Raw genomic sequence first — 56965 nt, forward strand, 5'->3', positions numbered from 1 at the left:
AGATGTGTATAAGAGACAGACCTTCAGCACCGCCGCCTCATCCACGTCCGGCACCACTTCGGCGCGGCCCATACCGCGCCACAGCACCAGGCGTAGGCGGCCGGCCACGTTCTTCTTGTCCAGCCGCATGCGGCCGAGCAGGGCCTGCGGGTCCAGTCCTGCGGGGATCGCCACCGGCAGGCCGAGGCGTTCCAGCAATGCCTGCAGGCGCGCACGATCGGCGTCGTCTGCCAGCCCCAGGTCGGTGGACAGCTTCGCCGCCAGCACCATGCCCACCGCCACCGCCTCGCCATGGTTCAGCGCATCGCGGCCGGGGGCGGAGTAGCCCTGTTCGGTCTCGATGGCATGGCCGAAGGTATGGCCGAGGTTGAGCAGGGCACGCTCGCCCTTCTCGAACGGATCACGCTCGACGATGGCGGCCTTGTGCCGGCAGCTGCGCGCGATGGCTTCGGACAGTACCGCATCCTCGCCGGCCAGCAGCGCATCGGCATGCTGCTGCAGCCATTCGAAGAACACCGCGTCGCCCAGCGCGCCGTACTTCACCACTTCGGCCAGGCCGGCGCGCAGCTCGCGCGGTGGCAGGGTGGCCAGCACGCGGGTATCGGCAATGACCGCGCGCGGCGGATGGAATGCGCCGACCAGGTTCTTGCCGGCCGGAATGTCGACCGCGGTCTTGCCGCCCACCGACGAATCGACCATCGCCAACAGGGTGGTCGGAAGCTGCACGCAGTCCACGCCGCGCATCCAGCAGGCCGCGGCAAAACCGGCGAGATCACCGACCACGCCGCCACCGAGGGCGAACACGCAGGCATCCCGGGTGGCGCCGAGCGCGGCCAGCGCTTCGATCGTGCGGCCGAATTCGGCCAGGGTCTTGGAGGCTTCGCCGGCGGCCAGCACGTGCTCGCCGACGATCAGGTCGGGGCGTGCGGCCAGCAGCGTCTGCTTCACCGCGGCCAGGTAGCGTGGAGCCACTTCGCTATCGCTGAGCAGCAGCACGTGGCGGCCGCGCACATGCGAGGCCAGCGCGGTGCCGTCGGCCTGGGCACCAGCGCCGATGGTGATGGAGTAGGGGCGGTCGCCGCCAACGGCGACCTGCAGCAGGGCGGGGGAAGTCATGCGGTCAGGTCCTGGCGCTGCCATTGCGTGGCCAGCTTGACCACCAGGTGGGCGGTCGCGTCGGCAGCGGTATACGGGTCGGTATCAAGGGTGAGGTCGGCCAGTTCGCGGTACAGCGGGTCGCGGTGAGCAGCCAGATCGTGCAGCACCTGCTCGCGGTCCGGGCGCTGCAGCAGTGGCCTGCCTTTGTCGCGGGCCAGGCGTTCCAGCTGCGCGGCCACGCTGACCCGCAGGTAGACCACGAAGCCGCGCTGGGCGATCAGCGTACGGTTGTCCGGATCCAGTACAGCGCCGCCACCGGTGGAGACCAGCTGGCCGCGGCCTTCCAGCACACGGGCCAAGGCTTCGCGCTCATGGCTGCGGAAGCCGGTTTCACCCGAGTGCTCGAAGATGGTCGGGATGCTGGCGCCGGCGGCATCGACGATGGCCTGGTCGACATCGACGAAGTCCAGCGTGAAGCGCTCGGCCAGGCGGCGGCCGATGCAGGTTTTGCCGGCGCCCATCGGGCCGATCAGGATCAGGTTCGGAGCAGGATTCATGCCCTCTGATGCTAACACCTCCGTGCCCTTGCCTTTACGTCCTTCACGTCAGGGTAGGCGTTCCTGCGGGGTGTCCCGCGCCAACCGGAGTACAGGCCATGACGGTCGCCAAGGTCATCGAAATCACCACCTCCTCGCCCAAAAGCGTGGAAGACGCCGTGCGCAGCGGGCTGAAGAAGGTTTCCGAGACGGTCAAGGGCATCCAGGGCGCCTGGGTGAACGAGACCAAGGTGGTCACCAATGGCAGCGGCGAAATCACCGAATGGCGGGTCAACCTGCGTGTAACCTTCCTGGTGGAATAGGCGCGCTCAGCGTACGTCCTGCACCTGGCGCTGGCCGTCCAGCACCACCACGTGGTCGGCCAGGGCGGGCAGGGCGCGCAGTGCCTGCCGGCTGACCCGCTCGTAGTACTGCACGAAGCGTTCCAGCTGTGGCCGGCTCATGCCGTGTCGGCCCGGCTGCGCGGCCTGCAGGTTCTGCTCCTGCTGCCAGCGCCAGCGTGGTACCACCGAGAAATCCGGCGGCTGCAGGAACCACAGGCGGTCGCAGCGCTGCCACAACGCCGGGTAGTCGCGGGCCAGCGCCTGGTTGCACCAGCGGCGCCAACGGCCATCGGCGTCGGCCTCGCGCTCCAGTGCGTTCAGCGGGCTGTCCAGTGCGTTGTCATCCTGCGCCGGTGTGCCGAGGAACCAGCCTTCGAACACCAGCAGGTCCAATGGCTGCTGCAGCTGCGGCCACTGAGCCTCGGGCAGGCGTTCATCGGCCAGCTTGTCGAAGCGCGGCATCGCGAAGGGCTGGCGTGTGGCCACGGCGTCCAGCACGGCATGGGCCAGCGGCAGGTCGTGGGTGCCGGGCGGGCCGCGGGTGATCAGCAGCGGATGCACCTGGCGGGCCAGTCGCTGGCGCTGCGCACGGGTGAGGTAGACGTCATCGATCGACAGCGTGGCCGCGTTCAGGCCGCGTGCCTGGGCGCGCGCCACCACCTGCGCGGCCAGCGTCGATTTGCCGCTCCCCTGCAGGCCGCTGATCGCCAATACTGGAACCGCTGCACCGCTGCCCAGCGCATCATCCAGCGCCTGTTCGGCCAATGTTTCGGGGAATCCTTTCACCTGGGGCATATACGCAGCAGCGGCCATGCAGCCACAATAGCCCAATCCGTGTGAGAAGAACGCAATCATGAGCGACCTGTACGCCGAAGCCCTGTCCACGTTTGCCGGCCTGTTCGACGAGGCCAAGCAGAGCCGCGAGGTCGAGCCGAATGCGATGACCGTGGCCACCGCCGATACGCAGGGCCGTCCCTCGGCGCGTACCGTGCTGCTGAAGGCCTTCGACGAGCGTGGCTTCGTCTTCTATACCCACCTGGACAGCCACAAGGGCCAGGAACTGCAGGCCAATCCGCAGGCCGCGCTGTTGTTCCTGTGGCGCAGCCTGCGCGAGGCGGGTATCCAGGTGCGCATCGAAGGCCGTGTCGAGCAGGTCGCCGATGCTGAAGCCGATGCCTATTTCGCCAGCCGCCCGCGCATGAGCCAGATCGGCGCCTGGGCCTCGCAGCAGTCGAAGACGCTGGCGACGCGCGAGGAATTCGACGCGCGCGTGGCCGAGATCGAAGCCCGCTTCGAAGGCAAGGACGTGCCGCGCCCGGACGGCTGGAGCGGCCTGCGCGTGGTGCCCGACCGCATCGAGTTCTGGTACGGCGCGCAGTTCCGCCTGCACGAACGCTGGTGCTATGAAGCCGGTGCCGAAGGGCGCTGGAGCAAGCGCCTGCTGTACCCGTAAGGCAACCTGATGCAACGCCTGCCGCTGTACCGTGTGGTGGTGTTCGTGCCGTCGGCAGCACTGGATGCAGTGAAGCAGGGCATCCTCGCGGTGGACGCGCTGGCGGCCGGCGACTACGAGCACGGTATGTGGTGGTCGGCGCCGGGGTTCGAACAGTTCCGTCCGCGCGTGGGTGCGTCGCCCGTGCAGGGGGAGGCGGGTCGCACCGAGGTGGTCGACAGCGTGCGTCTGGAATTCTGCCTGCCTCGGAATCCGCAGCGGCTGCAGCGCATCTTCGAACAGGGCATCGTGCCGCATCACCCGTGGCAGGTGCCGGTGGTGCAGGTGGAGGAAATCGAGCTGCTGCTGGCCGACAGGCGGTCGTTGTAGAGTCGAGCCATGCTCGACTGCGGGTGCTCTGGCGCGCAAGGCAGTCGAGCATGGCTTGGCTCTATAAGAGCAGGTTGTCGCGAACGGACTGGTCAGCTTCATCTGCGAGCAGGCCAGCAACCGGCACACTCCGACGAATGCCCTCGATTTCCGGAGTCGCCATGCCCTCCTGGCGTTGCCTGTTTGCCGTGCCATCACCGCGTCGTGGCGTGGAGGCTTACCTGCTGCTGCTTGCCCGCATCGTCGCCGGTGTGATGTTCTGCGTGTCCGGCTGGAACAAGGTGTTCACCGACGCGGGACGCGAGCGCATGGTGCATACGCTGGTCGATGCGGGTATCCCGTTCCCGGTGTTCAGTGCGCCGGTGCTTGGGGCGATTGAATGGATTGCGGGTGGCCTACTGGTGCTCGGCCTGCTCAGTCGCCCTTCGGCATTGCTGCTGGCGGGCATCTGCGCGGTGGCGGCATTGACGGATGGCATCGCACGCATTCCAGCAGGATTGAGCGTGCCGGATTGGTTGAGCTGGTTCTTCTACCTGAGCGAAGTGCCGCTGGGGGTGTTGCTGCTTTGGATTGCGGCGGTGGGGAGTGGACGGTTCGCCATCGAGGCGCGCTGGGTACGGTGAGTGCTCCTCGTCCGCGCGCAGCCGGAGTGCGCCTGTAGCATTTGGTGTGTTCCGGTAGATCCACGCCATGCGTGGATGAGATGCTTGACGGAAGAGCGGTGCGAACCAAGGTTCGCACCCACCAGGCAACGAGTGGTTACAACCCCTCCGCGCGCAGCCAGCGCCATAGCGTGGTGCGTGACACGCCCAGCGCCTGCGCCATCCCCTCGCGATCATTGCGATGTTCCTGCAACAGCGCTTCCAGCTGCGCACGCGGCGGGCGCTTGCCGTTGCTTTCCACCGGCAAGGCTGCAACGCCCTCGTTCACCAGTTCGGGCGCCAGCTGCAGCAGTCGCGCCGCATCGATCAGCCCTTCGCCCGGCTGCCAGTGGATGCGCAGACGATCAATCAGATTGCGCAGTTCGCGCACGTTGCCGGGCCACTCCGCGGCGGTCAGTACCGCCAGTGCATGCTCATCCAGTGGCGCATCGATGCCGCGCAGCTGGCGAAAGAAGTGCTGTGCCAGCAAGGGGATATCCGCGCACCGCGCACGCAGCGAGGGCAGGGCGATACGCAACGCGGCCAGGCGGTAGTACAGGTCGCGGCGGAAGCTGCCGGCTGCCGCGCGCTGTTCCAGCGACTGCAGGGTGGCGGCCACCACGCGCAGGTCCACCGGGGTCGGTTCGGTGGCGCCGACACGCAGTACCTCGCGTTCTTCCAGCACCCGCAGCAGGCGGGTCTGCAGCGGTAGCGGCAATTCGCCGATTTCGTCCAGGAACAGGGTGCCACCGTCTGCGGCCTCGATCAGGCCGACACGGCCGCCACGGCGTGCGCCGGTGAATGCCCCATCGCTGTAGCCGAACAGCTCCGCTTCCAGCAGCGATTCGCTGATCGCGCCGCAGTTCAACGCGACGAAGCGGCCTCGACGGCCGCTGGCCGCGTGCAGCTGGCGCGCAACCAGTTCCTTGCCGGTGCCGGTTTCGCCGGTGACCAGCACGGTGCTGTCATGCGGGGCATACAGCGCGATCTGTGCGCGCACCTGCGCCATCGCATCGCTGTCGCCGAGCAGTTCATGCGCATCGGCACGCGCTGTCGGGCGCCGGCGCGGGGCAGGGCGGTTGCTGCCGGAACGTGCCAGGGTCTGGGTCAGTTCCAGTGCATGTTCGAACGCCTGCCGCACCGAGTCGGCCGAATACAGCAGCACCCCGGGCAGGCCGGCCTGCTCGGCATGGTCGATGGCCATGCCGGTGCCGACGATCACTTCGATGCCGTTGGCGCGCAGATCGGCGATGCAGTCGCGCGCATCCTCGCGGGTTACGAAGCGGCGATGCTCGATATCCAGGCCGAAGCTCTGCTGGAAGTTGCTGAACACCGGTACGTCGCTGGCGTGGGTGACCAGGCCGATGCGGCTGGCGATGCGTCGCGCGCGCGCCAGTGCTTCCATCAGATCGAAGCCGTTGGCCTGGATCGGCACCAGCGGCAGCTCCAGCCGGCCGCGCAGCCAGGCGGCGTTGGAGCCACCCGCGATCACCACATCGCAGTGCTCGCGACGCAGGCGCTGGCCGATCACATCCACCGCTTCCTCGAAGCCGAGGTTGATCTGTTCGATGCGCGCGCGGCGGTCGAACTCGGGAATGACGTCGCCGAGCAGGCCGGTCAGCCGCGAGACGCTGACCGTCCAGATCACCGGTCGGCCGGGGTCGGCATCGGCATGGCGCAGGGGCGAGCGGGGCAGGTACATGGCGGCGGGTTCAGACGGAATGTTTCATGATACATCTGTTTCAATGTTTCATCTGTTTCGCGGCTGCGTGTCGGTCATCCCCGTGAAATCAATCGCTTGCAGCTTGGCATGGTGCTTGCGCCTACCCATCCGTTCTTCAATCTGGATTGCCGCATGACTGCTTCCGCCCCTTTCTCTGCCGGTGCCCGCTTCCGTGAGGCGCTGGCTGCCGAATCCCCGCTGCAGGTGATCGGCGCGATCAACGCCAACCACGCCCTGCTGGCCAAGCGCGCCGGCTTCCGTGCCATCTACCTGTCCGGCGGCGGTGTTGCCGCAGGCTCGCTGGGCCTACCGGACCTGGGTATCAATACCCTGGAAGACGTGCTGGTGGACGTGCGCCGCATCACCGATGTCTGCGATCTGCCGCTGATGGTCGACATCGACACCGGCTTTGGCCCGAGCGCGTTCAACATCGCGCGCACCGTGAAGTCGCTGATCAAGGCCGGCGCGGCCGCCTGCCACATCGAGGACCAGGTCGGCGCCAAGCGCTGCGGTCACCGCCCGGGCAAGGAGATCGTCTCGCAGGGTGAAATGGTCGACCGCGTGAAGGCGGCCGCCGATGCCAAGACCGATCCGGACTTCTTCCTGATCGCGCGCACCGACGCCATCCAGGTGGACGGCGTGGACAAGGCCATCGAGCGCGCCATCGCCTGCGTTGAGGCCGGTGCCGATGGCATCTTTGCCGAGGCTGCCTACGACCTGGATACCTACCGCCGCTTCGTCGACGCGGTGAAGGTGCCGGTGCTGGCCAACATCACCGAATTCGGTGCCACCCCGCTGTTCAGCCGCGATGAACTGGCCTCGGCCGGCGTCGCCATCCAGCTGTTCCCGCTGTCGGCGTTCCGCGCCGCCAACAAGGCTGCCGAGAACGTCTACCAGGCGGTGCGCCGCGATGGCCACCAGCGCAATGTGGTGGAGACCATGCAGACCCGCGAAGAACTCTACGACCGCATCGGCTACCACGCCTTCGAGCAGCAGCTCGATGCACTGTTCGCCGCCAAGAAATAAGCAGTACCCTGCACCATCAAGTTTTCGGAGGGAAACATGAACGATACGACCGCAACCCCGACCTTCAAGCCGAAGAAGTCCGTCGCCCTGTCCGGCACCGCCGCCGGCAACACCGCGCTGTGCAGCGTGGGCCGTAGTGGCAACGATCTGCACTACCGTGGCTACGACATCCTGGACCTGGCCAACACCAGCGAGTTCGAGGAAATCGCCTACCTGCTGGTGCACGGCAAGCTGCCGACCCGCGCCGAGCTGGTTTCGTACAAGGCCAAACTGAAGTCGCTGCGCGGCATTCCGGCAGCAGTGAAGGCGGCGCTGGAAGAACTGCCGCCGTCGGCACACCCGATGGACGTGATGCGCACCGGCGTGTCCGTGCTCGGCTGCGTGGCGCCGGAGAAGGACGATCACAACCATCCGGGCGCGCGTGACATCGCCGACAAGCTGATGGCCTGCCTCGGTTCGATGCTGCTGTACTGGTACCACTGGAGCCACAACGGCCGCGCCATCGACGTGGAAACCGACGACGACTCGATCGGTGGCCACTTCCTGCACCTGCTGCACGGCGAGAAGCCGCAGGAATCGTGGGTGAAGGCGATGCACACCTCGCTGATCCTGTACGCGGAACACGAATTCAATGCCTCCACCTTCGCCTGCCGCGTCATCGCCGGCACCGGCAGCGACATGTACAGCGCGATCTGCGGTGGCATCGGTGCGCTGCGCGGTCCCAAGCATGGCGGTGCCAATGAAGTGGCCTTCGAGGTGCAGAAGCGCTACGACAATCCCGACGAGGCCGAGGAAGACATCAAGGCCCGCGTGGAGCGCAAGGAAGTGGTGATTGGTTTCGGCCACCCGGTCTACACCGTGTCCGATCCGCGCAACAAGGTGATCAAGGACGTGGCCCGCGAGCTGTCCGAAGAGCAGTCCAGCCTGAAGATGTACGACATTGCCGAGCGCCTGGAAACGGTCATGTGGGACATCAAGAAGATGTTCCCGAACCTGGACTGGTTCAGCGCCGTCAGCTACCACATGATGGGCGTGCCGACCGCGATGTTCACCCCGCTGTTCGTGATCGCCCGCACTGCCGGCTGGAGCGCGCACATCGTCGAGCAGCGTATCGACGGCAAGATCATCCGCCCGAGCGCCAACTACATCGGTCCGGAAGACCGCGACTTCGTCGCCATCGACAAGCGCGTCTGATCCACCTGCTGTACCCATCCGGCCGGCCCCGTGCCGGCCGGATGCTTTCGCCGCCGCACCGCCGGCACCCGGCCCGCCTCAAGCACTCCGCCAGCCCATGAATACCGATTACCGCAAGAACCTCCCCGGCAGCACGCTGGACTATTTCGACGCGCGCGCCGCTGTCGATGCGATCCAGCCTGGCGCCTATGCCACCCTGCCGTACACCTCGCGCGTGCTGGCCGAGAACCTGGTGCGTCGCTGCGATCCGGCCACGCTCAGCGATTCGCTGAAGCAGCTGATCGAGCGCCGCCGCGACCTCGACTTCCCGTGGTTCCCGGCGCGCGTGGTCTGCCACGACATCCTCGGCCAGACCGCACTGGTCGACCTGGCTGGCCTGCGTGATGCGATCGCCGACAAGGGCGGTGACCCGGCCAAGGTCAATCCGGTGGTGCCGGTGCAGCTGATCGTCGATCACTCGCTGGCGGTGGAGTGCGGTGGTTTCGATCCGCAGGCGTTCGAGAAGAACCGCGCCATCGAAGATCGCCGCAACGAAGACCGTTTCCACTTCATCGATTGGACCAAGCTGGCGTTCGAGAACGTGGACGTGATTCCGCCGGGCAACGGCATCATGCACCAGATCAACCTGGAGAAGATGTCGCCGGTGGTCTACGTGCAGGACGGCGTGGCCTTCCCGGATACCTGCGTGGGTACCGACAGCCATACCCCGCACGTGGATGCACTGGGCGTGATCGCGATTGGTGTTGGCGGCCTGGAAGCCGAGAACGTGATGCTGGGCCGCGCCTCGTGGATGCGTCTGCCGGACATCATCGGTGTCGAGCTGACCGGCAGGCCGCAGCCGGGCATCACCGCCACCGACGTGGTGCTGGCGCTGACCGAGTTCCTGCGCAAGGAGCGCGTGGTCGGTGCGTATCTTGAATTCTTCGGCGAGGGTGCTGCGGCACTGACCATCGGTGACCGCGCCACCATTTCGAACATGTGCCCGGAGTACGGCGCGACCGCCGCGATGTTCTACATCGACGGGCAGACCATCGATTACCTGCGCCTGACCGGCCGCGAGGAATCGCAGGTGGCTCTGGTGGAGAACTACGCCCGTACCACCGGCCTCTGGGCCGATGACCTGGCCACCGCACAATACGAGCGTGTGCTGCGCTTCGACCTGTCCAGCGTGGTGCGCAACATGGCCGGCCCGTCCAACCCGCACAAGCGCGTGGCGACCGCCGAGCTGGCCGAGCGCGGCATCGCCGACGAAGCCAAGCTGGAAGCGGGCAAGGCCGAGCAGGCGCAGGGGCTGATGCCCGACGGCGCGGTGATCATCGCCGCCATCACCAGCTGCACCAATACGTCCAATCCGCGCAACGTGATCGCCGCCGCACTGCTGGCGCGCAAGGCCAACGAGCGTGGCCTGCTGCGCAAGCCGTGGGTGAAGTCGTCGCTGGCGCCGGGTTCGAAGGCGGTGCAGCTGTACCTGGAAGAGGCCGGCCTGCTGCCGGACCTGGAAAAGCTCGGCTTCGGCATCGTCGCCTTCGCCTGCACCACCTGCAACGGCATGAGTGGCGCGCTGGACCCGAAGATCCAGCAGGAAATCATCGATCGCGACCTGTATTCCACCGCCGTGTTGTCGGGCAACCGCAACTTCGATGGCCGCATCCACCCGTATGCGAAGCAGGCCTTCCTGGCTTCGCCGCCGCTGGTGATCGCCTATGCCATCGCCGGCACCGTGCGCTTCGATATCGAGAAGGACGTGCTGGGCGTGGACACCGACGGCAACGAGGTGCGCCTGAAGGACATCTGGCCGAGCGACGCCGAGATCGACGCGGTGGTGAAGGCCTCGGTGAAGCCGGAGCAGTTCCGCCGCGTCTACAACCCGATGTTCAACGTGCGCGTGGAGCACGGTGCGGCGGTCAGCCCGCTGTACGACTGGCGCCCGCAGAGCACCTACATCCGCCGTCCGCCGTACTGGGAGGGCGCACTGGCCGGTGAGCGCACGCTGTCTGGCATGCGCGCGCTGGCGGTGCTGCCGGACAACATCACCACCGACCACCTGTCGCCGTCCAACGCGATCCTGGCGTCCAGTGCCGCCGGTGAGTACCTGGCGAAGATGGGCCTGCCGGAAGAGGACTTCAATTCCTACGCCACCCACCGCGGTGACCACCTGACCGCGCAGCGCGCCACCTTCGCCAACCCGAAGCTGTTCAACGAGATGGTGCGCAACGACGACGGCAGCGTGAAGCAGGGTTCGCTGGCGCGCGTGGAGCCGGAAGGCAAGGTCATGCGCATGTGGGAAGCGATCGAAACCTACATGGACCGCAAGCAGCCGCTGATCATCATCGCCGGTGCCGACTACGGCCAGGGCAGCTCGCGTGACTGGGCCGCCAAGGGCGTGCGCCTGGCCGGCGTGGAGGCGATCACGGCCGAAGGCTTCGAACGGATTCACCGTACCAACCTGATCGGCATGGGCGTGCTGCCGCTGGAGTTCAAGCCGGGCACCACCCGCCTGACCCTGGGCATCGACGGCACCGAGACCTTCGACGTGATCGGCGAGCGCACCCCGCGCGCCGAGCTGACCCTGGTCATCCACCGCCGCGACGGCCAGGACGTGCTCGTGCCGGTCACCTGCCGCCTGGACAGCGACGAGGAAGTGGCGATCTACGAGGCCGGCGGCGTGCTGCAGCGCTTCGCCCAGGACTTCCTGGAAGGCGCCAAGGTGGCGTGATGCCGGACTGAATGCCTGCCCCCGGAGGCCGGGGGCGGGCTTGTCCGACACCAGGGCAGGGCGCACACTGACTTGGCAAAAACTGCCAAAGGAGAGTTTCATGGCCACCATGAACATTTCGCTGACCGATCCGCTCAAGCAGTTCGTGGACGAGGAAGTGCGCGAAGGCGGCTACTCCAGTACGTCGGATTATGTGCGTGACCTGATCCGCCAGCGTCAGCGCAGCAAGGCTGAAGAGCTGCTCAAGCAGTTGATTGCCGAGGGGCTGGCTTCTGGGCCTGCCGTTCCGGTGACTGCGGCCACATTCGAGCGGATGCGTCGCGAACTGACCGAAAGGATGGAGCGTGAAGGCGATTGAATGGAGGCCCCGGGCCGGGACAGACGCAGCCGACGCCGCGCTGTGGTACGCACGACAGGGAGGGCTGGCACTGGGTCAGCGCTTTCTCGCCGAGCTGGAGGCCACGCTTCAACGTATTGCGATGTTCCCTGCGTCAGGTTCCGTCCGCCATGCCGACCTCGCCGCACAGTTGCCGGCACTCTTGCGCTTCATGCAGGTTCCGGGCTTTGAACGCTATCTCGTCTACTACCTCGATCTGCCGGACCGCGTGGACGTCATGCGGGTGTGGTGCGTTGATCGTGGCCTTGACGCACTGATGCAAGACATTTCCTGAAATCCAAACGCTTGGATCCGACGATGAATTTTCTTCCGCAACTCCGAATTCCCGCCACCTACATGCGCGGCGGCACCAGCAAGGGCGTGTTCTTCCGCCTGCAGGACCTGCCCGAGGCCGCGCAGGTGCCGGGCGCCGCGCGTGACGCGCTGCTGATGCGCGTGATCGGTTCGCCCGATCCGTATGGCAAGCAGACCGACGGCATGGGGGGCGCCACCTCCAGCACCAGCAAGTGCGTGATCATCTCCACTGCCTCGGTGCCTGACCACGACGTGGACTACCTGTACGGCCAGGTGTCGATCGACACCGCCTTCGTCGATTGGAGCGGCAACTGCGGCAATCTCAGCACTGCGGTGGGTCCGTTCGCCATCGCCAATGGCCTGATCGATCCTGCCCGCGTGCCGCGCGATGGCCTGTGCACCGTGCGCATCTGGCAGGCCAACATCGGCAAGACCATCATTGCCCATGTGCCGATGCGCGATGGCGAAGTTCAGGAAATCGGCGATTTCGAGCTGGACGGCGTGACCTTCCCGGCCGCCGAGATCCAGCTTGAATTCATTGATCCGTCCGACGACGGCGATGCGGGTGCGATGTTCCCGACTGGCAATCTGGTGGACACCCTGGAAGTGCCCGGCGTGGGCAGCTTCGAGGTGACCATGATCACCGCTGGCATCCCGACGATCTTCCTCAACGCTGCCGATCTGGGCTACACCGGCACCGAGCTGCAGCCGGCGATCAATGAGGACAAGGCCGCACTGCAGAAGTTCGAGACCATCCGCGCGCATGGCGCGCTGCGCATGGGTCTGATCAAGAACCTGGAAGATGCGGCAACCCGCCAGCACACGCCGAAGGTCGCCTTCGTGGCGCCGGCGCAGGACTATGTGTCATCCAGCGGCAAGGCCATTCTGGCCTCGGCCATCGACCTGCATGCGCGCGCACTGTCGATGGGCAAGCTGCACCACGCGATGATGGGCACCGCCGCCGTGGCGATCGGCACTGCAGCAGCGATCCCGGGCACCCTGGTCAATCGGGCGGCCGGTGGTGGCGAACGCGAGGCAGTGACCTTCGGTCATCCTTCCGGCACGCTGCGCGTGGGCGCGCAGGCTGGTTTCGTTGACGGCCAGTGGACAGTGACCAAGGCCATCATGAGCCGCAGCGCCCGCGTGCTGATGGAAGGCAAGGTGCGGGTGCCGGCCGAGTAACCCGCAGGTCGGCGCTGGCATCACACGCTTCGGTAGATGCCAGCCTTGGTTGGCATGGCATTGGCGCCGCCCGGGCAATGTCCAGCGCCAACCAAGGTTGGCGACTACCGGGATGCGCGGCCTGACCTGCTTTTCTGAAGAGGAGATCGACGATGTCCGACAACCCCACCCCATCCAACGAGCGTGCAGCGTGGGATGCGCTGCTGGTGGACATCGTCGATTACGTGCGCGACGCCCGTATCGACTCACCGCTGGCGTTCCAGACCGCGCACCACTGCCTGCTTGATACGCTGGGCTGCGGGCTGGAAGCGCTGTCCTTCCCGGCCTGCAGCAAGCTGCTCGGTCCCGTGGTGCCGGGCATCAGCGTGGTCAACGGCGCGCGCGTGCCGGGCACGCACTACGTGCTGGACCCGGTGCAGGCGGCGTTCAACCTCGGCGCGATGGTGCGCTGGCTGGATTTCAACGACACCTGGCTCGCCGCCGAATGGGGCCATCCGTCGGACAACCTGGGCGGCATCCTTGCCGTCTGCGATTGGCTGGGTCGCAACGCGCAGGCCCTGCGCCGCCCGCCGCCGACCGTGCAGGACGTGCTGCTGGCGATGATCAAGGCGCACGAGATCCAGGGTGTACTGGCCCTGCAGAATTCCTTCAATCGGGTCGGGCTGGACCATGTGGTGCTGGTCAAGGTCGCCACCACCGCTGTGGTGGCGCAGCTGCTCGGGCTGGATCGCGAACGCATGCTCAATGCAGTGTCGCTGGCCTGGGTCGATGGCCAGGCGCTGCGGACCTACCGGCACGCGCCCAACACCGGTTCGCGCAAGAGCTGGGCCGCCGGCGATGCCACCAGCCGTGGCGTACGCCTGGCGCTGATCGCGGCAACGGGTGAAATGGGCTATCCGAGCGTGCTCAGTGCACCGACCTGGGGCTTCGAGGCTGTGTCCATGCATGGCCAGGCACTGACGCTGGAGCGACCGCTGGGCAGCTATGTGATGGAGAACGTGCTGTTCAAGATCAGCTACCCGGCCGAGTTCCACGGCCAGACCGCAGTGGAGGCAGCGATCACGCTGCACCAGCAATTGCGCGTGGCCGGGCGGCGCGTCGAGGACATCGAACACATCGCGATCCGGACCCAGGACGCCTGCATCCGCATCATCGACAAGCAGGGGCCGCTGCACAACCCGGCCGATCGCGACCACTGCGTGCAGTACATGGTCGCCATCGCGTTGCTGCATGGGCGGCTGGTGGCAGAGGACTACGAGGACGATGTGGCGGCGGATCCGCGCATCGATGCGCTGCGCGCGAAGATGACCTGCCATGAAGACCCGCAGCTCAGCGCCGATTACCTGGACCCGGACAAGCGCAGCATCGCCAACGGCCTGAGCGTGCGCTTCACCGATGGCACCGAGCTGCCGGAGGTGCTGGTGGAGTACCCGCTCGGCCATGCCCGCCGTCGCGAGGAAGGCATTCCGCTGCTGATGGACAAGTTCCGCCGGCACCTGGCCCACCGCTTCCCGACCAGCCAGCAGCAGCGCATCCTGGCCGCATCGCTGGACCCGGTGGCCCTAGCGGCAATGCCGGTGACCGACTACGTGGACCTGTACCTGCCGGTGTAGCAACGCTTTGGTGGATCTGACACCACGCCTGCTTGCCGGGCACGTGGCTCGGCTTGCTTTGGTAGGTGCCAACCTTGGTTGGCATGGCCGACGCCCACCAAGGTTGGCGACTACCGGTTCCGCCGGCCAGCGGCCGGCACTACCCGCCCGGGCAATTGCCGAATTCGCGTCAACACCTTGACGCGGCCTGCCTATAATGGCCGCCTCGATCAAGGAGTGACGACATGAGCGGTCCGGCACGGCGGAAGCGGTGGGGATGGGCGGCGGCGGTACTGGCAGGAGGCCTGTTGCTGGGCCTGGCCGGTTGCCGCAACGACAGCGGGCAGCTGCCCAAGGCCAGCGGTGAAGCCATCACCACCCAGGCCGAGCAGGTGAAGGAGTTCACCCTGCTGCGTGCCTACCCGGACCAGAAGAATGACGGCCTGTCGCTGGCGCTGGAGTTCTCGCGCCCGCTGGTCGGCACCCAGGATTTCGACAAGCTGGTGCGCTTCGAAGAGAAGGTCGGCACCGACGACAGCAGCTGGACGCTGTCCGATGACGGCCTGACCCTGCGCTATCCGTTCGTGGAGGCCGGCAAGGAATTCAGCCTGGTGGTCTCGCCCGACCTGCTGGCCGCCGATGGCAGCCGGCTGGGCATGGAACTGAAGCAGAAGGTGTTCAGCGGCGAGCTGAAGCCGGTGGTCGGCTTCGCCTCGCAGGGCAGCGTGCTGCCGGCCAAGGACAGCCGTGGCCTGCCGGTGGTCTCGGTGAACGTGCCCGAGGTTGACGTCGAATTCCTGCGCGTGCGCGAGAAGGACCTGCCGACCTTCTTCAGCCAGTACCAGCGCGGCGGCCGCCGTGGCAGCTGGGAGCTGAGCAGCGACTACGAACGCAGCCCGATCAACAAACTGGCCGAGCCGGTCTACGTCAACCGCTTCATCCTCGGCGGCAAGAAGAACGAGCGGGTGCTGACCTACCTGCCGACCCAGGACATCAAGGAACTGCAGGAGCCGGGCCTGTACTTTGCCCTGCTCAAGCGCACCGGTGACTACGAAGGCGAGTTCGATACCGCGTTCTTCTCGGTCAGCGACATCGGCCTGCATACCCGTGCCTACAAGGACAAGCTGTTCGTGCACACCGCCGGCCTCAAGGACGGCGCGCCGCTGAAGGGCATCGACCTGCGCGTGCTCGACGCCAAGGGCGAGGTGGTACTGAAGGGCAGCACCGACGGCAACGGCAATGCGCTGCTGAACTACACGCTGGATGCCACCCACGTGCTGGTCGCCAGCACGGGCAAGGACACCAGCTTCCTGCCGTTCAACCAGCCGGCGCTGGACCTGAGCGAATTCGCCGTGGCCGGCCGTGACAATGCCTGGTTCGACGTCTATGCCTGGTCCGGGCGCGACCTGTATCGCCCGGGCGAAACCGTGCGCCTGTCCGCCCTGCTGCGCGACAACGATGGCAAGCCGGTCAAGGCTCAGCCGGTGTTCCTGCGCCTGAAGCAGCCCGACGGCAAGACCTTCCGCGAGACCCGCCTGCAGCCGGGCGAGCAGGGCTACATCAATTTCGAGCAGGTGATCCCCGCCGAGGCGCCGACCGGGCGCTGGCAGGTCGAGTTCCGCACCGACCCGGCGAGCAAGGAAGCGATCCAGGGCATGACCCTGCGTATCGAGGAGTTCCTGCCCGAGCGCATGAAGCTGGACCTGGACAGCGCACAGAAGACGCTGAAGCCGGGTGAGGACCTGCGCCTGCAGGCCAATGGCGCCTACCTGTACGGGGCGCCGGCCGACGGCAACCGTTTCACCGCGCGCATGGCGGTGGCCGCCGAGCAGCAGCCGGTCGAGGGCCTGCCGGGCTACTTCTTCGGTGACCCGACCCTGCAGTTGCCGCGCGAAGCCAAGGACGTGATCGATACCACGCTGCCGGGCAACGGCCAGCTGCGTGAGGATGTGGCGTTGCCGGAAGAGGCGGCCAAGGCCAAGGCACCGATCGCCGTGGTGCTGTCCGGCAGCCTGTATGAAACCGGTGGCCGTACCGTCACCCGTACCCTGAAGCGGGTGATGTGGCCGGCCAACGCGCTGGTTGGCGTGCGCCCGCTGTTCAACCCCGAGGATGGTGCTGATTCCAACGGCAATGCGCGCTTCGAGCTGATGCGCGTGGATGCAGCGGGTGCATCGCAGCCGGCCAAGGGCCTGAAGATCACCCTGGTGCGCGAGCTGCGCGACTACCACTGGACCTTCAACGACAACCGCTGGGACTACGATTTCACCCGCCGTTTCGAGAACAAGGAAACCCGCACCGTCGATGCCGGCAGCAGCGCGGTCGCCTTCGATTTCCCGGTGGAGTGGGGCGAATACCGGGTGGACGTGTTCGATCCGTCCACCGGCCTGACCAGCCGCTACCCGTTCCGTGCCGGCTGGAGTTGGGGCGACGACAACCGCGGTTTGGACGCGCGCCCGGACAAGGTCAAGCTGGGCCTGGACAAGACCGGCTACAAGGCCGGTGACACCCTGGAAGTGACGGTGACCCCGCCGCATGCCGGCAAGGGCATCCTGATGGTCGAGACCGACCGCATGCTGTACGTGCAGGACATCGACGCCAAGCCGGGGTCGACCTTCAAGATTCCAGTCACCGCCGACTGGGAGCGCCACGACGTCTACATCACCGCGCTGGTGTTCCGTGGCGGCAGTGCGCCGAGCAAGATCACCCCAGCCCGTGCCGTGGGCGTGGTGCACGTGCCGATGGACCGCAAGGGCCGCACCGTGGCGGTCGGCCTGGTGGCGCCCAAGCAGATGCGCCCGGAACAGGACCTGCCGGTGACGGTCAGTGCACCGCAGCTGGCCGGCAAGATGGCGCACGTGACCGTCTCGGCGGTGGACGTGGGCATCCTCAACATCACCCGCTTCCCGGTGCCCGATGCCGGTGCGCACTTCTTCGCCCAGCGTCGCCTCGGCATTGATGCCTATGACATCTACAGCCGGGTGATCGAGAGCTTTGACGGCGGTGCCGGCAAGCTGAAGTTCGGTGGCGACATGGCGCTGCAGGCATTGCCGCAGGCCAAGCGCCCGACCGCGCGCGTGCAGACCGTGGACCTGTTCTCCGGCCCGGTGCAGCTCGATGCCAAGGGCATCGCCCGCATCCGCCTGAAGGTGCCGGACTTCAACGGTACCCTGCGGGTGTCGGCGCTGGTCTACAGCGATGACCAGTACGGCAAGCGCGACGTGGAAACCGTGGTGCGCGCGCCGATCCTGGCCGAAGCCAGCATGCCGCGCGTGCTGGCCCCGGGCGACCGCAGCACGGTGACCCTGGACGTGCAGAACTTCACCGGCAAGCCGGGCCAGTTCAACGTGAAGGTGGACACCGATGGCCCGTTGAACCTGGGCGAGGGCAGCCGCAGCGTGCAGTTGAATGCCGATGCCAAGACAACGCTGAGTTTCCCGCTGTCCGCGCGTGAGGGCCACAGCGTGGCCAAGGTGCGCGTACGTGTGGACGGCAACGGCTTCAAGGCCGACCGCCGCTACGAGCTGCCGGTGCGTGCGGCGTGGCCGCAGGTGCTGCGTTCGCAGGTACGTACGCTTGATCCGCTGGCGGCGGTCAGCCTCGACAACAGCCTGACCGATGGCCTGATGTCCGAGTCGGTGAATGCCCGCCTGCTGGTCAGCCCGCTGCCGCCGATTCCGTTCGCCAGTGCACTGCAGGGCGCGCTGAACTACCCGTATGGCTGTGCCGAGCAGACCACCAGCAAGGGCTACGCTGCGTTGATCCTGGACCAGGCGACGTCGTCGATGCTCGGTGCCGACGGGCTGGATGCCAAGACCCGTCGCGAGCGCATGGAAGGTGCGTTTGGCCGCCTGGCGTCGATGCAGGTGGCCAATGGCAACTTCTCGATGTGGGGTGACGACGGCTACGTGAACCCGTGGCTGACCCCGTACATCACCGAGTTCCTGCTCGACGCGAAGGACGCCGGTTTCGCGGTGCCCGACAACGTGCTGCAGAAGGCGCTCAACCGTCTCAGCGAGGATCTGCTGTCCGGTGGCAATCAGTTCTACGGCCAGGACGACCGCGAGAAGCTGAAGTTCGCCAACCAGGCGTATTCGGGCTACGTGCTGGCCAGGGTCAACCGTGCGCCGCTGGGTACCCTGCGCACGCTGTACGACAACGAGCGCAGCAAGGCGGTCGGCGGCCTGTCGCTGGTCCATCTGGGCGTGGCGCTGTCGCTGCAGGGCGATGCCAAGCGTGGCCAGGCGGCATTGGCCGCGGCCTTCGCCAAGTCCAGCAGCGAACGTCCGTCGTACTTCGGCGACTACGGCAGCGCCATCCGTGATGACGCGCTGATGATCGCGCTGACCCACGAAAACAAGCTGGCCAAGCCGGCCTGGGATGCGCGTGCGGTGGATCTGGGCCGTGGCCTGGATGCGCGCCGCAATGCCGGCTGGATGTGGCTGAGCACGCAGGAACAGGTGGCCATCGCCCGCCTTGGCAAGGCACTGGCCGCCAATCAGAAGGCGCTGGTGGCCGGTGAGCTGGTGATCGGTGGCAACACCGAAGCCATCGGCGAGCGCAAGCTGTTCGGCCGCAATTTCAGCGCCAGCGAGCTGGCCAGCGGCGTGCGCTTCACTCCGCAGGGGCAGCCGCCGATGTTCGCCAGCATCGACGTTGCCGGTATCCCGCGCAGTGCGCCGGCACCGGACAACAGCGTGCTGGGCATTGAGCGCAGCTACTTCGGCACCGATGGCAAGCCGTGGTCGCCGCGTCCGCTGAAGGAAGGCGAAGCGCTGATCGTGCGCGTCACCGTCACCGCCGACACCACGATGCCCGATGCACTGCTGACCGACCTGCTGCCGGCCGGCCTGGAGATCGAGAACTTCAACCTGGGCGATGCCAAGCAGTGGGCCGACGTAGTGGTTGATGGCATCACCATCAGCGACCGCGGCGAAGCTGCCGACACCAAGCACGAAGAGTTCCGCGACGACCGCTATGTGGCCGCGCTGAAGCTCTCGCGTGGCAGCAAGGCCAACGTGTTCTATCTGGTGCGTGCGGTGACCCCGGGTACCTACTCGGTGCCGCCGCCGCTGGTGGAAGACATGTACCGGCCGCAGCTGCGTGGCGTCGGCCGCAGCAACCCGACCACGATCACGGTGGTACAGCCGTGACCGCGCGGACGGGCCGCGACGGCGCGGCCCGTCCCGCTGGCAAGCTCCAATCCGGCACGCTGCAATGAGAAACACGACGACGACCCGGCTGGCGGCCCTGCACCGCCGGTTGCGGCCGCTGTGGCCGTGGCTGCGCTGGGGTACGGCGGCCCTGCTGGCACTGCTGCTGGTGCTGGATTTCGCCTTCCCGCCACCGCTGCCGAAGCAACGCGATACCAGCACCTTGGTGGTCGCCGCCGATGGCACGCCGTTGCGTGCGTTCGCCGATGCCGAGGGCGTGTGGCGCTATCCGGCATCGATCGACAGCGTCTCGCCGCTGTACCTGCAGGCGCTGCTGACCTACGAAGACCGCTGGTTCTGGCGCCATCCGGGTATCAACCCGCTGGCCATCCTGCGTGCCAGCGGCCAGCTGCTGCGCGGTGGTCGCATCGTTTCCGGCGGCTCGACCCTGACCATGCAGGTCGCGCGCATCCTCGACCCGCATACGCGCACGCCCTGGGGAAAGCTCAAGCAGATGCTGCGCGCGGTGCAGCTGGAAGTTCACCTGAGCAAGCGGCAGATCCTGGCCCTGTATCTGGAGCGTGCGCCCTACGGTGGCACCATCGAGGGCGTGGAAGCGGCCAGCTGGGCCTATCTGGGCAAGCCGGCGGCGCAGCTGTCACATGCCGAGGCCGCGTTGCTGGCGGTACTGCCACAGGCACCAAGCCGGCTGCGCCCGGACCGCCACCCGGAAGCCGCGCAGAAGGCGCGGGACAAGGTGCTGTCACGCATGGCCGAACTGGGCGCGTGGACGCCGGAGGAAGTGCAGGATGCGCGCATCGAGAACGTGGTGGCGCGCTCGCTGCGGCCTCCGCTGCACGCCGCACTGCTGGCGCAGCGCCTGCACTCGGCGCATCCGGGCCAGGCGCGTATCCAGAGCAGCATCGACATCGGCCTGCAGCGCACGCTGGAAGAACGCGTGGCCAGCTATTTCTCGACGCTGCCCGAGCGCACCTCGGCCGCCTTGCTGGTGGTCGACAACCAGACTCTGCAGGCGCGTGCCTACGTCGGTACGTTGTCCTTTGGTGACCGCCAGCGGCTCGGCCACGTCGACATGGTGCAGGCCTGGCGGTCGCCGGGCTCCACGCTCAAGCCGTTCCTGTATGCGATGGCGCTGGACGATGGCCTGATCCATTCGGAAAGCCTGCTGGTTGATGCGCCACAGAGTTTCGGCAGCTACCGGCCCGGCAATTTCGACATGGCCTTCAATGGGCCGATCGGCGCGTCCAGCGCATTGCGCCTGTCGCTCAACGTGCCCTCGGTGGACCTGCTGCAGCGGGTCGGGGCTGCGCGCTTTGCTGCGCGGCTTTCACACTCCGGCATCCAGCTGCGCTTCCCGCCGGGCAGCACGCCCAACCTGTCTTTGATTCTGGGCGGCACCGGTGCGCGGCTGGAAGATCTGGTCGGCGCGTTCGCGGCGCTCAACCGCAACGGCATTGCTGGACGTGTGCGCTACACCGATGACGAACCGATGATCGAGCGGCGCCTGGCCTCGCCGGGCGCAAGCTGGATCGTGCGCGAAATGCTGGAATCGAACCCGCGCCCAGGCTACAGCGCTGGCACCTTCGATGTTGGCGGTCGCCCGCGCGTAGCCTGGAAGACCGGTACCAGCTATGGCTATCGCGATGCGTGGGCGATTGGCAGCACGCGTCACTACACCGTGGGTGTGTGGGTGGGCCGACCGGACGGCACGCCGTTGCCCGGCCAGTACGGTGCGGTCACTGCACTGCCGCTGATGTTCGAGGTGGTCGACAGCCTGCCGCGCCAGCGCGGCGATTCAGCGGCGGCACCGATGCCGTCCAGCGTCAGTAAGGAAGACATCTGCTGGCCAACCGGCGAACGCGCCGAAGGCCTGCCGACGGCACTGTGCCAGCGGCGGATGTCGGCCTATCTGCTGGACGGCGCGGCACCACCGACCTTCCCCGAGCGCGAGGCGCGGCGCTGGCAACCGGGCCGGCAGCGTTACCTGGCTGATGCGCGGACCGGACTGCGTGTATCGGCCGATTGCCGTAATCCACATGAGGAAGTAGCGCGCGAGATCGCGCGCTGGCCGGCGTTGTTGTCACCGTGGCTGCCCAAGGCCACACGCGCTGCCTCGCAGTTGCCGGCGCTGTCGCCGGATTGCCGCGACGACGGGCGTGAGGCCAGCGTGGCCCTGCACATCGATGGCCTCAATGATGGCGCTGCACTGGCGCGTGCACCCAATGCCGAACATGGCGTGCGCCTGCAGCTGCGCGCGCTGGGCAGCGAGCAGGCGGTGGACTGGCTGCTGGATGGACGCTGGATCGCACAGACCCACGGCGCGCAGTTGATGCAGCGCGAGTTCGCCGATCCGGGTGCACACACTTTGACCGCGCTGGCGGCCGATGGCGCGTGGACGCAGGTAAGGTTCAACGTCCTGCGGTAGGTGCTGGGAATGGCCCGGCGACCCGACGGATCCATGCTCTGGTAGGTGCCAACCTTGGTTGGCACGCGATAAATGCGCCCACCAAGGTGGGCATCTACCAAGGCGTATGCGGGGCCGCTATTCCCCGATCCACCCATCCAGCAGGTCGGCGAACTCGTCGGCGTGCTCCTCTTCCTGCGCCAGTATCTCTTCAAGGATGCGCTTGGTGGTGGTATCGCGGTCGCCGATGAAGTTGATCATCTCGCGGTAGCTGTCGATGGCGATGCGTTCGGCCACCAGGTTCTCGCGCACCATGTCGCGCAGGTCGCTGCCTTCCTTGTACTCGGCATGCGAGCGCGCGGTCAGCGTGTCGGGGTTGAAGTCCGGCTCGCCGCCGAGCTGGACGATGCGCTCGGCCAGCTTGCCGGCGTGCGCCTGTTCCTGCTGTGCATGTTCGAGGAATTCGGCTTTCACCGCGTCGGCCAGCATGCCCTTGGCCATGAAGTAGTGCCGGTAGTAGCGCAGCACGCACACGTACTCGGTGGCCAACGCATCGTTGAGCAGCTTGATCACGACCTTTCGGTCGGCGCTGTAGCTGTCGGTGATCGCACCGTCTTCGATATTGCGACGGGCGCGTTCGCGCAGGGTCTTGCGGTCACTGATGCCGGGCAGCTTTGCGGCAGGCTTTGCGGCTTTGGCTGGCTTGGTGGACATGGCTGGCCGTTTCCTCTTGGGGTGGAAGATCAGGTTGGCAGGTGCTCCAGCACGTATTCGGCCGAAGACACTTCGAACTGGCCGGGCTGCTCGATCCAGGCCGCACGCACCACGCCATCCACCACGTACAGGGCGAAACGGCGTGAGCGGATGCCCATGCCCGAGGCGCTGGCGTCGAGCTCGAGGCCGAGCGCCCGGGTCAGTTCGGCATTGCCGTCGGACAGCATCAGCAGGCCGTCGGGCACGCTCTGGTCGGCGGCCCAGGCCTTCATCACGAATGGGTCGTTGACGGCCATGCAGTAGACATCAATGCCGCGCTGGCGGAAGGCCTGGAATTTCTCGACGTAGCCGGGCAGGTGGCGCGCCGAGCAGGTCGGGGTGAACGCGCCGGGCACGGCGAACAGCACCACCTTGCGTGCGTCGAACAGCGAATGCGTATCGAGCGTTTCGATGCCCTCGCGGATGCGCTTGAGGGTCACTTCCGGAATGCGGTCGCCGACATGGATGGTCATGGGGAACTCCTTGCTGGGGCAGGCTAGTGGGCCGGATGGGACAGGGGCGTCAAGACATTGGAAAACCCGTGTGCAGGCCCCATCTTCAGGCTTTGCGGCGGGGGCTTCCAGCCACAGCGTGGCGCATGGGGATGGCAGCCGCATTGCGCAGGATCAGTCGGCCTCACCGTGGCCGCACGAGGGGCGGCGTAGCATGCCGGCGCGTAGAATGAACCCGGGGCGGCGCCACCGGCGCGGCCGAAGCAGATCGAGGTAGCTGGATGGAATTCAAGGATTACTACGCCACCCTGGGGGTGGAACCGAGCGCGGGCGAGGCGGAGATCAAGACCGCCTACCGCCGGCTGGCACGCAAGTACCACCCGGACGTCAGCAAGGAGGCCGGGGCCGAAGACAAGTTCAAGGCGGTCAACGAGGCCTACGAGGCGCTGCGCGATCCGGAAAAGCGCGCGGCCTACGACCAGCTGCGCGCGCAGGGCTATCGCCCGGGCGAGGAGTTCAACGTGCCGCCGAACTATGGTGGTGCTGGCGGTTTCAATTTCGAGGAAGTATTCGGCGGTGGCGGCCCCAATGGCGGCTTCAGCGACTTCTTCGAGAGCCTGTTCGCGCGCCAGCGTGGCGGTGGTGGCGCTGGTCCGGGGCCGGGCTTCAGCAGCCAGGGCCACGCGCCCAACCGCGACACCCGCGCCAAGCTGTCGGTTCCGCTGGAAGCGGCCTACAGCGGCGACAGCCTGCGCATCACCGTCAACGGCAAGCAGCTGGACGTGCGCGTGCCCAAGGGCATCCGCCCAGGCCAAGTGATCCGGCTGGCCGGGCAGGGCAACCATGGCGGCAACCTGCTGCTGGAAGTGGAATATGCCGCCCACCCGCAGTTCGAGGTCGATGGCCGCAACATCCTCTATACGCTGCCGGTCACGCCGTGGCAGGCCGCGCTGGGTACGAGCATCAGCGTGCCGACCCTGGGTGGAGCGGTGGAATTGAAGATTCCGGCCGATTCCGATGCCGGTCGCAAGCTGCGCCTGCGTGGCCGTGGGCTGCCAGGCAATCCGGAGGGCGACCAGATCGTCGAGATCGAGATCCTGGCCCCGGCCGCGACTGACGAGGCGCAGAAGAAGGCCTACCGGAACCTGGCCAAGGCCTTCGGCGAGACCATTTGAAGGTAGTGCCGGCCGCTGGCCGGCAACTTCATTGCCCGGGACGGTGATGCGTGGTTGCCGGCCAGCGGCCGGCACTACCGCGCGTGTCTCAGCCCTGCCCGGCGAACACCCGTTCCAGCACCTCGGACAGTTCGTCTTCCGAGAACGGCTTGGTGATGTAGGCCTTGGCGCCCTGGCGCATGCCCCACATGCGGTCGGTGTCCTGGTCCTTGGTGGTCACCAGGATCACCGGGATATGCCGGGTCGCCTCGTCGCGGGCGAGGGTGCGGGTGGCCTGGAAGCCATTGAGGTTGGGCATCACCACGTCCATCAGGACCAGGTCGGGCAGCTCGGCCTTGGCGGTTTCGACCCCGGCGGCGCCATCGGTGGCGGTCAGGATCTGGTGCCCGAGCTTCTCGACGATGCGCTGTATCCCCAACAGCTGCGACGGTGAGTCGTCGACGATCAGAATGCGTGCCATGTTGTTCCCCATGTAATGCCCGCAGTGTAGTGCGGGCCCATTACCGGCGGGAGGGGCGCGTCTGCCGTCCGTCGCCTGCCTGCGACGTTCAGTCGATCCGCACCACGGTGCGGCCCAGCGAACCGCCGGCCAGCATCCGCTCGAACACCGCCGGCAGGCCGTCCAGGCCGACTTCGGCGGTACAGATGCGGTCCAGGTGTTGCGGCTTCCACTCATTGCCCAGCCGCGCCCACACTGCTTCGCGCAGCCCGCGCGGTGCATTGGCCGAGGACACGCCCAGCAGTGACACGCCGCGCAGGATGAACGGCATCACCGTCATGTCCAGTTTCGGGCTGGCCGCGAGGCCGGCACTGACCACGCTGCCATAGGGCACGGTCTGCGCCAGCAGGCTGGCCAGCATGTCGCCTCCGGCATTGTCGAGGCCCCCGCCGAAGCGGGCCGATTGCAGTGGGCCGGTGTCGGACAGTGCCTCGCGCGGCAGTACTTCGCTGGCGCCGATGTCGTGCAGGAAACCGGTCTGTTCGGGTTTGCCGCTGACCGCGTGCACCGTGTAGCCGGCGCGGCTGAAGATCGACAGCGCCAGCGCGCCCACACCACCGCTGGCGCCGGTGACCGCCAGTGGGCCGAGCTCCGGTGTCTGCCGGTTGTCCTGCAGGCGCAGCAGCGCCAGCGCTGCCGTGAAGCCGGCGGTGCCCAGCACCATCGCCTCACGGGGGGTCAGTCCGGCCGGCTGTGCGATCACCGCGCTCGATTCCAGCCGCACGTACTGGCTGTAGCCCCCATCGCGGGTTTCGCTGAGGCCGCAGCCGGTGGCCAGTACCGCATCGCCTTCACGCCAGGCCGGGTCGGTGGATGCCACCACGGTGCCGGCCACATCGATCCCGCCGACCAGCGGGAAGCGGCGCAGGATCCTGCCCTTGCCGGTGCCCGCCAGCGCATCCTTGTAGTTGACCGAAGACCACTGGGCGCGGATCAGTACCTGGCCGGGGTTGAGGTCGTCGACAGTGAGCTGGGCCAGGCCGCTGCGGTAGCCGGCGGCGTCGTTTTCGATGCGGAAGGCGGTGAACGGGGTGGTGGGGGCCATCGGCGTTGCCTGACTTCGAGGAAAACGTCACCTTACCCCGTTGCCCCCCTTTCGATCCTGCCGATCCGCCCCATCTTGTATGATCGGTGATGGTTTCACGGCTGGTGGTGCGGGAAGGGCCCGCGCCGCAGCCCAAATCTTGATGGAGCGTGCATGGCCTGGAATACACCCGGCGGCAACAAGGGCGGACAAGGCCCCGAGGACAATCGACGCGGGCCCTTCGGGTCGCGCGGCGGTGGCAATGGTGGTGGCTGGGGCGGACTGCCCGGGCCGCTGAAGGACCTGTTCGACGGTGGCATCATGCGTTGGGTGGTGGCAGCCGTGGTGTTGCTGGTGCTGTTCTCCAGCTTCCAGCTGATCGGCGAACAGCAGCGTGGCGTGGTGCTGCGCTTCGGCCAGTTCTCGCGCATCCTGCAGCCCGGCCCGAACTTCAAGCTGCCGTGGCCGATCGAATCGGTCACCAAGGTCAACGCCACCGAGATCAAGACCTTCTCGATCCAGGTGCCGGTGCTGACCCGCGACGAGAACATCGTCAACGTCTCGCTGAACGTCCAGTACCGCATCGACGACCCGCAGCAGTACCTGTTCGGCACGGTTGATGCCAACCAGGTGCTGGAGCAGTCGGCGCAGAGTGCGGTGCGCGAGGAAGTCGGCCGTGCCGACCTCAACGCCGTGCTGAACAACCGTGGCCCGCTGGCCGTGGCTGCTGAAGAGCGCCTGCAGGCGCTGCTGAAGGCGTTCAAGACCGGCCTGACCGTGACCGGCCTGACCCTGCAGGACGCCCGTCCGCCGGAAGAAGTGAAGCCGGCCTTCGACGAGGTCAACGGTGCCCAGCAGGTCAAGGAACGCCTGATCAACGAAGCCCAGGCCTACGCCGCCAAGGTCGTGCCGGAAGCCCGAGGCCAGGCCTCGCGCGCCCGTACCACCGCCGAAGGCTACAAGCAGGCCGTGGTCTCCAAGGCCGAGGGTGACGCGCAGCGCTTCAGCCTGTTGCAGGCCCAGTACAAGGACGCCCCCGAAGTGACCCGCAAGCGCCTGTGGCTGGAGACCGTGCAGCAGGTGCTGAGCGAGAACCGCAAGGTGATCGGTGGCGATGGCCGCCAGCTGATCTACGTGCCGATGACCGGCGATACCCGTCCCACCACCTCGGCGCCGCCGGGAGTGACCAATCCGGAGGTGGTGATGCCGTCGCTGCCGGGTGCAGCGGCGGAAGCTTCCCGTGATCCGGGCCGGCCGGTGGGCCGCCCGACCGGGCGACCGAGCGGCCGTGAGGAGGGCAGCCGATGAAGAGTCCTATCTGGATCGCCGTGATCGTGGCGGTGGTGCTGGGCCTGCTTGGCTCGGTGTACGTGGTCCGTGAGGACCAGACCGCCATGGTGCTGAACCTGGGCAAGGTGGTGCGTTCGGACATCAAGCCGGGCCTGCACTTCAAGGTGCCGGTGGTGGAAACGGTGAAGGTCTTCGACCGCCGCTTCCAGGTGCTCGACACCGCCCCGGCGCGTTACTTCACCGCCGAGCAGAAGGACGTCAGCGTCGACTTCTTCGCCATCGGCTACATCTCCAACGTGGGTGACTACTTCCGTGCCACCGGTGGCGATCCGCGCATCGCCAATGCCCGCCTGGCACCGATCATCACCGACTCGCTGCGCAACCAGATCAACTCGCGCACCCTGCAGCAGCTGGTCTCCGGCGACCGCAGCGAGCTGATCGCCGAGCAGCTGAAGGGGATCAACGAAGCGGTGGCCGGCCTCGGCATGCAGATGATCGACCTGCGCATCAAGCAGGTGGACCTGCCCACCGACAGCCAGGTGATCAATGACGTGTACGAGCGCATGCGCGCCCAGCGCAAGCAGGAAGCGGCCAAGCTGCGTGCGGAGGGCGAGGAGCAGTCGCTGACCATCCGCGCCCAGGCCGACCGTGACAGCACCGTGCTGATCGCTGAGGCCGAGCGTGATGCACAGCGCCTGCGCGGTGAAGGCGACGCCGATGCGGCGCGTATCTACGGCAAGGCCGGCTCGGCCGACCCGTCGTTCTATGCGTTCTACCGCAGCCTGGAGGCCTACCGTGGCTCCATGACCGACGGCAACGGCGTGATCGTGCTCGACAAGAACGACCCGTTCCTGCAGTACCTGAAGAACGACCGCTGAGGTCGCAGGGCAGTACCCCACGGGGCCCGGCCAGATGCCGGGCCCCGTGCTTTTTCCGGAGTCCCCCATGAAAGATCTGTTCGCCGCCGTCTGCCTGGTGGCGGTGCTGGAAGGCCTGTTCCTGTTCGTCGCCCCGTTCGCCTGGAAGCGCATGGCCGAGCGCCTGCTGGACCTGCCCAGCCCAGCCCTGCGCAGCTTCGGCGGGCTGGTGCTGCTGGCCGGCCTGAGCCTGCTGTGGTGGGCGCGGCATTGAAAGGGTAGTGCCAGCCGCTGGCCGGCAACCTGGGATTGCCGGCCAGCGGCCGCCTGCGTTCACATGCGTGGCCCGGCTCTGGTAGATGCCAACCTTGGTTGGCATTGCCGGCCAGCGGCCGGCACGACCGGGCGAGGCGGCTGACCGGCCGGTGAAGCCGTCCGTCGGAAAGGTGGCACCCGACCCCGGAAACCCGGATAATGCACAAAAGCCGGACGGGCCTCCCCGTTCGGCTTTTTCCGTGTCTGGGCCTTCCATCGTCGGCTGCTCCCCGTTTGGAGCCGCCCTCAAGGTGCTGGCCAGCCCCGCCACGGTTCAACCGTCCGCGGCCCCGATGGCCGCAACATATGAGGAGCCCGTCATGGGTCAGTCTGTCGTAGTGTTGGGTGCCCAGTGGGGCGATGAAGGCAAGGGCAAGATCGTCGATCTGCTCACTGAGGAAATCGGCGCCGTCGTGCGCTTCCAGGGCGGCCACAACGCCGGCCACACCCTGGTCATCAACGGTAAGAAGACCGTCCTGCACCTGATCCCGTCGGGCATCCTGCGTGACGATGCGCTGTGCCTGATCGGCAACGGCGTGGTGATCTCGCCGGCCGCGCTGCAGAAGGAAATCGCCGAGCTGGAAGCCTCCGGCGTGGAAGTGCGTTCGCGCCTGAAGATCTCCCCGGCCGCGCCGCTGATCATGCCGTACCACATCGCCCTGGACCAGGCGCGCGAGCGCGCTGCCGGCGGCAAGGCGATCGGCACCACCGGCCGTGGCATCGGCCCGGCCTACGAAGACAAGGTGGCGCGTCGCGGCATCCGCATCGCCGACCTGCATTACCCGAAGCAGCTGGAAGAACTGCTGCGCACCGCGCTGGATTACCACAACTTCGTGCTGACCAAGTATCTGAACACCGATGCGGTCGATTTCCAGAAGACCTTCGACGAAGCGCTGGCCTTCGGCGAATACGTGCAGCCGATGAAGTCCGACGTGGCCGGCATCCTGCACGACCTGCGCAAGCAGGGTAAGCGCGTGCTGTTCGAAGGCGCGCAGGGTGCGCTGCTGGACATCGACCACGGCACCTACCCGTACGTCACCAGCTCCAACACCACCGTGGGTGGTGCACTGGCCGGTTCCGGCGTCGGCGCCGATTCGATCGACTACGTGCTGGGCATCGCCAAGGCCTACGCCACCCGCGTCGGCGGCGGCCCGTTCCCGACCGAGCTGGACGACGAAGTCGGCCAGGGCATCCGTGACCGCGGCGCCGAGTACGGTGCCTCGACCGGCCGTCCGCGTCGCTGCGGCTGGATGGACATCGTCGCGCTGAAGCGCGCCGTGGCCATCAACGGCATCAGCGGCCTGTGCATCACCAAGCTGGACGTGCTGGATGGCATGGAAAAGCTGAAGGTCTGCATCGCGTACGAATACAACGGCAAGCGCACCGAGTACGCGCCGCTGGACGCGCAGGGCTGGGAAGACTGCACCCCGGTGTACCTGGAGTTCCCGGGCTGGAGCGAGAACACCCACGGCATCACCAACTGGGACGACCTGCCGCCGGCCGCACGTGCCTACCTGCGTTCGCTGGAAGAGCTGGCCGGTTGCCCGATCAGCATCGTCTCCACCGGCCCGGACCGCGACCACACCATGGTCCTGCAGGATCCGTTCGCCTGAGGTAGCGCCGGGCGCTGCCCGGCGTAGGTGACAGGAAGAGCCCCGCGAAAGCGGGGCTTTTTCGTTACTGTGTCGGCACGGCCAGCAGAGAGGTGACGTGATGACCCGGATGTCAGCGTGAAGGGCGTAACGGTGGTGCGGATCACCCTGTGGGTGCTGTGGAGCCTGTGGGCGCTTGCCTGCGCGGTGCTGGTGCTGGGCGCGATCGCCAACCACATGGCCTCACGCACGCAGGTGCTGCCTCTGGTGCTGAGCCCGGGTGCGACGGCCGAGGTCACGGTCTACCGCTTCATCGATGACCAGTTGCGGCTGCGCCTGCGTTACGCGGATGACGGTACTTCCACGGCGATCGGTCCTGAGGTGCGCCTGCACGCGGAAACCCCGACAGATCAGACCGACTTCCGCGCCGAAACGCGTTCGGGCGTGCCGGGTTCCGGCATCACCCGCGCGCTGGAATCGGTTGAACCTGCTGGATTTGCCGCCTCGTATTTCGGTTATGGCCGAGGGGATGCGCTGCCGCGCGGCCGTTCCTGGCTGCGGCTGACTGTGCTGGAGGTCGACCCGGCGCTGGCCGGTCGCACGGCCTCGGTGGAACTGCTGCCGCCGATGGACGTGCTGAAGCTGACCGACCTGGACTATGTGTGGTTGTGGCCGTTCTTTTTCTGGAAGGTGGCCGCGCTGTTCCTGCTGATTCCGGGGGCTGCCTTGGCGGTATTCACCATCACCTTGCGGCGTTGGCAGCGTCGGGCATCGAAGCAGCCGATTTCAGTAGCGGATACGGGTTGATCGATTCGCCCTTCCACCACTGCTTCTCCGGGCCCAACACGTGCACTTCGAAGTGCAGGTGCGGAGCCTCGGCGCTGGCGTTACCGGTGCTGCCCACGTAACCGATCACATCTCCGCGCTTGATCACCTGCTTCTCCGCCAGGCCATCGGCGTAGCGCTGCAGATGCGCGTAGTAGTAGCACCAGCGCCCGCTGGGCTCGAACTGGTAAATCGTCAAGCCGCCGCGCTCGCTGTCGAACAGTTTTTCCACCGTTCCATCGGCCACCGCCAGGACCGGCGTACCGGTATCGGCCATGATGTCGATCGCATCGTGTACGCGTCCTTCGCTGCGGGCATCGGTGAAGGTATCGCGCAGCTGGGACGCCTGGATACCCTGCACCGGCAGCAGCAGACCGGATGGTGCATCCGCAGTCTGCGCGGCCGACGGCGCGGTGTTGGCGGGTGGGGCTGTTGCGGGTGTCGCTACAGATTCCTTCGCCGGCGCCGCTGCCAGTGCCGATTGCGCTTGCGGCAGCGGGGCGGGTACCGGATCACCCGCATCGCGGTGCAGCCACCAGCCTGCACCCAGCCCCAGCAGAACGCCCAGCACGATCAGTTGCGAAAGGCGCATCGGCTCACTCCTGCATCACCACGGGTACCGAGGTATCCACGGCATCGGCCACGCGCAGCGCATCCCAGTTGGTCATGCGCACGCAGCCATGCGATTCGGTCTTGCCCACATGGCCGGGTTCGGGCGTGCCATGCAGGCCGTAATGCGGCTTGGACAGATCGATCCAGACCCGCCCGACCGGATTGTTCGGACCCGGTGGCAGGGTGGCCTTCTTTTCGCCCTTGCGGGCATCCCATAACAGTTTCGGGTTGTAGTGGAACGGCGGGTCGCGGTAAACGCCCAGGATCTTCCATTCGCCGATCGGTAACGGGTCGTGCTGGCTGCCCGACGACACCGGCACCTGTGCGATCACCTTGCCCTGCGCATCCAGCAGCTGCAGCGTGGAGTCGGATTTGTCGACCACGATCTTCGCCGCCTTCGGCAATGCGGCCAGTGCGATGTTGGGTACCTGGATGCGGCTGCCAGCCTTGGTCAGGTCCACGCCGGGATTGAGCACCTTCATCAGCTCAGGGGAGGCATGGAAGCGCTCGCCGAGGGCTTCTTCCACACTGCCGTAGCCCAGCGATGTGAGCTTGGCCTGGGCGGCGGGTCCTTTCGGAGTGGCCTGGAACGGACCGGCGACATCCTCAGCAGTCAGCGTGTAGCTGGCCAACGGCCCAATGGTATCCGCCTGCAGGGCCTTCCAGGTGGCGTCGTCCAGTTCACCCGTTACGTCCAGCCCATGCGCTGCCTGGAAACCCGACACCGCGCGTCGCTGGTTGCTGCCCACCTCGCCATCGATCTGGCCAGGGGAGAAGTTCGCGCGATCCAGCAGCACCTGGGCGTGCAGCGCGGAGTGGGGTGCGGTGTCCGGTCCGGCCGTTTCGGCAATAGGTGCGGGCAGGTGGGGCGGCGGCGCCTGCGCGAAGGCTGGCGACGCCAGCAGCGAGAGAGCGAGCAGGGTGGATCGGGACACGGGCAAGGGCATTGGGATCTCCAGCAGGTCACGCCACCACCTTGCCCGCAGCAGCCGCCGAGCCACCGTGAAAGGGATCTGACGTCCGCATGAGCAGTCGCGCCCACCGCAGTCAATTCCCGTGTCCAGAAGCGGCCGGGCCGGGGCTCACCAAGGTGAACGGTGGCCGACGCCGTCGACGGACGGCGATCAAGATTGCCTGCCGGGCCGCCGATAAGGGCGCATCCCCCCGTTTTGGATACCCCCATGAACTACTTGAGGAACGTCAGGGTTGCCTGGCGTCTTGGGCTGGGCTTTGGCCTGTTGCTGCTGCTGGTTGCCGCCGTGGTGGCCACCGGCGCCACCGCCAGTGTCGTGCAGAAGCGCGCGATGCAGCAGGTGGTCGACGTCAGCGTAGCCAAGGTGCGCCTGTTGTCGCAGATGCTCGATGCCAACAATCAGATGATGGTTGTACGGCGCGAGATGCTGATCCGCCAGGGCGATGACCGCGGCCACGACGAGCAGCGCATCGCCGATCTGGTCAAGCGCTACGAGGCCAGCTGGACTGCCTACCAGGCGCTGCCCAGCGACGCCGACGGCAAGGCCATCGCGGAAACCATCGCCGCCAAGCGTGCCATTGCGCGTCCACTCAACAAGCAGACCAGCGAACTGATGGAGCAGGGCGACTACCCGGGCGCCGTGGCGCTGACCCTGGGCCCGGTGCAGGAAGCGGCCAACGGCTGGAACAAGGCGCTGTCCGATGGCGTGGACTTCGAAGAGAAGGAAAGCCGTGATGCCGCTGCCGAGGCGATCCGCCTGGGTGAGCGCAGCCTGCTGCAGCTGCTGGTGCTGGGCGGCGTCGCGCTGCTGGTCGGCATCGGTGCCTCGGTGATGATCGGCCGCAGCCTGACCGGTCCGCTGGCCCGCGCGGTGAACCTGGCCGAACGCCTGTCCAAGGGACAATTGGACCAGGAGTTCCGCCTTGGCGGCCGTGACGAACTGACCCAGCTGGGCGAGGCGATGGCCAGCGTGCGGCAGAGCGTTCAGGCGGCGATCGGCGCACAGCTGCAGATGGCTGAGCAGCATGAGGCGGGCGCGATCCGCTATCGCATGGACGTCACGGCGTTCCCCGGTGACTTCGGCCGCATGGTGCAGGCCACCAACAGCCTGGTCGAATCGCACGTGCAGGTGGAGCTGCTGATGGCCGAAGTGATGCAGCGCTACGCCATCGGCGACCTCAGCCGCGACCTGCCCGACTACCCGGGCGAGAAGGGCACGCTGACCCGCACCCTGGCGGCAGTGAAGCAGAGCCTGATGGCAATCAACGCGCAGATCGATGAACTGGCCCGCGCCGCGCGCGCCGGTGATTTCAGCATGCGTGGCGACGCCGCTGCGTTCCAGTACCAGTTCAAGGCGATGGTCGAACATCTCAACGGCATGATGGCCAGTTCGCAGGCCAGCATCGCTGATGTCTCCGACGTGCTGCGCGCGATCTCGCACGGCGACCTGACCGCACGCATGGACGGCGAGTACGACGGCGTGTTCGCACGCATGCGTGACGACGCCAACACCACCACCGCACAGCTGACCGGCATCGTGCGTGGCATCCAGGTGGCTGCCGACAGCATCAACAACGCGGCGCAGGAACTGGCCGCCGGCAACAACGACCTGTCGCGCCGTACCGAGCAGCAGGCAGCCAATCTGGAAGAAGCGGCCGCATCGATGGAGGAACTGACCTCCACCGTGCGCCAGAACGCCGAGCTGGCGCGTCAGGCCGACAGTGAAGCGCATGCGGCCGGTGCCGCCGTGCGCGAGACCGAACAGGCGATGGCAGAGATGGCATCGGTCATGGGTGAGATCGACCAGTCCTCGGCACGCATCTCGGAAATCTCTACGGTGATCGACGGCATCGCGTTCCAGACCAACATCCTGGCGCTGAATGCTGCGGTGGAAGCGGCCCGTGCAGGTGAGCAGGGGCGTGGTTTCGCCGTGGTCGCCAGCGAAGTACGCACGCTCGCACAGCGTGCCGGTGTCGCCGCCAAGGAGATCAAGGAACTGATCGAAGATGCCGCTGCGAAGGTGAAGAGCGGCCTGGCAGTGACGGTCGAATCGGAAGCCGCGATCGCCCGCGTAGCCCAGGCAAGTTCGCGCACCACCCAGCTGATGAGCGACATCGCAGCGGCCAGCAAGGAACAGGCCGCCGGTATCGAGCAGGTCAACCAGGTGGTGGTGCAGATGGACCAGGTGACCCAGCAGAACGCCGCGCTGGTGGAAGAAGCCACTGCCGCCAGCCGCGCGCTGGAAGAACAGGCGCATGCTCTGACCAACTCGGTGTCGGTGTTCAAGGTGGAGCAGGGCGCGCGCATGCCCATCATGCCTGCGCAGGCGGCGTAAGCAACCTGCGACTGGATGTTGGATGGCGCCCTGCATGCGCTCCCGCGTGCAGGGCGTCGATGCGCGCAACCGGTTCGTGCCGCTGGCTAGCGCCCGCGCGCGGCGCGTTCGATCAGCCAGCCGGCTGCGTACAGCAACAGCAGTGTTGGCGGAAGCAGCACTGCATACGCGGTCGACCAGGGTTTGCCGTACAGCAGGCTGCCTGCGCCGATGGCATCGAGTGCGGCGGACTGTAGGGTGATGGGGAGCGCCATCAGGATATAGGTGCCCTTCGGGTCCGCGTCCGACTGCGCGCCGTGAACCAGCCATGCGGTCAACAGCAGGTAGACCACGCAAAGCGCAAGACCGGTCCAGCTCAGTAATCGCCGCATCTTCATTCGCATGCCTCCGTTCAACGGACGTCGAAGCGAGCCTGCAGAGGCAGGCTCACATTCCGCAGCAGATCCCTGACCACCACCTGCGCAGTCCATGTGCCTTTCGGATCACTGGCCTCGGCGACGAACTTCAGGTGCAGGTTGGCCATGTACAACAGGGTTGGCGGGCCGGGCAGGGCAGTGGTGAAACAGGGAACATCGCGTTCGTCGATACTGGTACTGCCGTCCGGACGTAGCATGCGCAGATCGCAGTGCACCTTGGGTACGCGGTTCTCGTCCAGTTGCGGGTTGGACAGGAATGTCAGCAGGAACAATTCACCGCCCAGGTGGACTTCGTTGGCCTTGGTAAAACCGGGAGTGGTCTCCGGTGGGGTTTCCCACTTGGCCTGCCAGTCGGCATCGGAGGTAACCAGCAGCGATGCAGCAAAGCCACCGCTGGATTTCATAGCACCGGTCTCCGGCATCGCCTTGCCGTCCCCGTTTATCCAACCATCGCTGGCGGAGCTGTTCAGTGGCAGCATCATGGCCATCATGGCCAGCGCGTAGGTCCATCGCATCAACGGCTCTCCTTGGCAGCCGCGTTCCGCGGCAGAGCGGGCAGTATTGCTCAACTTTGACCGGCAAAGCAGCCGGAGAGCCGGAGCAGAGTTTCCGTTGCCTGCCGATGTGGGTGATGTTTGTCAGCAAAGGAGGTGACATGGGAATCGGGAGCGAGGAAAAGCCGGGCTGTGATTCAGCATCGGCTGCGCCGCAGCACGTGCTGATGCTGCCCGGCCTGGATGGCTCCGGCAGGCTGTCCACCCCGTTTCTGTCAGCACTTGAGGCTCATGGGCTGACGACGCAGGCGATTACGCTACCTGCGCAGGGAGGGCAGGATCACGCCACGCTAGCCCAACGGCTGTGGTCGCAGCTGCCCGGCCATCCCTTCATCCTGCTTGCCGAGTCCTTCTCGGGCCCGTTGTCAGTTGAACTGGCCACGCGACACCCTACCGGGCTGCGCGGACTGGTGCTTGCCTCGACCTTTGCGAGTCGGCCGGTGCCATTGCCGGCAGCCAGCGCAGCCCTGCTGTCGCCGGCTTGGCCTCTGCCTCCCGTGGCGTTGCTGGCGCGCCTGCTGCTGGGGCGGTGGCGCACCCGCGAGCACATATCGATGCTGCGCGATGCGTTGGTCCAGATTCCGGCGATCACGTTGCGGCAACGCGCCGCAGCGACCCTGCGGGTCGACGTACGCGCATTGCTGTCGGCAATCGAAGTGCCGACGCTGTGCCTGCACGCGTGCCATGACCGCCTGCTGTGGCCGCCCAGCGTGGCAGAACTGCAGGCCCTTTTGCCGGATGCTCGTCATGTTTCGCTGGAAGGGCCGCATCTGCTACTCCAGGCGCGCGCCGACGCAGCTGCAGCCGAAGTTGCCGCGTGGATGAGGACGCTGCCGTCCTGATGGAGGGGCTCAGCCCCGCGCGCGGGTACGTGCTGCCTTCTTCGCCGCCACCTTGCGCACGGTCTTCTTTGCCGCACGGGTCTTCGCTGCCTTCTTCGCCGCAGCGCTACGCGAGGCGGGAGTGCTGGACTTCTTGGCCACCGTCTTCTTTGTCGCCTTCTTTGTGGCTGTCTTGCGAGCCGGTGCCTTCTTGGCCGCCGCCTTCTTCCCAGGTGCCTTCTTCGCTGCCGTCTTGGGCGTGGCCTTCTTTGTAGCGGACTTCCTGGCAGGCGCCTTCTTCGCAGCCGTCTTGCGGGTCGCCTTCTTCGTACCCTTGCGTGCGCTGCCGCTACGCTTGCCGCCGCCATCCTGCTTGTTCACGGTAGCCCAGGCAATACGCTCGGCCGTGCCTTCGCTGGCACCGCGCTCGCGCTCGCTTTCCTCGATGTGCTCGGCCTGGCGCTTCTGTTTGTCGGTATATGCGGATTTGTCACCACGGGGCATGACGGTTCTCCTGTCGTTGTAGTCAGGCCAGCAGGCGCAGCTTGGGTTCACGCGCCCATTGGCGGGTGGCGGCGACCGCCAGGAAGGCCTTGGCATCTTCCGCTTCGACGATGCCGGCATCATTGCCGACCCTTGCTGCCTTCAGCAGCGCATGGCCGCCGGCATCGCTGGCAATGGCCTTCAGGTGCGCCCACGCCTGGCTGACGAATTCGATGGCTGCACTCTCTTTCGACAAAGCCTTCGCGGCTTCCGGGCTGAGCACTACGGCTACCGCATCGAACACGGCCGAGGGGGTGCCCGCCAGCTGCCCATCCGCCGCCTGCAAGGCGCCGTCGCTGAGCGTGGCGCCACCCACTTTGGGGGCGACCAGCTTCACGTCTGCACCTGCTTTCCTGGCTGCTTTGCTCAGGCTGGCAATGATGCGAGCGTCGGAGCCTTCATCGAACAGGATGCCGATGCAGCGACCCTGCAGGGTAGGCTTGTTGCGCCCGATCACGCGTACCTCGGGAGCGGGGGGCATGTCCCGCACCGGGGTGGCAGTCGGCGCGGGGGCGGGCAGTGCAGGCAACGCCAACCCGTCGGCCACGCGCTGTGCCAGTGAGTCGTCGATATTGCGCAGGTGGCTGAGGGTACGCACCCGCACCTTCAGCGTTTCCACCTTGGACAACTCGAACACCAGCGCTGATGCCAGATGGGCCTGTTCCGGCTTTTCAAGGCTACGGAAGAACATGCGGGCCTGACTGTAGTGATCGGCAAAGCTCGCCGCGCGGGTGCGGCCCTTGCGGCCATCGTCCGCGCTTGCGTGACTGCGGAATCCGCTTGAGGTCTCGCGCGGTGTGTCTTCCTGCAGCGAACTGGGATCGTAGGCAACGCGGCCCTTGGGAACCTGCATCTGCATGTGGCCGTCGCGCTGATGATTGGCAAACGGGCACTTGGGGGCATTCACCGGGATCTGGTGGAAGTTTGGGCCGCCGAGGCGCAGCAGCTGGGTGTCCAGGTAGGAGAACAGCCGTCCCTGCAGCAGCGGATCGTTGCTGAAGTCAATGCCGGGCGGCACGTTGGCCGGGCAGAACGCCACCTGCTCGGTCTCGGCGAAGAAGTTGTCCGGCCAGCGGTCCAGCACCATGCGGCCGATGACCTGCAACGGCACCAGTGATTCGGGAATGATCTTGGTCGGGTCCAGATGATCGAACGGGAATGCGTCGGCCTCTTCTTCCGTAAACAGCTGCGCTGCCAGCTCCCATTCCGGGAAGTCACCGCGCTGGATGGCCTCGAACAGGTCACGGCGATGGAAGTCATTGTCGGCCGACTGCAGCTTCAGCGCTTCGTCCCAGACCGTTGACTGGATGCCCAGCTTCGGCCGCCAGTGGAACTTGACGAAGGTCGACTCACCTGCCTCGTTCAGCAGGCGGAAGCTGTGCACGCCGAAGCCTTCGATCATGCGCAGCGAACGCGGAATGGCACGGTCGCTCATTGCCCACATGATCATGTGCATCGACTCGGGCATGAGCGAGATGAAATCCCAGAAGGTGTCGTGGGCCGTGGCCGCCTGCGGGAAGGCACGGTCCGGTTCCATCTTCACCGCGTGCACCAGGTCCGGGAATTTCATGGCGTCCTGGATGAAGAACACCGGGATGTTGTTGCCGACCAGGTCCCAGTTGCCCTCCTTGGTATAGAACTTGACCGCGAAGCCGCGCACGTCGCGCGGAGTGTCGACCGAGCCTGCGCCACCGGCTACCGTCGAGAAGCGGGTGAACACGGGTGTCTTCACGCCTACCTCGGTCAGGACGCGCGCGCGGGTATGCGCTTTCAGCGATCGGGTCAGTTCGAAGTAGCCATGTGCTGCGCTGCCACGTGCGTGCACGATGCGCTCGGGAATGCGTTCGTGATCGAAGTGGGTGATCTTCTCGCGCAGGATGAAGTCCTCCAGCAGCGTGGGCCCCCGAGCTCCCTGCCGCAGGGAGTTCTGGTTGTCCGCCACCGGGATGCCCTGATCGGTGGTCATCACCGGATGGCTGCCCCCGGCCTGCTGGTGCAGTTCATCACCGTTGCCCCGGTGTTGGTTTTCAGCGTGGGTGGTTGCGCGCTTGCCGGTCGGCTTGCTGGCGGCCATTGACGTTGGCTCCGGAGGATCTGAAAGAGAACCACGACACTGGAACCGAGCCCGTTAAACCGAGGTCCGGCAAAGGTGAACGTACAGGCAAAAGCAGGCTCGGGTATGCTTGCCACATGCGAGTCGAGCCCGCCGACATCGAAGCCCTGTTCGACGCCATCCCGGATGTGCTGTTCTTCATCAAGGACCTTCAGGGGCGTTACACCCACGTCAACCAGACCATGCTGCGGCGGCTGGGCCTGCGCGCGCGCAAGGACGTGATCGGGCGTACCGCGGCCGAGATCTACCCGACCGGCCTCAGTGCGGACTACGTCGACCAGGACGCCCGCGTGCTGTCCGGTGAGGTGATCGAGAACCTGATGGAGCTGCACCTGTTCGCCAACCGCGAACCGGGCTGGTGCCTGACCTGCAAGCGCCCGCTGGTGGTCGATGGGGCCATCGAGGGCCTGATCGGCATTTCCCGCGACCTTGGCCAGAAGGACAGCCTGGGCACGCAGTACGAGCAGCTGCGGCTGGCCCTGGCCCACCTCAATGCGCACTACGCCGAAAACGTGCGCATGCAGACCCTGCTGGACATCACCGGCTTCTCGCTGTCCAAGCTGGAGCGCAGCTTCCGCAAGGTGTTCCAGATGACCCCGCAGCAGGTGCTGACCCGGCTGCGGATCCAGATGGCCATGCACCTGCTGCACGGTGACGACAGCATCGCCTGCATCGGCCAGGCCTGCGGTTTCAGCGACCAGAGTGCCTTCACCCGCAAGTTCAAGGCTGAAACCGGTTTCTCGCCGCGCGCCTACCGCGCCCGTATTGGTGGCAACGTCGGCGAGCCGGCGCTGGCCTGAGCCGCCTGCTGCGCTGTGCCTATCCCCGTGGGCACGGGACAGGGTAAGGTGTCGCCCCTGTAGCCCGCCGCCAGCCCCGCCGATGCCCAACTCGATTCCGACCGCTTCGCCGTCCCGCCTCGGACATTCGCTCAAGCCCCGCCAGCTGATCATGATGGGCCTGGGCAGCGCCATCGGCGCCGGCCTGTTCCTCGGCTCGGGCGTGGGTGTGCAGGCGGCCGGCCCGGCGGTTCTGGTGTCGTATCTGGTCGCTGGTGCGCTGGTGATCATCGTGATGAACGCACTGGGCGAGATGGCGGCGGCCAAGCCGACCAGTGGCGCGTTCTCGGTCTATGCCGCTGATGCCATGGGAGCCACCGCCGGTGCCACCGTGGGCTGGCTGTGGTGGGTGCAGCTGGTGATCGTGATCGCCGCCGAGGCGGTAGGCGCGGCCGGGCTTCTTGCCACGGTCTGGCCGGCGATACCGGTACCGATGGCCGCGCTGGCCTTCATGCTGTTCTTCACCGCGATCAACCTGCTGGGAGTGAAGAACTTCGGCGAGTTCGAATTCTGGTTCGCCATCCTCAAGGTGGTGGCGATCCTGGCCTTCATCGCCATCGGCGTGGCGCTGCTGATGGGCTGGCTGCCGCAGGTGACCTCGCCGGGCCTGAGCAACTTCACCGAGCATGGCGGCTTCGCGCCGAAGGGGCTGGCCGGTATTGGTGCGGCACTGCTGGTTGTCGTTTTTGCCTTTGGCGGGACCGAGATCGTAGCCGTCGCTGCGGCCGAAACCGAAGATCCCGAGCGCAGCATTGCCCGTGCCATCCGCACCGTGGCCTGGCGCATCCTGGTGTTCTACATCGGCTCGCTGAGCGTGATCATCGCCGTGGTGCCGTGGACCAGCGAGGCGCTGAAGTCGCCGTTCGCTGCGGTGCTGGATATTGCCCGCATCCCGGGCGCGGGTACGGCCATCACGCTGATCGCGGTGATCGCGCTGCTGTCGGCGCTCAATGCCAACCTCTACGGCGCCTCGCGCATGATGTATTCGCTGGCGCAGCGCCGCGAGGCACCGGCGGTGCTCGGCTGGACCGACCCGCGCCAGGTGCCGGTGATCGCCGTGCTGGCCAGCGTGCTGTTCGGCTTTGCCGCCACGGTGATGGAACTGCTGTTCCCGGACCGGGTACTGCCGGTGCTGCTGAACATCGTCGGTTCCACCTGCCTGCTGGTGTGGACGCTGTCGCTGGTTTCGCAGCTGGTGCTGCGCCGCCGCGCCGACCGCCTCGGCACCCGCCTGCCGTTCCGCATGGCCGGATTCCCGTGGCTGACCGTCTGTGCGCTGGCGATCCTGGCACTGATCTTCGGCCTGCTGCTGAGTGAGTCGCACACCCGCCTGCAGTTCCTGTCGATGGTGGCGTTGACCGCCACGATCGCCACCAGCAGCGCCATCGCACGGCGCATGCGCGAGGCGTGATTGAAGCTGCCGGCCAGCGGCCGGCACTACCACGGGGGCTGCACATCCGCCGTGCCATCCTGATCGTGTGGGCCGTCAGCGGCCCGTCGACCAGGAGTACCGCATGCTGCGCAGCCGCCCCTTCCTGATGTTCACCGGCCAGGCCGAAGCGGCCCTGGCTCTGTATGCCGAGGCCTTCGCCGATTTCCGCCTGCTGGCAATGCAGCGCCATCCGGACGGCGCCGGTGCCGGCGTGCCGGGGCAGGTGCGCCAAGCCATCTTCCTGCTCGGCGGCACCCATTACCTGTGCTTCGACAGCCTGGACGTGCACGATTTCACCTTCTCGCCGTCGATCTCGCTGTTCGTGGAGTGTTCCGGCGCCGAGCAGTTCGAGCGTGCGGCACGCGTGCTGGGCGAGGGTGGCCACTGGTTGATGCCGGTCGGCGACTATGACTTCAGCAACCGCTATGGCTGGGTGCAGGACCGCTTCGGCGTGTCGTGGCAGTTGAGCCTGGGGCAGATGCCGGACCCGTGATCGGATGTTTGTGGGTGTGGACCTTGGTCCTCACGCCCTTATGAAAACGGCCCGCTTGCGCGGGCCGTTTTCTTTACCGATGCAGCGAGGAATCAAGCCTCGACTTCATCATCCTTGTAGGCATCGACCGGGATGCAGGCGCACATCACGTTCTTGTCGCCGTACACGTTGTCCACGCGTGCCACCGGCGGCCAGTACTTCTGCAGCTTCAGGCTCGGCAGCGGGAACGCAGCCAGTTCACGCGGGTAGGCGTGGGTCCATTCGCTGGCGGTCACGGCGGTCGCGGTATGCGGCGCGTTCTTCAGCGGGTTGTCCTCGCGGTCCAGGCGGCCGTCTTCGATCGCGGTGATCTCCTCGCGGATCTGGATCATCGCGTCGATGAAGCGATCCAGCTCGTGCAGCGACTCGCTCTCGGTCGGCTCCACCATCAGCGTGCCGGCCACCGGGAAGCTCAGGGTCGGGGCGTGGAAGCCGAAGTCGATCAGGCGCTTGGCCACGTCCTCGGCGCCGATGCCGCTGGTCTTCTCCAGCGGGCGCACGTCCAGGATGCACTCGTGTGCCACCAGGCCGTTGCGGCCGGTGTACAGGGTCTTGAAGTGCGGGGCCAGGCGCTTGGCGATGTAGTTGGCGTTGAGCTGCGCGACCTGGGTGGCCTTGCGCAGGCCGTCGCGGCCCATCATCGCGATGTACATCCAGCTGATCGGCAGGATCGAGGCGCTGCCGAAGCTGGCCGCGCTGACCATGCCGACCGGGCCGTTGCTACCCAGCTTGCCCGGCAGGAACGGGGCCAGGTGCTCCTTGACCGCGCACGGGCCGACGCCCGGGCCGCCACCACCGTGCGGGATGCAGAAGGTCTTGTGCAGGTTCAGGTGCGAAACATCCGAACCCCACTTGCCCGGCTTGGCCACGCCGACCAGGGCGTTCATGTTGGCACCGTCGGTGTACACCTGGCCGCCGTGCTTGTGGATGATCTCGCAGATCTCCACCACCTCTTCCTCGAACACGCCGTGCGTGGACGGGTAGGTCATCATGATCGCGGCCAGGCGGTCGCTGTACTTCTCGGCGTTGAGGCGGATGTCCTCGACGTCGACGTTGCCGTTGGCATCGGTTTTGGTCACCACCACCTTCATGCCGCACATCTGTGCCGAGGCCGGGTTGGTGCCGTGCGCCGAGTCCGGAATCAGGCAGATATCGCGATGTTCCTCACCGCGCGAGCGGTGGTAGGCGCGGATCGCCAGCAGGCCGGCGTACTCGCCCTGCGCGCCGGAGTTCGGCTGCAGGCTGACCGCGTCGTAGCCGGTGCATTCCACCAGCATCGCTTCCAGCGTGTCGATCAGTTCCTTGTACCCCAGCGCCTGGTCGGCCGGCACCAGCGGGTGGATCTGCGAGAACTCCGGCCAGGTCACCGGGATCATCTCGGCGGTGGCGTTGAGCTTCATGGTGCACGAGCCCAGCGGGATCATCGTGCGGTCCATCGCCAGGTCCTTGTCGGCCAGCGAACGCAGGTAGCGCAGCAGCTCGTGCTCGCTGTGGTGGGTGTTGAACACCGGGTGGGTCAGGAACGCGGACTGGCGCAGCAGGCCGGCCGGCAGCGCATCGGCAGTGCTGGCATCCAGTGCGTCGACGTCCAGCGAGGCACCGAACACGGCAGCCACGGCGACGATGTCGGCGCGGGTAGTGGTCTCGTCCAGGCTGATGCCGACCGAGTCGCTGTCGATCGCGCGCAGGTTGTAACCAGCGGCGCGTGCCTTGGCGTGGATCTCATCGGCGTGCACGCCGGTGACATGCAGGGTGTCGAAGAAGTCACCACCGACCTGCACGCCGGCGTTGCGCAGCGCGGCGGCCAGGATCGAGGCCAGGCGATGGGTGCGGCGGGCGATGCGGGTCAGGCCGTCCGGGCCGTGGTAGACGGCGTACATCGAGGCCATCACCGCCAGCAGCACCTGTGCGGTGCAGATGTTGGACGTGGCCTTCTCGCGGCGGATGTGCTGCTCGCGGGTCTGCAGGGTCAGGCGGTAGGCCGGGTTGCCCTGGGCGTCGATCGAGACGCCGATCAGGCGGCCCGGCATCGAGCGCTTGTAGGCGTCACGGCAGGCCATGAAGGCGGCGTGCGGGCCACCGAAGCCGAACGGCACGCCGAAACGCTGGCTGTTGCCGACCACGATGTCCGCGCCCCATTCGCCCGGAGCGGCCAGCAGGGTCAGGGCCAGCAGGTCGGTGGCCACGGCCACCAGGCCGCCGCGCGCGTGCACGGCATCGACCAGCGCCTTGTAGTCGCCGACCTGGCCGAAGGTGTCCGGGTACTGCAGCAGCAGGCCGAAGGCTTCCGCTTCCAGCGCTTCGGCCGGGGTACCCACGCGCAGCACGATGCCCATCGGTTCGGCGCGCGTGCGCAGCAGTTCCAGCGTCTGCGGGTGCACGGCGTCGTGCACGAAGAAGGTGTCCGACTTCGACTTGGCCGAACGCTTGGCCAGGGTCATCGCTTCGGCGGCGGCAGTGGCTTCGTCCAGCAGCGAGGCGTTGGCGATTTCCATGCCGGTGAGGTCGGCGCACAGGGTCTGGAAGTTGATCAGCGCTTCCATGCGGCCCTGCGAGATTTCCGCCTGGTACGGGGTGTAGGCGGTGTACCAGGCAGGGTTTTCCAGGATGTTGCGCAGGATCACGTTCGGCGTGTGAGTACCGTAGTAGCCCTGGCCGATGAAGCTGCGCAGCACGGTGTTCTTGTCGGCGATCGCACGGATCTTCGCCAGTGCCTGCACTTCGGTCATCGACTCCGGCAGCGCCAGCGGCGCCGGCGACTTGATCTTGGCCGGTACGATGGCATCGGTCATGCCATCCAGCGACGCGTGGCCGACGACATCGAGCATCTGCGCGATCTCGGCGTCGTTGGGGCCGATGTGGCGCTCGACGAACGCATTGTGGTGCTCGAGCTCACGCAGGGAAGGGGTATTCTGGGACATGGCGAAGGATCCGTCAGGAAAGGGCACACGCACGGGCACAAGCCGCCGGTCGGCGGTCTGCGGGGCGCCCCTCTGTCCTTTTGCCTGAGAGTTTAAAAGCGCGGCGGACCGCAGCTTCGTGCCCCTTCGGCGCCGGATCGAACCGGTCTCTCCAGAGTTCTGTTACGGGTGGTATCGGGCCTGAGCGATTACGGGCGTTGCGCCTTCGGCAGCGGTGTTCCGCTTCTCCCACCGTGTTGCCCGCTGATTATAGCCCGTTGCGGGCCCGCCGGCCGCCTCCAGGCATGGCCGCCGCGCCTGAATGGCCGATGGCCCGGTCGTGCGTTTTGTGCACCGCTGCATGGCATCGGGCGCCATCCCCACCTATGATGGGCGGATACCCGAATTCATCTGGCGCCGTCCCTGCAGAAGGGGACCGGCGCCCGCCGTGCGTGCCGCGCATGGCCCTGCCGGACGCCTTCCCCATGACCGCCGCTGTTGCTCCCTCCACCCGCCGCATGGCCCTGCTGCTCGCCGGTCTGGCCATGTTCGGTCCGTTCTCGATCGACACCATCTTCCCGGCGTTCCCGCAGCTGGCCCAGCGCCTGGCGGTGGACGAAGTGGCGGTGCAGCAGACCATCAGCGTGTACCTGCTGTTCTACGGCCTGATGAGCCTGGCGCACGGCCCGCTGTCCGATGCCTGGGGCCGCAAGTGGGTGATCCTCGGTGGCCTGGTGGTGTTCGTCGGCGCCTCGGTCGGCTGCGCGCTGTCCACCGACCTGACCACGCTGCTGGCGTTCCGCGCGCTGCAGGGCCTGTCGGCGGGTGTCGGCATGATCGTTGGCCGCGCGGTGATCCGCGATCTCTACCATGGCCACGACGCGCAGCGCCTGATGAGCCAGGTGTCGATGCTGTTCGGCATCGCTCCGGCCATCGCACCGATCATCGGTGGCTGGATCCTGCTCAGTGGCGCCGGCTGGCCGCTGATCTTCTGGTTCCTGGTGGTGTTCGGGCTGGTCCTGCTGGCGGCCACTGCACGCTACCTGCCGGAGACCCATCCGGTTGAAGCGCGCGTGCCGTTGTCGCCGCGCACGTTGATGCGTGATTACCTGCGCATCGGCTTCAACCCGCGCTTCCTGCGCCTGGCGCTGGCCGGCAGCATCGGCTTCGGTGGCATCTTCCTGTACATCTCCTCGGCGCCGGTGTTCGTGATGCAGCACCTGCATCTGGGCGAGGGCGGCTTCGCCTGGCTGTTCATCCCCACCATCGGCGGCATGACCACCGGCTCGTTCCTGTCAGGGCGCATGGCCGGGCACACCACGCCCACCCGCCAGGTCGCCATCGGTTTCGGCCTGTGTGCGCTGTCGGTGCTGTTGAACGTCGGCTACGTCGCGCTGGCCCCGCAGTTCGTGCTGCCGTGGGCGGTGATGCCGATCTTCCTGGGCGGCATGGGCATGGCGCTGATCTTCCCGATCCTGGCGCTGGCGGTGCTGGACATGTACCCGCACCAGCGCGGCCTGGCCTCGTCGCTGCAGGCCTTCGTGCAGCTGATGATCAGCACCGTAGTGGCCGGCGTGGTTTCGCCGCTGCTGAGCGCCAGCCCGCTGCACCTGGCCCTGGGCCAGGCGGCGTTCTTCGGCGCCGGCTTCGTGTTCTGGTACTGGGAACACCAGCGCGAACGCGCGGCGCAGGCGGCCTGCACGGGTCACTGAGCAGCGCGCAGGGGTAGGGCGGGCCGTGGCGCCCGCAACGCTTGCGACGGGAAATCACCGGACTAGGCTGGGCACTCCAGCCAGCCGGTGCGTGGGTGCACGACAGCCAGCCAATCCGATGTCGTTGCATGAGGTTCCCCCATGGCTGCGCAGCAGACCTACCGCCTGTTCGAGGTGGCGCTGAAGGAGCGCCGCGTTCTTTCCCCTTCCCTGGACCGCATGGTGTTCACCGGTGCCGACGTGGCGCGGATGAAGACCGAAGGCCCGGACCAGCGGATCAAGGTGTTCTTCCCCTTGCCCGGCCAGGAGGTGCCGCAGGTCCCCAGCGGCGAGGACTGGTACCCGCGCTACCGGGCGCTGCCGGATGATCAGCGCCCGCCGATGCGCACCTACACCATCCGCCAGCTGCGCGCCGCGCAGGGCGAGGTCGACGTCGATTTTGTCATTCACGGGGTGACCGGACCCGCTTCGCGCTGGGCCATGCATGCACGGCCGGGAGACCGCGTGGTGTTGCTGGCCCCCGATGCCGACTGTGCCGAGAGCAGCGAAGGCTGGGAGTGGAAGCCACCAGCCGGTGTCGGCCAGGTACTGCTGGTGGCCGATGAAACGGCGTTGCCTGCGGCGGCGGGCATCCTCGAAGAGCTGGCGGCCATGCCTGATCCGCCGCGCACGCTGGCGTTGCTGGAAGTGGCCCAGGCCGGCGATGCGGTGCCGTTGAAAGCGCCGGGCACCGCCGAGCTGGTGTGGTTGCCGCGTGGGCAGGCCGCCTATGGCCAGCCGCTGCTGCAGGCGGTCCAGGAACGGCTGTCAGCGACCTCGAGCGTGGCTGCTGGCGATGCGCTGGAGGAGATCGACGTCGATACGCAGATCCTCTGGGAGCAGGCCGACACCTGCGTGGCCGGGCCGCTGTATGCCTGGGTGGCGGGCGAGGCGGGGGCGGTGATGGCGATCCGCCGCCACCTGGTGCGCGATTGCGGGCTGGACCGCCGCGCGATCACCTTCATGGGCTACTGGCGGCACGGCAAGGTGCTGGACTGACCATACTTGATCGAGCACGCGTGAAGCAGCGCTGCGGGCGGGGTGCGCTATCCTTGCGCCCCCCTTCGCAGCGGTACCGCACCATGTCCACCAGCTCCAAGACCCGCCGCGACCAGCGCCGTCGCCAGGAAAAGCAGGCCGCCAACAAGGCCGCCGCGCAGGCATCGCCGGTGGAACCGCATGCCGAGCTGCGCGATGCGCAGCGCACCCTGCTGGCCGGTGTCGTGCGCCGTGACGGCGAATGGGTGCTGGGCATGGACGGCCGCATCGCTGGCCACAGCGAGAGCGCTGCGCAGGTGCTGGCGCTGATCATGCAGGCCGGTGAACTGCACGAGCGCAACGGCACGCCGGTGCGCCTGATGTACTCCGATGCGCTGCGCGATGCCGCGCAGGCCGAAGCGAAGGAGAAGGGCCAGACCTTCGAGGAATTCAAGGCCGAGCTGGCCGCCGCGATGGCCGCGAAGAAGAACAGCTGACAGGCATTTCGGTAGAGCCGGCCGCTGGCCGGCTGCCGGTTGGGCCTTCATCGCGTAGTTGCCGGCCAGCGGCCGGCACTACCGGAAAGGGGCGGATCCTCGCGGACCCGCCCCTTTTCTCATTTCGCCGCCGGGGCCGCGTTGGCCTGCCAGCCGCACATCTGGCCTTCGTTCTGCTGCTTCAGCCACTCGTTGACCGGGGTGAAGTACTCGATCATCGGGCCGGCATCGAGCTTGTCGGTACCGGTCAGCTCCTTCAGCGTGGCCTGCCACGGCTGGCTGGCACCCTTGCTCAGCATCGCCCAGTACTTCTGGCCGGCTTCCTTGTTGCCGTAGAAGGTGCACTCATGCAGCGGGCCCTTGTAGCCGGACGCGTCGCACAGGCCCTTGTAGAACTGGAACTGCAGGATGCGCGCCAGGAAATAGCGGGTATATGGGGTGTTGCCCGGCACGTGGTACTTCGCGCCCGGATCGAAGAACTCTTCGCCACGGGTGCTGGCCGGCGCCACGCCCTGGTACTTGGCCTTCAGGTCCCACCACGCCTTGTTGTAGTTGTCGGCGGTGATCGAGCCATCGAACACGCCCCAGCGCCAGCGGTCGATCATCAGCCCGAACGGCAGGAACGACACGCCCGACAGCGCCATGCGCATCTGGTTGTTGATGACCGCTTCGCGGCTTTCGGTCGGCGCATCAACCAGGCCGATCGAGCTGAGGTACTTGGGCGTCATCGCCAGCACGATGGTGTCGCCGATCGCTTCATGGAAGCCATCGTTGGCACCGCCCTGGAACAGCGGCGGCAGCGGGTTGTAGGCCAGGTCGTAATAGATGTGGCCCAGCTCGTGGTAGATGGTGGTGAAGTTCTCTTCGTTCGGCTTGATGCACATCTTGGTGCGCACGTCGCCTTCCATGTTCATGTCCCAGGCGCTGGCGTGGCAGACCACGTCGCGATCGTCGGGCTTGATGAACTGGGTCTTTTCCCAATACGACTGCGGCAGCGACGGCATGCCCAGCGACACGTAGAAGTCCTGGGCGCGCTCGGTCATCTGCTTGGCGGTACGCAGTTCGGCCTCGCGCTGCGCCTTGTACTGCGCCGCCAAGTTGGCGTCCTTGCCGGCCTTGGCCAGCGCTGCGCTCAGGTTGGTCTGGTACTGCTTCTCAAGCGCCGCAGTGATGTCCAGGCTGCCGGCACCCGGGTACGGTTCCAGCTGGTCCCACAGGTTCGACCAGTCCTGCTGCCACATGTTGCCCAGCAGGTGTGCGGCGATCAGGCCATTGCCCACTTCCGCCTTGTCCTTGCCGTAGGTCTTGTCCAGCTTGCCGCGTGCGTAGCAGTGCAGCTGCTCGTACATCGGCTTGACCTGTTCCCACAGGCGGTCGGTTTCCGGGCCGATCTGTTCCGGCGGCATGTCATAGCCGCTGCGCCACATCTGGCCGGCATCGGTGAAGCCCATGCCCTTGGCGCCTTCGTTCACCAGGCCGACGAACTTCTGGTAGTCGCCGCGCATGCTCTTGGTGGTGCTGTGCCAGCCCTGCCAGGCGTCCAGCTGCTTGTCGTAGTCGCGGCTGCGGGCCAGCACCTGCTCCAGCTCGCCCAACTGGCGGCAGGAGTTCGGATCGTTGGCATTGGTGCAGTACTTGCCGGCGCCGTAGCTGCCTTCCATGCGCGTGGCGATCTGGGTCAGCTCGGCCAGCTTGGCCGGGTCGCGCGGTGCCGGCATCGACGACATCAGCTTCAGTAGGTGGATCGCGCGCTTGCTGTCCTCGCTCATCGGCTTGCCGTCGAACGTTGCCGCCTGTTCGATCCAGCTGTTGAGCTGGGTCAGCGAGCGCTCGTTGGCCTTGGCCGCGATGCGTTCCGAATCACTGTTGATGTAGGTGGAGGACAGCCACTGCGCCGAGGTCATCTCCGGGTAGGCGGCCTTGAATTCGGCATTGATGCGGGCCACGAACTGGTCGGCGGTTTCGCCGGCCGGGGCGCTGTTGCTGGCGGTATCGGTGCCTGGGGCAGCTTCCTTCTTGCAGGCGGCCAGGGCCAGCGTGGCGGCGGCGATTGCCGAGGCCAGCAGGAGATGACGGTGTTTCACGGGCGGTCCTTGGGTGGTGAACGACGGCCGAAGGCTAGTGGGCAGTCGCCGCCACCGCAAGTGGCAAAGGTCGGCAGAGCTGCGCCCTGTACCCGCAGAGGCCTTCAAGCAACGGCAAAGGCAACGTCAACAGCGGGGATTCCGTGGGATGGCGGGGCGGTGTGGACTTGCAGGACACGCCGTAAACCCGTCCATGGGGGCTCGATGGCGCCATCCATGGCGCCAACGGTCCTGCAAGCCCATACCGCCCCACCTCTGACAGTTCCCCGCGATCTGGTAGATCCACGCCATGCGTGGATGGAATCTGTCAGATATTCGAAATTGATCGATTGAGATTCAACAGATCGCAGGAAACTGTCAAAGGCGGGGTGGGTCCGGTTGCGGGGGCGTGAGCGCCATGGATGGCGCGACCGAGCCTACAGGGATGTATTTACGGCGTCCCCCGCAACCGGACCCACCCGGCCATCCCACAGAATGCACGCTGTTGCTGTTGCTTCGGCGGTTGCGGTTGCCTCAGCAGGTGCAGGGCTGCAAGCCCTGCCGAACAACCCTCAACCCTCGCAGTTGGCGAACACGTCGCGGTCGCGCTCGTACAGCGAGGTCTTCACCTGCATCAGGCCCAGTACCGACGGGAACAGGTTGTCATGGTCGGTGTAGGCCGCCGAACGCTTGCGCACGCACTGCAGGTCAAGCCCGCGGCTGCTGGCGAAGCCCTGCGAGAACCACATCGTCATCGGTACCCGGGTCTGCTCGGCCGGGGCGATGGCGTAGGGCACGCCATGCAGGAACAGGCCCTTCTCGCCCAGCGACTCGCCGTGGTCGGACAGGTAGATCATCGCCGTGTCGTAGTCCTGCATGCCCTGCAGCGTACCGATGGTCTTGGTCAGGAAGTGATCGGTGTACAGCACGGCGTTGTCGTAACTGTTGGTGATCTCTTCGCGCGAGCAGCGGCCGATGTCGCGGGTATCGCAGGTGGGGGTGAAGCGGCGGAACGCGGGCGGGTAGCGCTCGAAGTAGGCCGGGCCGTGGTTGCCCAGCTGATGCAGCACCACGACGCGGTCGCCCGGCTTTGCACGTACCTGGGTGGCCAGGTCCTGGAGCAGGATTTCATCCATGCAGCGGCCGTCAGCGCACAGGCCCGGGGTGGTCGCATCGGACAATGACTGGAAGTCCAGGCCTTCGCACACGCCCTTGCAGCCAGACTGGTTGTCACGCCACAGCGGCGCGATGCCGGCACGGTTCAATACGTGCAGCAGCGACTGGTGCGCGCGGATCTTCTTCTCGTCGTAGTCATGGCGGCCCCATGGCGAGAACAGGCACGGCAGTGAAACCTCGGTGCTGGTACCGCACGAATGCATGTCCGGGAAATTGACCACACTGGCCTGGGCCAGTTCCGGGGTGGTGTTGCGGCCACCGTTGAGGCCCCAGTTCTGCGCGCGCACGGTCTCGCCCATGACGATCACCAGCAGGCGCGGTTTGCTGGCAGGGGCACGCGGGGTGGCCTTGGCATCGGTACCGATCGGCAACTTCGGTGCGCGCTGCACCGGGTTGTCGCCACGCAGTGCACGCGGCATGCCCAGCAGCACATTGGCCGGGGTGGCGAGGTAACGCACTTCGCGCTGGTTGCGCATCAGTGCCGAGACATCCTGGAACGAGATCAACGCGCCGCCCACCGCGGTCACTGCCGCCACGACCAGGAAGCCGACGCGCCAGAGCAGGCTGCGGCCCCAGCTGCGGCGGCGCAGCTGCACGCGCCACAGCACCGCCATCGGCAGCACTGCCAGCAACAGCACCGGCCACAGCAGCGACACGGTCATCAGCTCACGGCTTTCCTTGGGATCGGTCGCCAGCACGTTGCGCAGCATGTCCGCATCCAGGTAGATGTGGTAACGGCTCATGTAATGCGCAGCGAATGCGGTCACCAGCAGCAACAGGCTGATCACCACCTTGGCGTTCCAGCGCCAGACCAGGATGCCCAGCAGCACGCCGTGCGCACCGAGCAGCAACAGCAGCAGCGACAGCGCGTAGCGCAGGCTGCCGGGATGGCTGGCCATCGCGCTGTGCCAGAACAGGCCATTGCCTGCCACCGCGAAGAACAGGCTGGTCAGTGCGATCAGTGCTTCGGTGGACAGCTGCGGCCGCCAGCGGCGAAGGTTCGCCAACGCGGGAAGGCGGGCGGGGCGTTGGACCGATGCACTCATGCGTTTGCCTCCTGGCGGTGGGGACGGTCCAGCTGACGGCGGGCCAGGACGCGTTTGACGATCAGATACAGGCCCAGCGAAAGCAGCCAACAGATCAACGCAGTAGCAACGTCATGCGAAAGGAAATGCGCGCCCCGCAGTTGCTGGCTGACGCCGAATACCAGGCCGGTGCCAAGGCCGATCCACAACCCGGCCCAGCGCCATGAAGGGCGCCACAGCAAGGCGAAAAAGTACAGGGACAACCATGCATAACCCGCGCTGGCGTGGCCGGCCGGGAAGCAGGCCTGCGCGGCCATGCCTGCGGGGCGTGCCGTGAAAAGCCCGATGAACGGCTGGTGGCCGCCGTAGCGCAGCAGGTCCCAGGGGCATTCCATCGGCACCAGCGACTTCAGCAGGGAGATCACACCGGTGCCCAGGGCCATGGCGATTACGACATAAAGCAGCGCCCACCGCAGGGTGTGATCGCGACCCTTACGCCAGTGGTGGAAGCACAGCAGGATCGCCACGAGCGCAGCAGCCGTGCTCAGCCACTTGCCGGCCTTGTGCACCACCGTGCGAGTGACCCAGGCGTCCTGCAGCGCCCAATGGCCACCCTCAAGGCGGAACAGGTGATCGGCCACCCATTGGTCGCCGCCGAAACCCATCAGCAGCGTAAACACGGGCAGACCAATTGCGACAGGCAGCCAGAGGTGAGTTACGGCGAATTTTGACGCCAGTGGCGATGTCGCAAGCGGCGCTACCGAATCAAGGGGACGGACGGGCATGCTGGGAAAGGGCGGGTCGGGAATCCGCGGCCATGCTCGTCACCTGGATGTCGGAGAAGGGTCGGACGCTCGTTCGTGCCGGGTTAATGCTTGCCCGGCACGGGTCAGCGTTCAGTCTTCTTCAGCGGTCGCGCCGGCCCGTTCGGCGTGGCATTCCGCGTCCCACGCGGTACCGGGAAGCAGTTGCCAGCGATTCCTGTTGGCAATACCGATATCGATCACCTTGCTTGGGTCCACGCACGGGCTCATCGCATCGTCCAGCACCAGCAGCCAGCGCTTGCCCGGTGCCTCGGCCAGCCACGGGCCGGCGTCGTGCCACTGCTCGGCCCAGGGCCGCTTGAAGCCGAACTCGCGCACCGGCCGGTCGGCCTGCAACAGGTTCTGCTCGCGCCAGGCCACCAGCGCCAGTTCGGCGTCGGGTCCGATCCGCGCGCCCACCCGGCGCATGAGTGCCGACGCCGAAGCGAAGGGGTCCAGTGCAGGCATCAGCACCAGGCCGTAGAGCATCCACAGCATGCCGTGGGTCAGCAGTACCAGCGTCGCGGCACGGCGTACCCGCAGCCACACGATCAGCGTGGCCAGGGCAATGGCGAAGGTCAGCAGGCCATCGCCCAGCACTGGCAGCAACGTCTCGGGCATGGCGCGGCGTTGCAGTTGCGCCAACGCCCATGGGTGCTCGGTCATCAGCATCACGCCGAGTACGCCGGTGGCCAGCATCAGCACCACGCTGTAGCCGAACAGGTAGCGGCGCACGCACACGCGGCGCAGCAGGCCGGGCAGCAGCGGCGCCACGGCCAGTGCCATCGCCGGCAGCATCGGCAGCAGGTACACCTCGCGCTTGCCCGGGCTGGCACTGAAGAACACCAGTACCAGTACGGCCCAGCCCAGCAGCAGCCACTGGCGGCGATCGCCACGACGGATGCGGCGCCACCAAGGCTTGAACAGCATCGGCAGCAGCAGGCTGCCCGGCAGCCACAGGGTCAGGATCACCTGCAGGTAGTACCAGGCCGGCTGCCGGTGGTGCCAGGCATTGGCGTAGCGGGTGCCGGTCTGCTTGAACAACAGCTCATGCGCGTAGGCCTGCAGTTCGGCGCTGGGCGTATGCAGCAGGGCCCAGCCCAGCGGCGCCAGCCACACGCCCACGCCCAGCAGGAACGCCGGGGTCAGCCACAGCAGCGTTGCCGGGTGCGGACCCTCCACACGGTGCCCGCGACGGCGCTGGTACAGCCACCAGCCGAACCAGGGCAGCACCAGCAGCAGCGGCAGGAAACCCACGCCCTTGGTCACCGTGCCGACACCGGCGGCGAAACCGGCCAGCCACAACGCGGGCAGGTTGCGACGTTCGCACAGGTGCCGCATCAAGCCCCACAGGGCGACGGTGGTCATCCCCACCAGCACCATGTCGATCTGCGCACGCTTGGCCATCAGCCCGAACTGCAGCGTGCAGAACAGCGCCGCGAGGGCATAGATGGAATGCCGCGGCGACCACAGCCGCCGTGCCAGATCCGACACCAGCCACAGACTCAGCAGGGCGCCCAGCAATGACGGCAGCAGGAACGACCATTGCCAGCTGCCGATCACCTCGTAGGCGGCCGCCTGCAGCCACATGAACACCGGTGGTTTCTCGGCATACAGCTCGCTGCCACGATGCGGCAGCAGCCATTGCCCGCTCTCGACCATGGTCCGTGCGGCCAGCACGAAGCGCGGCTCGTCCGGCGGCTGCGGCTGCCGAAGGCCGATGCCCGCTGCCAATGCAGCAATGATCAGCAGCCACAACAGGGGCAGGCGCCAACGGCGGGGCAGGGCTACGGGCACGGCAGGCTCCGGGAGCAAAACGGCCATTCTGAGGTGGCAGGGGTGGGAAAAGCGTCAGAAGGGGGAGGGACGACCGCATTCCGACATGGGCGGCGCTACCATGGTACGAACTTCCGTGGATGTTTCGTGCATGCGTCTGTTGGTGATCGAGGACAACCGCCAGCTGGTGGCCAACCTGTTCGACTATTTCGAGTCGCGCGGGCATGTGCTGGACGTGGCCCCGGATGGCATCACCGGCCTGCACCTGGCCGGCAGCCATCCCTACGATGCGGTGATCCTGGACTGGATGCTGCCGCGCATGGAGGGACCGGAAGTGCTGCGCCGGCTGCGTGCCGAGCACGCGTCGGAGGTGCCGGTGATCATGCTGACCGCGCGCGATGAACTGCCGGACAAGATCGCCGGTTTCCGCGCCGGTGCCGACGACTACCTGACCAAGCCGTTCGCGCTGCCCGAGCTGGAGGTGCGGCTGGAAGCGCTGCTGCTGCGTGCGCAGGGCCGCAACCCGCGCAAGCGCCTGCAGGTGGGCGATCTGGTGCTGGACCTGGCGACGCTGGAGGCCCAGCGTGAGGGCCAGGTGCTGCACCTGTACCCGGCCTGCCGCAAACTGCTGGAAGTGCTGATGCGGGCCAGCCCGGGTGCGGTGACGCGACAGCAGCTGGAGTTCGCCCTGTGGGGTGACGAGCCGCCGGATGGCGACCTGCTGCGTTCGCATGTCTACGAGTTGCGTCGCAGCGTTGACGGTCCGTTTGCCGAGAAGCTGATCCACACCCTGCCGCGTGTGGGTTACCGGTTGGCGGTAGTGGAGGGTGCCGACGCCGGCAGGAATGCTGATGAGGGCGCGTAAGCCGGGGCCGTTGTACCGGCGCGTGGTGTGGTGGTTGCTGGGCTATCTGGCGCTGCTGTCGATCGCGGTGTTCAGCGTCGGCAACTACGTGCACGAGCACGCCGAGCATGCTGCCTGGCGCGCGCTGCTCAACTCCGAGCTCGACAGCATCGTCGAGCATGTCGAGCACGAACCGCACTATCGCTGGCAGGATTCGGACACGCTGAGCCTGTACCGCTTCGACGCGGTCAACCTTCCCGATAGCCTGCGTACCCTGCATCCAGGGCTGCACGACGGTGTAATGGTCAAGGGCCGCGAGACGGCGGTGATGGTGCGTGAAACCCAGTCGATGGGACGGGTCGCGCTGGTACTGGACATCTCCGACTTCCATGACCTGGAACAGTTCGCCACGCGCTGGGTGATGCTGGCCGGGGTGATCATGATCTTCGTTACCGTGCTGATGGCTTCGTTCGGCATGGAGCGGATGGTGCGTCCGCTGAGCCTGCTGGCACAACACATCGCCGCGCTCAGGCCGGGCGTGCAGGGGCAGCGCATCGAGGTCGACCCGCGCGGCAGCTCAGAGCTGCACACCATTGCCAATGCGCTGAACGATTACCTGGACCGCAACGAGCAGTTCGTCGAACGCGAGCGGGTCTTCATCAGCACCGCCAGCCACGAATTGCGCACGCCGATCGCGGTGATGACCGGTGCCGCCGAACTGGCGCTGGAGCAACCGGGCCTGCCCGAGCGCGCGCGCCAGCAGATGCAGCGGGTACTGCGCACCGCACAGAGTGTGGAGCAGCTGATCGAACTGCTGCTGGTGCTGGCGCGTGATCCGGCGCGACTGGCGGCGCGTGCCGAGCGCATCGCGCTGGACCAGCTGCTGCCGGAGATCGTCGACGACCATCGCCACCTGCTGGGCGACAAGGACCTGAGCATCGGCATCCAGGCCGCACCGGTGGACATCGTCGCGCCGCTGGCGGTGGTGCAGGCAGCGATCGGCAACCTGCTGCGCAACGCCATCGAGAACAGTGGCCGTGGCCACATCGAATTGCGC

47 protein-coding genes, 1 pseudogene and 1 riboswitch (1 of these 49 cut by a window edge) are annotated in these 56965 nt (G+C 66.7%); of the genes and pseudogenes, 29 read left to right on the plus strand and 19 right to left on the minus strand.

Annotation, left to right across the window (positions count from 1 at the left end; all coding sequences use genetic code 11):
• Together aroB and AC5O77_RS15670 are read right to left on the minus strand one after the other, a co-directional pair.
• Positions 1-1116 (minus strand): 3-dehydroquinate synthase (aroB, locus tag AC5O77_RS15665; protein ID WP_494506958.1); only part of this gene is annotated, 1116 nt, incomplete at its 3' end.
• Positions 1113-1655: a shikimate kinase gene (locus AC5O77_RS15670; RefSeq protein ID WP_478058156.1), complete on the minus strand. Its 543-nt coding sequence runs from the start codon at positions 1653-1655 to the stop codon at positions 1113-1115. The genes aroB and AC5O77_RS15670, both read right to left, overlap by 4 nt.
• A gap of 98 nt (positions 1656-1753) precedes the next feature.
• On the opposite strand from AC5O77_RS15670, the gene AC5O77_RS15675 reads away from it, so the two are divergent.
• Positions 1754-1957, plus strand: a complete 204-nt coding sequence (locus AC5O77_RS15675; RefSeq protein WP_478058157.1) for a dodecin family protein — start codon at positions 1754-1756, stop codon at positions 1955-1957.
• A gap of 6 nt (positions 1958-1963) precedes the next feature.
• Here the strand turns inward: AC5O77_RS15675 and AC5O77_RS15680 are convergent, their stop codons facing one another.
• Complete coding sequence (locus tag AC5O77_RS15680) at positions 1964-2791, minus strand: kinase (protein ID WP_317217253.1); 828 nt, start codon at positions 2789-2791, stop codon at positions 1964-1966.
• A gap of 40 nt (positions 2792-2831) precedes the next feature.
• On the opposite strand from AC5O77_RS15680, the gene pdxH reads away from it, so the two are divergent.
• The 3 genes from pdxH to AC5O77_RS15695 all read left to right on the plus strand — a co-directional run bounded on the left by pdxH (position 2832) and on the right by AC5O77_RS15695 (position 4423).
• On the plus strand, positions 2832-3431 hold the full coding sequence (gene pdxH, locus AC5O77_RS15685; protein ID WP_032127805.1) for a pyridoxamine 5'-phosphate oxidase: 600 nt from the start codon (positions 2832-2834) through the stop codon (positions 3429-3431).
• Positions 3432-3440: 9 nt separating this feature from the next.
• A complete protein-coding gene (locus tag AC5O77_RS15690; RefSeq protein WP_478058158.1) occupies positions 3441-3800 on the plus strand; it encodes a YqfO family protein in 360 nt (119 codons plus the stop codon).
• A gap of 161 nt (positions 3801-3961) precedes the next feature.
• The gene (locus AC5O77_RS15695; RefSeq protein ID WP_478058159.1) at positions 3962-4423 is read left to right on the plus strand and encodes a DoxX family protein; all 462 of its coding nucleotides are present in this window, start codon (positions 3962-3964) and stop codon (positions 4421-4423) included.
• Positions 4424-4559: 136 nt separating this feature from the next.
• Here AC5O77_RS15695 and prpR read toward each other — a convergent pair whose 3' ends face one another.
• Positions 4560-6143, minus strand: a complete 1584-nt coding sequence (gene prpR, locus AC5O77_RS15700) for a propionate catabolism operon regulatory protein PrpR (protein ID WP_478058160.1) — start codon at positions 6141-6143, stop codon at positions 4560-4562.
• 153 nt (positions 6144-6296) lie between these two features.
• Between prpR and prpB the strand changes: the two genes are divergently transcribed.
• The 9 genes from prpB (at position 6297) to pbpC (ending at position 22164) form a co-directional block, all read left to right on the plus strand.
• Entirely contained in the window at positions 6297-7190 is an 894-nt protein-coding gene (prpB, locus tag AC5O77_RS15705) for a methylisocitrate lyase (RefSeq protein WP_005418360.1), read from the plus strand.
• A 36-nt stretch (positions 7191-7226) separates the two neighbouring features.
• Positions 7227-8384 (plus strand): bifunctional 2-methylcitrate synthase/citrate synthase, encoded by a 1158-nt coding sequence (prpC, locus tag AC5O77_RS15710; protein ID WP_478058161.1) that lies wholly within the window; start codon positions 7227-7229, stop codon positions 8382-8384.
• A 97-nt stretch (positions 8385-8481) separates the two neighbouring features.
• Complete coding sequence (acnD, locus tag AC5O77_RS15715) at positions 8482-11100, plus strand: Fe/S-dependent 2-methylisocitrate dehydratase AcnD (RefSeq protein WP_478058162.1); 2619 nt, start codon at positions 8482-8484, stop codon at positions 11098-11100.
• 100 nt (positions 11101-11200) lie between these two features.
• Complete coding sequence (locus AC5O77_RS15720) at positions 11201-11458, plus strand: type II toxin-antitoxin system ParD family antitoxin (RefSeq protein ID WP_006384133.1); 258 nt, start codon at positions 11201-11203, stop codon at positions 11456-11458.
• Positions 11445-11771: a type II toxin-antitoxin system RelE/ParE family toxin gene (locus AC5O77_RS15725; RefSeq protein WP_125895325.1), complete on the plus strand. Its 327-nt coding sequence runs from the start codon at positions 11445-11447 to the stop codon at positions 11769-11771. Before AC5O77_RS15720 ends, AC5O77_RS15725 begins: the two co-directional genes overlap by 14 nt.
• A gap of 23 nt (positions 11772-11794) precedes the next feature.
• Positions 11795-12973: a 2-methylaconitate cis-trans isomerase PrpF gene (gene prpF / locus AC5O77_RS15730; RefSeq protein WP_478058165.1), complete on the plus strand. Its 1179-nt coding sequence runs from the start codon at positions 11795-11797 to the stop codon at positions 12971-12973.
• Between the two features lie 152 nt (positions 12974-13125).
• Complete coding sequence (locus AC5O77_RS15735) at positions 13126-14586, plus strand: bifunctional 2-methylcitrate dehydratase/aconitate hydratase (RefSeq protein WP_478058166.1); 1461 nt, start codon at positions 13126-13128, stop codon at positions 14584-14586.
• 224 nt (positions 14587-14810) lie between these two features.
• Positions 14811-19718, plus strand: a complete 4908-nt coding sequence (locus AC5O77_RS15740; RefSeq protein ID WP_478058167.1) for an alpha-2-macroglobulin family protein — start codon at positions 14811-14813, stop codon at positions 19716-19718.
• Between the two features lie 64 nt (positions 19719-19782).
• Positions 19783-22164: a penicillin-binding protein 1C gene (gene pbpC / locus AC5O77_RS15745; protein WP_478058168.1), complete on the plus strand. Its 2382-nt coding sequence runs from the start codon at positions 19783-19785 to the stop codon at positions 22162-22164.
• A 117-nt stretch (positions 22165-22281) separates the two neighbouring features.
• Here the strand turns inward: pbpC and AC5O77_RS15750 are convergent, their stop codons facing one another.
• Positions 22282-22857 carry a ferritin-like domain-containing protein gene (locus tag AC5O77_RS15750; RefSeq protein WP_317218238.1) on the minus strand — a complete coding sequence of 192 codons (576 nt, stop codon included), beginning with the start codon at positions 22855-22857 and terminating at the stop codon, positions 22282-22284.
• Between the two features lie 29 nt (positions 22858-22886).
• Positions 22887-23369, minus strand: a complete 483-nt coding sequence (locus AC5O77_RS15755) for a peroxiredoxin (RefSeq protein ID WP_032127816.1) — start codon at positions 23367-23369, stop codon at positions 22887-22889.
• A 260-nt stretch (positions 23370-23629) separates the two neighbouring features.
• On the opposite strand from AC5O77_RS15755, the gene AC5O77_RS15760 reads away from it, so the two are divergent.
• Complete coding sequence (locus AC5O77_RS15760) at positions 23630-24523, plus strand: DnaJ C-terminal domain-containing protein (protein ID WP_478058169.1); 894 nt, start codon at positions 23630-23632, stop codon at positions 24521-24523.
• Between the two features lie 88 nt (positions 24524-24611).
• On the opposite strand, the gene pilH is transcribed toward AC5O77_RS15760, so the two are convergent.
• Positions 24612-24983 (minus strand): twitching motility response regulator PilH, encoded by a 372-nt coding sequence (pilH, locus tag AC5O77_RS15765; protein WP_005410644.1) that lies wholly within the window; start codon positions 24981-24983, stop codon positions 24612-24614.
• A gap of 88 nt (positions 24984-25071) precedes the next feature.
• Entirely contained in the window at positions 25072-26067 is a 996-nt protein-coding gene (locus AC5O77_RS15770) for a YhdH/YhfP family quinone oxidoreductase (RefSeq protein ID WP_478058170.1), read from the minus strand.
• Between the two features lie 153 nt (positions 26068-26220).
• Here AC5O77_RS15770 and hflK point away from each other — a divergent pair, with 153 nt between their 5' ends.
• The 5 genes from hflK to AC5O77_RS15795 all read left to right on the plus strand — a co-directional run bounded on the left by hflK (position 26221) and on the right by AC5O77_RS15795 (position 30907).
• Entirely contained in the window at positions 26221-27354 is a 1134-nt protein-coding gene (gene hflK / locus AC5O77_RS15775) for an FtsH protease activity modulator HflK (protein ID WP_049401370.1), read from the plus strand.
• Complete coding sequence (hflC, locus tag AC5O77_RS15780; protein WP_010482785.1) at positions 27351-28214, plus strand: protease modulator HflC; 864 nt, start codon at positions 27351-27353, stop codon at positions 28212-28214. Before hflK ends, hflC begins: the two co-directional genes overlap by 4 nt.
• A 67-nt stretch (positions 28215-28281) precedes the next feature.
• Positions 28282-28467 carry a DUF2065 domain-containing protein gene (locus tag AC5O77_RS15785; protein ID WP_005410640.1) on the plus strand — a complete coding sequence of 62 codons (186 nt, stop codon included), beginning with the start codon at positions 28282-28284 and terminating at the stop codon, positions 28465-28467.
• A 361-nt stretch (positions 28468-28828) separates the two neighbouring features.
• Positions 28829-30121 carry an adenylosuccinate synthase gene (locus AC5O77_RS15790; protein WP_014038120.1) on the plus strand — a complete coding sequence of 431 codons (1293 nt, stop codon included), beginning with the start codon at positions 28829-28831 and terminating at the stop codon, positions 30119-30121.
• A 117-nt stretch (positions 30122-30238) separates the two neighbouring features.
• Positions 30239-30907 (plus strand): hypothetical protein, encoded by a 669-nt coding sequence (locus AC5O77_RS15795; protein WP_478058171.1) that lies wholly within the window; start codon positions 30239-30241, stop codon positions 30905-30907.
• On the opposite strand, the gene AC5O77_RS15800 is transcribed toward AC5O77_RS15795, so the two are convergent.
• Positions 30843-31517 (minus strand): M23 family metallopeptidase, encoded by a 675-nt coding sequence (locus tag AC5O77_RS15800; protein WP_478058172.1) that lies wholly within the window; start codon positions 31515-31517, stop codon positions 30843-30845. The genes AC5O77_RS15795 and AC5O77_RS15800 overlap by 65 nt on opposite strands.
• A gap of 4 nt (positions 31518-31521) precedes the next feature.
• Positions 31522-32484 (minus strand): L,D-transpeptidase family protein, encoded by a 963-nt coding sequence (locus AC5O77_RS15805; protein WP_478058173.1) that lies wholly within the window; start codon positions 32482-32484, stop codon positions 31522-31524.
• A 234-nt stretch (positions 32485-32718) separates the two neighbouring features.
• Here AC5O77_RS15805 and AC5O77_RS15810 point away from each other — a divergent pair, with 234 nt between their 5' ends.
• On the plus strand, positions 32719-34845 hold the full coding sequence (locus AC5O77_RS15810) for a methyl-accepting chemotaxis protein (protein WP_478058174.1): 2127 nt from the start codon (positions 32719-32721) through the stop codon (positions 34843-34845).
• Between the two features lie 86 nt (positions 34846-34931).
• Here the strand turns inward: AC5O77_RS15810 and AC5O77_RS15815 are convergent, their stop codons facing one another.
• Both AC5O77_RS15815 and AC5O77_RS15820 read right to left on the minus strand, forming a co-directional pair.
• Positions 34932-35222: a hypothetical protein gene (locus AC5O77_RS15815; protein ID WP_107432237.1), complete on the minus strand. Its 291-nt coding sequence runs from the start codon at positions 35220-35222 to the stop codon at positions 34932-34934.
• A gap of 14 nt (positions 35223-35236) precedes the next feature.
• A complete protein-coding gene (locus AC5O77_RS15820; RefSeq protein ID WP_478058175.1) occupies positions 35237-35830 on the minus strand; it encodes a hypothetical protein in 594 nt (197 codons plus the stop codon).
• A gap of 86 nt (positions 35831-35916) precedes the next feature.
• Between AC5O77_RS15820 and AC5O77_RS15825 the strand changes: the two genes are divergently transcribed.
• Entirely contained in the window at positions 35917-36657 is a 741-nt protein-coding gene (locus tag AC5O77_RS15825) for an alpha/beta fold hydrolase (RefSeq protein WP_478058176.1), read from the plus strand.
• A 9-nt stretch (positions 36658-36666) separates the two neighbouring features.
• Here the strand turns inward: AC5O77_RS15825 and AC5O77_RS15830 are convergent, their stop codons facing one another.
• Both AC5O77_RS15830 and AC5O77_RS15835 read right to left on the minus strand, forming a co-directional pair.
• Complete coding sequence (locus tag AC5O77_RS15830) at positions 36667-37140, minus strand: hypothetical protein (RefSeq protein ID WP_317218246.1); 474 nt, start codon at positions 37138-37140, stop codon at positions 36667-36669.
• A 22-nt stretch (positions 37141-37162) separates the two neighbouring features.
• Positions 37163-39196 (minus strand): annotated as a pseudogene (locus tag AC5O77_RS15835) (catalase); the annotation flags it as partial.
• Positions 39197-39369: 173 nt separating this feature from the next.
• On the opposite strand from AC5O77_RS15835, the gene AC5O77_RS15840 reads away from it, so the two are divergent.
• The 3 genes from AC5O77_RS15840 (at position 39370) to AC5O77_RS15850 (ending at position 42056) form a co-directional block, all read left to right on the plus strand.
• The gene (locus AC5O77_RS15840; protein WP_032127825.1) at positions 39370-40092 is read left to right on the plus strand and encodes an AraC family transcriptional regulator; all 723 of its coding nucleotides are present in this window, start codon (positions 39370-39372) and stop codon (positions 40090-40092) included.
• An 82-nt stretch (positions 40093-40174) separates the two neighbouring features.
• Positions 40175-41542, plus strand: coding sequence for an amino acid permease (locus AC5O77_RS15845; RefSeq protein WP_478058177.1), 1368 nt, complete (start codon positions 40175-40177; stop codon positions 41540-41542).
• A 103-nt stretch (positions 41543-41645) separates the two neighbouring features.
• Positions 41646-42056, plus strand: a complete 411-nt coding sequence (locus AC5O77_RS15850) for a VOC family protein (protein WP_005410627.1) — start codon at positions 41646-41648, stop codon at positions 42054-42056.
• A 92-nt stretch (positions 42057-42148) separates the two neighbouring features.
• On the opposite strand, the gene gcvP is transcribed toward AC5O77_RS15850, so the two are convergent.
• On the minus strand, positions 42149-45016 hold the full coding sequence (gcvP, locus tag AC5O77_RS15855; RefSeq protein WP_478058178.1) for an aminomethyl-transferring glycine dehydrogenase: 2868 nt from the start codon (positions 45014-45016) through the stop codon (positions 42149-42151).
• 62 nt (positions 45017-45078) lie between these two features.
• Positions 45079-45181, minus strand: a riboswitch (glycine riboswitch).
• Positions 45182-45480: 299 nt separating this feature from the next.
• Between gcvP and AC5O77_RS15860 the strand changes: the two genes are divergently transcribed.
• The 3 genes from AC5O77_RS15860 (at position 45481) to AC5O77_RS15870 (ending at position 48221) form a co-directional block, all read left to right on the plus strand.
• Entirely contained in the window at positions 45481-46707 is a 1227-nt protein-coding gene (locus AC5O77_RS15860; protein ID WP_478058179.1) for a multidrug effflux MFS transporter, read from the plus strand.
• 141 nt (positions 46708-46848) lie between these two features.
• Positions 46849-47745 (plus strand): siderophore-interacting protein, encoded by an 897-nt coding sequence (locus AC5O77_RS15865; protein WP_478058180.1) that lies wholly within the window; start codon positions 46849-46851, stop codon positions 47743-47745.
• Between the two features lie 83 nt (positions 47746-47828).
• On the plus strand, positions 47829-48221 hold the full coding sequence (locus tag AC5O77_RS15870) for a hypothetical protein (protein WP_008265644.1): 393 nt from the start codon (positions 47829-47831) through the stop codon (positions 48219-48221).
• A 119-nt stretch (positions 48222-48340) separates the two neighbouring features.
• Here AC5O77_RS15870 and AC5O77_RS15875 read toward each other — a convergent pair whose 3' ends face one another.
• From AC5O77_RS15875 to AC5O77_RS15890, 4 genes are all read right to left on the minus strand, one after another.
• Positions 48341-50305 (minus strand): M2 family metallopeptidase, encoded by a 1965-nt coding sequence (locus tag AC5O77_RS15875; RefSeq protein ID WP_494506959.1) that lies wholly within the window; start codon positions 50303-50305, stop codon positions 48341-48343.
• Between the two features lie 551 nt (positions 50306-50856).
• Positions 50857-52506 carry a phosphoethanolamine transferase gene (locus tag AC5O77_RS15880; RefSeq protein WP_329894304.1) on the minus strand — a complete coding sequence of 550 codons (1650 nt, stop codon included), beginning with the start codon at positions 52504-52506 and terminating at the stop codon, positions 50857-50859.
• Positions 52503-53270 carry a phosphatase PAP2 family protein gene (locus tag AC5O77_RS15885; protein ID WP_180838756.1) on the minus strand — a complete coding sequence of 256 codons (768 nt, stop codon included), beginning with the start codon at positions 53268-53270 and terminating at the stop codon, positions 52503-52505. Before AC5O77_RS15885 ends, AC5O77_RS15880 begins: the two co-directional genes overlap by 4 nt.
• Positions 53271-53381: 111 nt before the next feature.
• Positions 53382-55112 (minus strand): ArnT family glycosyltransferase, encoded by a 1731-nt coding sequence (locus AC5O77_RS15890; RefSeq protein ID WP_478058182.1) that lies wholly within the window; start codon positions 55110-55112, stop codon positions 53382-53384.
• Positions 55113-55215: 103 nt separating this feature from the next.
• Here AC5O77_RS15890 and AC5O77_RS15895 point away from each other — a divergent pair, with 103 nt between their 5' ends.
• On the plus strand, positions 55216-55929 hold the full coding sequence (locus tag AC5O77_RS15895; RefSeq protein ID WP_032129861.1) for a response regulator transcription factor: 714 nt from the start codon (positions 55216-55218) through the stop codon (positions 55927-55929).
• Positions 55916-56965 carry the 5' portion of a sensor histidine kinase gene (locus AC5O77_RS15900; RefSeq protein ID WP_478058183.1) on the plus strand. 237 nt of this gene lie beyond the right edge of the window, so 1050 of the gene's 1287 nt are visible here — the first part of the coding sequence; the start codon lies at positions 55916-55918; its stop codon lies beyond the right edge, outside the window. The genes AC5O77_RS15895 and AC5O77_RS15900 overlap by 14 nt, the downstream gene beginning before the upstream one ends.

This window comes from Stenotrophomonas sp. INTA L402-1 (genome assembly GCF_059295135.1).

What these genes read in the sequence shown, in the direction of transcription:
- AC5O77_RS15670 (WP_478058156.1), bottom strand. Translation starts at nt 1,655, where the DNA reads ATGAATCCTGCTCCGAACCTGATCCTGATCGGCCCGATGGGCGCCGGC.
- AC5O77_RS15675 (WP_478058157.1), top strand. Translation starts at nt 1,754, where the DNA reads ATGACGGTCGCCAAGGTCATCGAAATCACCACCTCCTCGCCCAAAAGC.
- AC5O77_RS15680 (WP_317217253.1), bottom strand. Translation starts at nt 2,791, where the DNA reads ATGGCCGCTGCTGCGTATATGCCCCAGGTGAAAGGATTCCCCGAAACA.
- pdxH (WP_032127805.1), top strand. Translation starts at nt 2,832, where the DNA reads ATGAGCGACCTGTACGCCGAAGCCCTGTCCACGTTTGCCGGCCTGTTC.
- AC5O77_RS15690 (WP_478058158.1), top strand. Translation starts at nt 3,441, where the DNA reads ATGCAACGCCTGCCGCTGTACCGTGTGGTGGTGTTCGTGCCGTCGGCA.
- AC5O77_RS15695 (WP_478058159.1), top strand. Translation starts at nt 3,962, where the DNA reads ATGCCCTCCTGGCGTTGCCTGTTTGCCGTGCCATCACCGCGTCGTGGC.
- prpR (WP_478058160.1), bottom strand. Translation starts at nt 6,143, where the DNA reads ATGTACCTGCCCCGCTCGCCCCTGCGCCATGCCGATGCCGACCCCGGC.
- prpB (WP_005418360.1), top strand. Translation starts at nt 6,297, where the DNA reads ATGACTGCTTCCGCCCCTTTCTCTGCCGGTGCCCGCTTCCGTGAGGCG.
- prpC (WP_478058161.1), top strand. Translation starts at nt 7,227, where the DNA reads ATGAACGATACGACCGCAACCCCGACCTTCAAGCCGAAGAAGTCCGTC.
- acnD (WP_478058162.1), top strand. Translation starts at nt 8,482, where the DNA reads ATGAATACCGATTACCGCAAGAACCTCCCCGGCAGCACGCTGGACTAT.
- AC5O77_RS15720 (WP_006384133.1), top strand. Translation starts at nt 11,201, where the DNA reads ATGGCCACCATGAACATTTCGCTGACCGATCCGCTCAAGCAGTTCGTG.
- prpF (WP_478058165.1), top strand. Translation starts at nt 11,795, where the DNA reads ATGAATTTTCTTCCGCAACTCCGAATTCCCGCCACCTACATGCGCGGC.
- AC5O77_RS15735 (WP_478058166.1), top strand. Translation starts at nt 13,126, where the DNA reads ATGTCCGACAACCCCACCCCATCCAACGAGCGTGCAGCGTGGGATGCG.
- AC5O77_RS15740 (WP_478058167.1), top strand. Translation starts at nt 14,811, where the DNA reads ATGAGCGGTCCGGCACGGCGGAAGCGGTGGGGATGGGCGGCGGCGGTA.
- pbpC (WP_478058168.1), top strand. Translation starts at nt 19,783, where the DNA reads ATGAGAAACACGACGACGACCCGGCTGGCGGCCCTGCACCGCCGGTTG.
- AC5O77_RS15750 (WP_317218238.1), bottom strand. Translation starts at nt 22,857, where the DNA reads ATGTCCACCAAGCCAGCCAAAGCCGCAAAGCCTGCCGCAAAGCTGCCC.
- AC5O77_RS15755 (WP_032127816.1), bottom strand. Translation starts at nt 23,369, where the DNA reads ATGACCATCCATGTCGGCGACCGCATTCCGGAAGTGACCCTCAAGCGC.
- AC5O77_RS15760 (WP_478058169.1), top strand. Translation starts at nt 23,630, where the DNA reads ATGGAATTCAAGGATTACTACGCCACCCTGGGGGTGGAACCGAGCGCG.
- pilH (WP_005410644.1), bottom strand. Translation starts at nt 24,983, where the DNA reads ATGGCACGCATTCTGATCGTCGACGACTCACCGTCGCAGCTGTTGGGG.
- AC5O77_RS15770 (WP_478058170.1), bottom strand. Translation starts at nt 26,067, where the DNA reads ATGGCCCCCACCACCCCGTTCACCGCCTTCCGCATCGAAAACGACGCC.
- hflK (WP_049401370.1), top strand. Translation starts at nt 26,221, where the DNA reads ATGGCCTGGAATACACCCGGCGGCAACAAGGGCGGACAAGGCCCCGAG.
- hflC (WP_010482785.1), top strand. Translation starts at nt 27,351, where the DNA reads ATGAAGAGTCCTATCTGGATCGCCGTGATCGTGGCGGTGGTGCTGGGC.
- AC5O77_RS15785 (WP_005410640.1), top strand. Translation starts at nt 28,282, where the DNA reads ATGAAAGATCTGTTCGCCGCCGTCTGCCTGGTGGCGGTGCTGGAAGGC.
- AC5O77_RS15790 (WP_014038120.1), top strand. Translation starts at nt 28,829, where the DNA reads ATGGGTCAGTCTGTCGTAGTGTTGGGTGCCCAGTGGGGCGATGAAGGC.
- AC5O77_RS15800 (WP_478058172.1), bottom strand. Translation starts at nt 31,517, where the DNA reads ATGCGCCTTTCGCAACTGATCGTGCTGGGCGTTCTGCTGGGGCTGGGT.
- AC5O77_RS15805 (WP_478058173.1), bottom strand. Translation starts at nt 32,484, where the DNA reads ATGCCCTTGCCCGTGTCCCGATCCACCCTGCTCGCTCTCTCGCTGCTG.
- AC5O77_RS15810 (WP_478058174.1), top strand. Translation starts at nt 32,719, where the DNA reads ATGAACTACTTGAGGAACGTCAGGGTTGCCTGGCGTCTTGGGCTGGGC.
- AC5O77_RS15815 (WP_107432237.1), bottom strand. Translation starts at nt 35,222, where the DNA reads ATGAAGATGCGGCGATTACTGAGCTGGACCGGTCTTGCGCTTTGCGTG.
- AC5O77_RS15825 (WP_478058176.1), top strand. Translation starts at nt 35,917, where the DNA reads ATGGGAATCGGGAGCGAGGAAAAGCCGGGCTGTGATTCAGCATCGGCT.
- AC5O77_RS15830 (WP_317218246.1), bottom strand. Translation starts at nt 37,140, where the DNA reads ATGCCCCGTGGTGACAAATCCGCATATACCGACAAACAGAAGCGCCAG.
- AC5O77_RS15840 (WP_032127825.1), top strand. Translation starts at nt 39,370, where the DNA reads ATGCGAGTCGAGCCCGCCGACATCGAAGCCCTGTTCGACGCCATCCCG.
- AC5O77_RS15845 (WP_478058177.1), top strand. Translation starts at nt 40,175, where the DNA reads ATGCCCAACTCGATTCCGACCGCTTCGCCGTCCCGCCTCGGACATTCG.
- AC5O77_RS15850 (WP_005410627.1), top strand. Translation starts at nt 41,646, where the DNA reads ATGCTGCGCAGCCGCCCCTTCCTGATGTTCACCGGCCAGGCCGAAGCG.
- gcvP (WP_478058178.1), bottom strand. Translation starts at nt 45,016, where the DNA reads ATGTCCCAGAATACCCCTTCCCTGCGTGAGCTCGAGCACCACAATGCG.
- AC5O77_RS15860 (WP_478058179.1), top strand. Translation starts at nt 45,481, where the DNA reads ATGACCGCCGCTGTTGCTCCCTCCACCCGCCGCATGGCCCTGCTGCTC.
- AC5O77_RS15865 (WP_478058180.1), top strand. Translation starts at nt 46,849, where the DNA reads ATGGCTGCGCAGCAGACCTACCGCCTGTTCGAGGTGGCGCTGAAGGAG.
- AC5O77_RS15870 (WP_008265644.1), top strand. Translation starts at nt 47,829, where the DNA reads ATGTCCACCAGCTCCAAGACCCGCCGCGACCAGCGCCGTCGCCAGGAA.
- AC5O77_RS15880 (WP_329894304.1), bottom strand. Translation starts at nt 52,506, where the DNA reads ATGAGTGCATCGGTCCAACGCCCCGCCCGCCTTCCCGCGTTGGCGAAC.
- AC5O77_RS15885 (WP_180838756.1), bottom strand. Translation starts at nt 53,270, where the DNA reads ATGCCCGTCCGTCCCCTTGATTCGGTAGCGCCGCTTGCGACATCGCCA.
- AC5O77_RS15890 (WP_478058182.1), bottom strand. Translation starts at nt 55,112, where the DNA reads ATGGCCGTTTTGCTCCCGGAGCCTGCCGTGCCCGTAGCCCTGCCCCGC.
- AC5O77_RS15895 (WP_032129861.1), top strand. Translation starts at nt 55,216, where the DNA reads ATGCGTCTGTTGGTGATCGAGGACAACCGCCAGCTGGTGGCCAACCTG.